This window comes from Paenibacillus sp. Pae15 (assembly GCF_024519685.1).
GTDB lineage: Bacteria > Bacillota > Bacilli > Paenibacillales > NBRC-103111 > Paenibacillus_G > Paenibacillus_G naphthalenovorans.
Map to the genome: position 1 here is coordinate 1 of NZ_JALJRM010000009.1, position 57,671 is coordinate 57,671.

51 protein-coding genes and 1 rRNA gene (1 of these 52 running past the window's edge) are annotated in these 57,671 nt (G+C 52.5%); 19 read left to right on the forward strand and 33 right to left on the reverse strand.

The features are described 5' to 3' along the window. The 10 genes from NR121_RS09520 to NR121_RS09565 form a co-directional block, all read right to left on the reverse strand. Positions 1-132: ribosomal RNA gene (locus NR121_RS09520) — 16S ribosomal RNA — on the reverse strand; the annotation flags it as partial. Positions 133-345: 213 nt separating this feature from the next. Continuing rightward, entirely contained in the window at positions 346-825 is a 480-nt protein-coding gene (locus NR121_RS09525; protein WP_256831124.1) for a hypothetical protein, read from the reverse strand. A 253-nt stretch (positions 826-1,078) separates the two neighbouring features. Continuing rightward, complete coding sequence (locus NR121_RS09530; RefSeq protein WP_256831125.1) at positions 1,079-1,207, reverse strand: hypothetical protein; 129 nt, start codon at positions 1,205-1,207, stop codon at positions 1,079-1,081. A 52-nt stretch (positions 1,208-1,259) separates the two neighbouring features. After that, positions 1,260-1,421: a hypothetical protein gene (locus NR121_RS09535; RefSeq protein WP_254777590.1), complete on the reverse strand. Its 162-nt coding sequence runs from the start codon at positions 1,419-1,421 to the stop codon at positions 1,260-1,262. A 79-nt stretch (positions 1,422-1,500) separates the two neighbouring features. Further along, positions 1,501-3,519, reverse strand: a complete 2,019-nt coding sequence (gene ligA, locus NR121_RS09540) for an NAD-dependent DNA ligase LigA (protein WP_256831126.1) — start codon at positions 3,517-3,519, stop codon at positions 1,501-1,503. Positions 3,520-3,542: 23 nt separating this feature from the next. Continuing rightward, entirely contained in the window at positions 3,543-5,831 is a 2,289-nt protein-coding gene (pcrA, locus tag NR121_RS09545) for a DNA helicase PcrA (RefSeq protein WP_256831127.1), read from the reverse strand. A gap of 6 nt (positions 5,832-5,837) precedes the next feature. Continuing rightward, entirely contained in the window at positions 5,838-6,536 is a 699-nt protein-coding gene (gene pcrB, locus NR121_RS09550; protein WP_054819896.1) for a heptaprenylglyceryl phosphate synthase, read from the reverse strand. 265 nt (positions 6,537-6,801) lie between these two features. Continuing rightward, positions 6,802-7,386, reverse strand: a complete 585-nt coding sequence (locus NR121_RS09555) for a hypothetical protein (protein WP_256831129.1) — start codon at positions 7,384-7,386, stop codon at positions 6,802-6,804. Between the two features lie 213 nt (positions 7,387-7,599). Continuing rightward, positions 7,600-8,502, reverse strand: coding sequence for a spore coat protein (locus NR121_RS09560; RefSeq protein WP_256831130.1), 903 nt, complete (start codon positions 8,500-8,502; stop codon positions 7,600-7,602). Between the two features lie 26 nt (positions 8,503-8,528). Continuing rightward, on the reverse strand, positions 8,529-8,771 hold the full coding sequence (locus NR121_RS09565) for a hypothetical protein (protein ID WP_054819894.1): 243 nt from the start codon (positions 8,769-8,771) through the stop codon (positions 8,529-8,531). 278 nt (positions 8,772-9,049) lie between these two features. On the opposite strand from NR121_RS09565, the gene NR121_RS09570 reads away from it, so the two are divergent. From NR121_RS09570 to NR121_RS09580, 3 genes are all read left to right on the forward strand, one after another. Next, positions 9,050-10,054, forward strand: a complete 1,005-nt coding sequence (locus tag NR121_RS09570) for a methionine ABC transporter ATP-binding protein (RefSeq protein WP_062411080.1) — start codon at positions 9,050-9,052, stop codon at positions 10,052-10,054. Then, positions 10,054-10,710 carry a methionine ABC transporter permease gene (locus tag NR121_RS09575; protein WP_054819893.1) on the forward strand — a complete coding sequence of 219 codons (657 nt, stop codon included), beginning with the start codon at positions 10,054-10,056 and terminating at the stop codon, positions 10,708-10,710. Before NR121_RS09570 ends, NR121_RS09575 begins: the two co-directional genes overlap by 1 nt. A 67-nt stretch (positions 10,711-10,777) precedes the next feature. Then, entirely contained in the window at positions 10,778-11,638 is an 861-nt protein-coding gene (locus NR121_RS09580; protein WP_256831131.1) for a MetQ/NlpA family ABC transporter substrate-binding protein, read from the forward strand. 139 nt (positions 11,639-11,777) lie between these two features. On the opposite strand, the gene NR121_RS09585 is transcribed toward NR121_RS09580, so the two are convergent. Beyond that, on the reverse strand, positions 11,778-12,668 hold the full coding sequence (locus NR121_RS09585; RefSeq protein ID WP_256831132.1) for a helix-turn-helix domain-containing protein: 891 nt from the start codon (positions 12,666-12,668) through the stop codon (positions 11,778-11,780). Between the two features lie 352 nt (positions 12,669-13,020). On the opposite strand from NR121_RS09585, the gene NR121_RS09590 reads away from it, so the two are divergent. From NR121_RS09590 to NR121_RS09610, 5 genes are read left to right on the forward strand one after another with little or no spacing between them, the layout of a single operon-like run. Then, on the forward strand, positions 13,021-14,223 hold the full coding sequence (locus NR121_RS09590) for an acyl-CoA dehydrogenase family protein (RefSeq protein WP_256831133.1): 1,203 nt from the start codon (positions 13,021-13,023) through the stop codon (positions 14,221-14,223). Positions 14,224-14,243: 20 nt separating this feature from the next. Beyond that, complete coding sequence (locus NR121_RS09595) at positions 14,244-15,137, forward strand: transporter substrate-binding domain-containing protein (RefSeq protein ID WP_054819891.1); 894 nt, start codon at positions 14,244-14,246, stop codon at positions 15,135-15,137. 24 nt (positions 15,138-15,161) lie between these two features. Beyond that, positions 15,162-15,869, forward strand: a complete 708-nt coding sequence (locus NR121_RS09600) for an amino acid ABC transporter permease (protein WP_062410095.1) — start codon at positions 15,162-15,164, stop codon at positions 15,867-15,869. Positions 15,870-15,893: 24 nt separating this feature from the next. Next, positions 15,894-16,598: an amino acid ABC transporter permease gene (locus NR121_RS09605; protein ID WP_054819890.1), complete on the forward strand. Its 705-nt coding sequence runs from the start codon at positions 15,894-15,896 to the stop codon at positions 16,596-16,598. Between the two features lie 11 nt (positions 16,599-16,609). Next, complete coding sequence (locus tag NR121_RS09610; protein WP_062410096.1) at positions 16,610-17,362, forward strand: amino acid ABC transporter ATP-binding protein; 753 nt, start codon at positions 16,610-16,612, stop codon at positions 17,360-17,362. A 115-nt stretch (positions 17,363-17,477) separates the two neighbouring features. Here NR121_RS09610 and NR121_RS09615 read toward each other — a convergent pair whose 3' ends face one another. The 7 genes from NR121_RS09615 to NR121_RS09645 all read right to left on the reverse strand — a co-directional run bounded on the left by NR121_RS09615 (position 17,478) and on the right by NR121_RS09645 (position 24,482). After that, positions 17,478-17,873 carry a hypothetical protein gene (locus tag NR121_RS09615; RefSeq protein ID WP_137670911.1) on the reverse strand — a complete coding sequence of 132 codons (396 nt, stop codon included), beginning with the start codon at positions 17,871-17,873 and terminating at the stop codon, positions 17,478-17,480. A gap of 149 nt (positions 17,874-18,022) precedes the next feature. Continuing rightward, positions 18,023-19,075: a copper amine oxidase N-terminal domain-containing protein gene (locus tag NR121_RS09620; protein WP_256831134.1), complete on the reverse strand. Its 1,053-nt coding sequence runs from the start codon at positions 19,073-19,075 to the stop codon at positions 18,023-18,025. A 712-nt stretch (positions 19,076-19,787) separates the two neighbouring features. Continuing rightward, complete coding sequence (locus NR121_RS09625) at positions 19,788-20,723, reverse strand: DUF4340 domain-containing protein (protein WP_256831135.1); 936 nt, start codon at positions 20,721-20,723, stop codon at positions 19,788-19,790. Then, a complete protein-coding gene (locus tag NR121_RS09630) occupies positions 20,720-22,111 on the reverse strand; it encodes a GldG family protein (RefSeq protein WP_054819885.1) in 1,392 nt (463 codons plus the stop codon). The genes NR121_RS09625 and NR121_RS09630 overlap by 4 nt, the downstream gene beginning before the upstream one ends. A 54-nt stretch (positions 22,112-22,165) precedes the next feature. Further along, positions 22,166-22,879 (reverse strand): ABC transporter permease subunit, encoded by a 714-nt coding sequence (locus tag NR121_RS09635; protein ID WP_054819884.1) that lies wholly within the window; start codon positions 22,877-22,879, stop codon positions 22,166-22,168. Continuing rightward, positions 22,872-23,924, reverse strand: coding sequence for an ABC transporter ATP-binding protein (locus tag NR121_RS09640; RefSeq protein ID WP_062410101.1), 1,053 nt, complete (start codon positions 23,922-23,924; stop codon positions 22,872-22,874). Before NR121_RS09640 ends, NR121_RS09635 begins: the two co-directional genes overlap by 8 nt. 213 nt (positions 23,925-24,137) lie before the next feature. After that, entirely contained in the window at positions 24,138-24,482 is a 345-nt protein-coding gene (locus NR121_RS09645) for a hypothetical protein (protein WP_054819883.1), read from the reverse strand. Between the two features lie 328 nt (positions 24,483-24,810). Between NR121_RS09645 and NR121_RS09650 the strand changes: the two genes are divergently transcribed. Continuing rightward, positions 24,811-25,035 (forward strand): hypothetical protein, encoded by a 225-nt coding sequence (locus tag NR121_RS09650; RefSeq protein ID WP_054819882.1) that lies wholly within the window; start codon positions 24,811-24,813, stop codon positions 25,033-25,035. Beyond that, complete coding sequence (locus NR121_RS09655; RefSeq protein WP_054819881.1) at positions 25,032-25,265, forward strand: hypothetical protein; 234 nt, start codon at positions 25,032-25,034, stop codon at positions 25,263-25,265. The genes NR121_RS09650 and NR121_RS09655 overlap by 4 nt, the downstream gene beginning before the upstream one ends. A 63-nt stretch (positions 25,266-25,328) precedes the next feature. On the opposite strand, the gene NR121_RS09660 is transcribed toward NR121_RS09655, so the two are convergent. Beyond that, positions 25,329-27,848 carry a U32 family peptidase gene (locus tag NR121_RS09660; protein WP_062410103.1) on the reverse strand — a complete coding sequence of 840 codons (2,520 nt, stop codon included), beginning with the start codon at positions 27,846-27,848 and terminating at the stop codon, positions 25,329-25,331. A gap of 309 nt (positions 27,849-28,157) precedes the next feature. Here NR121_RS09660 and NR121_RS09665 point away from each other — a divergent pair, with 309 nt between their 5' ends. From NR121_RS09665 to NR121_RS09685, 5 genes are all read left to right on the forward strand, one after another. Continuing rightward, positions 28,158-31,406: an FG-GAP repeat domain-containing protein gene (locus NR121_RS09665; RefSeq protein WP_256831136.1), complete on the forward strand. Its 3,249-nt coding sequence runs from the start codon at positions 28,158-28,160 to the stop codon at positions 31,404-31,406. A 45-nt stretch (positions 31,407-31,451) separates the two neighbouring features. Then, on the forward strand, positions 31,452-31,703 hold the full coding sequence (locus NR121_RS09670) for an acyl carrier protein (protein WP_054820280.1): 252 nt from the start codon (positions 31,452-31,454) through the stop codon (positions 31,701-31,703). A gap of 5 nt (positions 31,704-31,708) precedes the next feature. After that, a complete protein-coding gene (locus NR121_RS09675; RefSeq protein WP_256831137.1) occupies positions 31,709-32,905 on the forward strand; it encodes a class-II aminoacyl-tRNA synthetase family protein in 1,197 nt (398 codons plus the stop codon). Positions 32,906-32,991: 86 nt separating this feature from the next. Then, positions 32,992-33,909: a hypothetical protein gene (locus NR121_RS09680; protein ID WP_256831138.1), complete on the forward strand. Its 918-nt coding sequence runs from the start codon at positions 32,992-32,994 to the stop codon at positions 33,907-33,909. A gap of 95 nt (positions 33,910-34,004) precedes the next feature. Next, positions 34,005-35,159, forward strand: coding sequence for an MBOAT family O-acyltransferase (locus tag NR121_RS09685; protein ID WP_074729034.1), 1,155 nt, complete (start codon positions 34,005-34,007; stop codon positions 35,157-35,159). Between the two features lie 61 nt (positions 35,160-35,220). On the opposite strand, the gene NR121_RS09690 is transcribed toward NR121_RS09685, so the two are convergent. After that, a complete protein-coding gene (locus NR121_RS09690; RefSeq protein WP_054820281.1) occupies positions 35,221-35,505 on the reverse strand; it encodes a hypothetical protein in 285 nt (94 codons plus the stop codon). Between the two features lie 285 nt (positions 35,506-35,790). On the opposite strand from NR121_RS09690, the gene NR121_RS09695 reads away from it, so the two are divergent. Continuing rightward, on the forward strand, positions 35,791-36,759 hold the full coding sequence (locus tag NR121_RS09695) for a sugar phosphate isomerase/epimerase family protein (protein WP_054820282.1): 969 nt from the start codon (positions 35,791-35,793) through the stop codon (positions 36,757-36,759). A 153-nt stretch (positions 36,760-36,912) separates the two neighbouring features. On the opposite strand, the gene NR121_RS09700 is transcribed toward NR121_RS09695, so the two are convergent. The 3 genes from NR121_RS09700 to uvrB all read right to left on the reverse strand — a co-directional run bounded on the left by NR121_RS09700 (position 36,913) and on the right by uvrB (position 42,510). Further along, positions 36,913-37,128, reverse strand: a complete 216-nt coding sequence (locus tag NR121_RS09700; RefSeq protein ID WP_062410109.1) for a hypothetical protein — start codon at positions 37,126-37,128, stop codon at positions 36,913-36,915. Between the two features lie 478 nt (positions 37,129-37,606). After that, entirely contained in the window at positions 37,607-40,489 is a 2,883-nt protein-coding gene (gene uvrA, locus NR121_RS09705) for an excinuclease ABC subunit UvrA (RefSeq protein WP_256831139.1), read from the reverse strand. Positions 40,490-40,512: 23 nt separating this feature from the next. Next, positions 40,513-42,510, reverse strand: coding sequence for an excinuclease ABC subunit UvrB (gene uvrB, locus NR121_RS09710; protein WP_054817652.1), 1,998 nt, complete (start codon positions 42,508-42,510; stop codon positions 40,513-40,515). Between the two features lie 268 nt (positions 42,511-42,778). Between uvrB and NR121_RS09715 the strand changes: the two genes are divergently transcribed. Then, entirely contained in the window at positions 42,779-43,576 is a 798-nt protein-coding gene (locus NR121_RS09715) for a flagellar motor protein (protein ID WP_074729032.1), read from the forward strand. Then, positions 43,560-44,312, forward strand: a complete 753-nt coding sequence (locus tag NR121_RS09720; RefSeq protein ID WP_074729029.1) for a flagellar motor protein MotB — start codon at positions 43,560-43,562, stop codon at positions 44,310-44,312. The genes NR121_RS09715 and NR121_RS09720 overlap by 17 nt, the downstream gene beginning before the upstream one ends. A 77-nt stretch (positions 44,313-44,389) precedes the next feature. Here NR121_RS09720 and NR121_RS09725 read toward each other — a convergent pair whose 3' ends face one another. From NR121_RS09725 to ftsE, 5 genes are all read right to left on the reverse strand, one after another. Beyond that, complete coding sequence (locus tag NR121_RS09725) at positions 44,390-45,682, reverse strand: PDZ domain-containing protein (protein ID WP_256831140.1); 1,293 nt, start codon at positions 45,680-45,682, stop codon at positions 44,390-44,392. A 225-nt stretch (positions 45,683-45,907) separates the two neighbouring features. Further along, entirely contained in the window at positions 45,908-47,356 is a 1,449-nt protein-coding gene (locus tag NR121_RS09730; protein WP_256831141.1) for a S41 family peptidase, read from the reverse strand. A 93-nt stretch (positions 47,357-47,449) separates the two neighbouring features. Beyond that, complete coding sequence (locus NR121_RS09735; RefSeq protein ID WP_174351630.1) at positions 47,450-48,691, reverse strand: murein hydrolase activator EnvC family protein; 1,242 nt, start codon at positions 48,689-48,691, stop codon at positions 47,450-47,452. A 56-nt stretch (positions 48,692-48,747) separates the two neighbouring features. Further along, positions 48,748-49,665 carry a permease-like cell division protein FtsX gene (gene ftsX / locus NR121_RS09740; RefSeq protein ID WP_054817653.1) on the reverse strand — a complete coding sequence of 306 codons (918 nt, stop codon included), beginning with the start codon at positions 49,663-49,665 and terminating at the stop codon, positions 48,748-48,750. Next, on the reverse strand, positions 49,655-50,341 hold the full coding sequence (gene ftsE, locus NR121_RS09745; RefSeq protein ID WP_054817654.1) for a cell division ATP-binding protein FtsE: 687 nt from the start codon (positions 50,339-50,341) through the stop codon (positions 49,655-49,657). The genes ftsX and ftsE overlap by 11 nt, the downstream gene beginning before the upstream one ends. A 343-nt stretch (positions 50,342-50,684) precedes the next feature. Between ftsE and NR121_RS09750 the strand changes: the two genes are divergently transcribed. Beyond that, on the forward strand, positions 50,685-52,157 hold the full coding sequence (locus tag NR121_RS09750) for a VanW family protein (RefSeq protein ID WP_256831142.1): 1,473 nt from the start codon (positions 50,685-50,687) through the stop codon (positions 52,155-52,157). Positions 52,158-52,343: 186 nt separating this feature from the next. Here NR121_RS09750 and argH read toward each other — a convergent pair whose 3' ends face one another. From argH to argB, 5 genes are all read right to left on the reverse strand, one after another. Continuing rightward, complete coding sequence (gene argH / locus NR121_RS09755) at positions 52,344-53,759, reverse strand: argininosuccinate lyase (protein ID WP_062410117.1); 1,416 nt, start codon at positions 53,757-53,759, stop codon at positions 52,344-52,346. A 78-nt stretch (positions 53,760-53,837) separates the two neighbouring features. Then, on the reverse strand, positions 53,838-55,079 hold the full coding sequence (locus NR121_RS09760; RefSeq protein WP_062410118.1) for an argininosuccinate synthase: 1,242 nt from the start codon (positions 55,077-55,079) through the stop codon (positions 53,838-53,840). Between the two features lie 25 nt (positions 55,080-55,104). Beyond that, positions 55,105-56,061: an ornithine carbamoyltransferase gene (gene argF / locus NR121_RS09765; RefSeq protein ID WP_062410119.1), complete on the reverse strand. Its 957-nt coding sequence runs from the start codon at positions 56,059-56,061 to the stop codon at positions 55,105-55,107. Between the two features lie 41 nt (positions 56,062-56,102). Then, the gene (locus NR121_RS09770; protein ID WP_054817655.1) at positions 56,103-57,293 is read right to left on the reverse strand and encodes an acetylornithine transaminase; all 1,191 of its coding nucleotides are present in this window, start codon (positions 57,291-57,293) and stop codon (positions 56,103-56,105) included. Between the two features lie 33 nt (positions 57,294-57,326). Further along, positions 57,327-57,671, reverse strand: the 3' portion of a protein-coding gene (argB, locus tag NR121_RS09775) for an acetylglutamate kinase (protein ID WP_062410121.1). It continues 447 nt past the right edge of the window; 345 of the gene's 792 nt are visible here — the last part of the coding sequence; its start codon lies beyond the right edge, outside the window — the gene reads right to left on this strand; the stop codon is at positions 57,327-57,329.

Genomic DNA, 57,671 nt, shown 5'->3' on the forward strand with positions numbered 1-57,671 from the left:
GTTGCCTACGTGTTACTCACCCGTCCGCCGCTCCAGGAGGTCTCCCCTAAGGGAGCACCCCCAGCGCTCGACTTGCATGTATTAGGCACGCCGCCAGCGTTCGTCCTGAGCCAGGATCAAACTCTCCAATAAAGGGCGACTTTCACCAGCCGGAGCCGGTCAAAGCGCTTGTTTATCGTACAGAGCTGATTTAGCTCAAATGTGTTATTGCACTAAGCATTCGTTCTTATTTGTTCAGTTTTCAAAGAGCTTTCGTCAATGTTGCAAATTTTGTCAGACAAGAATTAATCTTATCATTTTTCGTCAGGATTTGCAACAGATTTTTATTTCCATCGCCGTTAGGACTCACCATTTGTTTCGGACAAGCTTTTCGGCGACAAGGGATAATGTATCATAAATCCAGGGGTAAATGCAATACCTTTTTTCTACAAATACATTAACTGTTCCACCGATCCATTCCAGCGCCATACCGGGCCTGCCATGAGCCTGATATCCTCCAAGCCACCGCTTTATCCCGTTGACATGCACATAATCCGCCCTGCCTTGAAGAAGCTCGCAACCTAATGAAGTGGGCCGGATACGGACATAGCGTAAACTGTCGGAATCCAGATTGCCGCTATAATCGGGAAGACGCCCTCCTTCCAGCTCAATAACCGGATGCTCAGCGTGAACAAGCTCGTCAAGCTCCGCCCAAAATTGTACGTCGCCCATCCCTAAATCATTGAACTGATTGCTGATTTGGGCAAATAAAGAAACAGGCTGAACTATACCGTTGGCAACCCCTTCAAGAATGGCCTCCTGTACGGCACTCAGTCCGTTCCTCACCGATGGGAACCTGCGCAAATGGCACAGGATAGCCCGATACAAATAAGGAAGAGCGGATATATCCCGCTTCAGCAAGAAAACCAAAGCTTCAGGGTCACTTCCCGCATAAGCCTCCCACGCCTGCCGTGCAAGCCGAAATTGTTCAACCGTACCTCTTTCCAGGAACCATATAAAGAAGCCGTCTGCTTTGTGCTCAACTGACCCAAGCCTTTAAAAGGGTGCACACCCGGAAACGAATCTATGCAGACAAGATTTATGGATACCGCCCCCCCCGTTCTCGTGCGGCCAACCATTGGAGCAAGTAAATAAGCAGGGTCTGATCAAACAGATCGTGCTCGAACCAAAGAACAACCTCGTCATGCTCACGATACCGTTCCAGCACTGTCTCCTGCTCCTCCGTGTACCTTCTAAATAATCCCTCCGGAACCCCTTTTTCAGTAAAATAGCGCTGGCCGCGCTTCACGTGTCGCGGGATCCGTAAAAGCAGCGGAAATGGGCCCCTTATACAGCGCCTCCCGCCAAACGAGAACATCCTCTCCCGGCACAACCTCTCTCAACCGGTCGGCAAAGCAATCCCCATTCACAAGATGCAGCATAACCAATCTAACCTCCTCCCAAAAAATAATACCGCCGGACAAATCTCATCCCGGCGGTCGATTAGATAATAGGCGCGGGCTATGCTTCTCCCAGCAGCCGCTTCAGCTCTTCTTCATCGTCGATAATACGGATACCCAGTTCCTGCGCCTTGGTCAGCTTACTTCCCGCGCTCTCACCGGCAATGACAATATCCGTTTTCTTGGAGACGCTCCCCGTTACCTTCGCGCCCAGCTTCTCCAGCTTTTCGGCCGCCTCGTCACGGCTCATGGAAGACAGCGTTCCCGTGAGCACGACGGTTTTGCCGAAGAACGGGTTATCCTCGTCTACGACAGCGGGAGCTTCCTCACTGACCGGCTTTACGCCGGCTGCAAGCAGCCGTTCGATGCTGCGCCGCATGGCAGGATCCTGGAAAAAACCTACGATGCTATCGGCCACAATCCCTCCGATATCGGGCAAGGTGACAAGCTCTTCGGGAGTAGCCTGCATGAGCTTCTCAAGACTGCGGTAATGATCCGCCAATTCCTTGGTCGTTGTTTTCCCCGTGTTTGGAATGCCAAGGCCGTATAAAAAGGATGCCAGATCCGGCTGTTTGCTTTTCTCGATGGCAGCAATCAAATTCTCCGCCTTCTTCTGACCGAACCGTTCCAGCCCGATCAAATCCTCGAACGTCAAATAGTAAAGATCGGAAGGGTCCCGAACCCCTAATGTGTCATAGAGCTGCTCCGCCGTTTTCTCGCTGAAGGTTTCAATATCCATCGCGTCGCGGGACGCAAAATGGGTAATGCGGCCCACGAGCTGCGGGCGGCAGTCCAGACGATTCGTACAGAACAAATGCGGCCCCTTCTTCTCAAGCGCATGTCCGCAGGAAGGACAGGTATCGGGAGCAACAATCTCCTCCCCATCGGCCTCATCCGTTACTTTGCCGAGTATTTCGGGAATCACGTCATTGGAACGCCTAATATAAACGAGGCTTCCCAGCCCATATTTTAAATTTTTGCGTTCGATATCCTCTATATTATTGAGCGTACAGTTCTGGACCGTCACGCCTCCGATATCCACCGGCTCGACACGGGCCAGAGGGGTCACTTTGCCGGTTCGGCCTACGTTCCATGTAACGCCAAGCAGGGTGGTAACCGCTTCTTCCGCCTCGAATTTATAGGCAACCGCCCACCGGGGGAATTTATCCGTATAGCCCAGCGCATCGCGAGTACGCATATCGTTAATTTTGACCACAAGCCCGTCAATCAGAAAATCGAACGTATCGCGCATCTCTGCAAGCTTCTCGAGCTCGTCTGCCACCGCATCGATGCTGTCCAGGAATTTCACCATCGGACTGACCTTAAATCGATTATCGCGCAAAAAGGCAACCATCTCTTGATGATCCCGGAACTTCAACGCATCGGAATAGCCTACATTGTAAAAATAAGCATTCAGCTTGCGCTCAGCCGTCACCTTCGGATTCAGGTTGCGAAGCGCTCCAGCCGCGGCATTGCGTGCGTTCTTGAGCGGCTCTGCAGCCGTCCGGTTATAGGCGTCAAGTACGGACAGGTTCATGATCCCCTCCCCCTGTACCTCTATCACGCCCTCTTTATACGGAATTTGCAGCGGAATGGACTTGATCGTCTTTACCTGAGGCAAAATGCCTTCACCCACCACTCCGTTGCCGCGGGTAGCCGCTTGAACAAGCTCGCCGCGGTCATATGTCAGGTTCAGGGTCAGGCCGTCAAATTTCAGCTCCACGACGAAAGATAAAGGCGGAAGCAGGTTCTCCGGATTCTGTGCATTGTATTGATCCACCAGTTTTTGAGCCCGTTGGTACCATGCCATCAAATCGTCGCGATTCTGTGCTTTGTCGAGGCTCCAAAGTCTGGAGAGGTGGCGGTGAGGCTCAAAGCCTTTGAGCAGCTCTCCCCCCACCCGCTGTGTCGGCGAATGCGGCAGTACCGTCCCGGTTTCCGCCTCCAGCTCGACCAGCTTCGCATAAAGCGCATCATACTCGGCATCGCTGATGGAAGGCTGGTCCAATGTATAGTACAGATAGTTATGCTTATTGATTTCTTCTATGAGGGTTTGCATGGTTTCCATAGCATCCGGCATGGTCAGTTCGTCCTCTCCTGGCTCTATTCATTTGCTTTGGTAATCGGGGCGAATTTGGCCAGCAGCCGCTTGACCCCGATGGGAGCCGGGAAAGCGATCTGCAGCTCGGTGTCTTCGCCCGAGCCTTTGATCGCAACGACAACGCCCGTGCCCCATTTGCCGTGCGAAACTTTGTCGCCCATGGCAAAGTCCACCGCCTTCGGCGTGGCTCCCCCCGGGGCAGGCGCACCGGCGCCGCGGAAGCTCACGGGCGCCCGGCCCGCAGCCGGCGTGCCGCCGAAGGCTCCGGCGCTGCCGAAGCGGCGTTCGCCGCCGCCCCACGCCGTTCCGGTGCCGCCGCGGCTGAACCCGCCTCCGGCGCGTACAGCCTCCACGAGCTCCTGCGGGATCTCGTTTATGAAACGCGACGGAGCGTTCGCCGACGTCCGTCCGAACAGCGTGCGCATCCGTGCACACGTCAGGTACAGCTCCTCTTCGGCACGCGTGATGCCGACATAAGCAAGCCGCCGCTCCTCCTCAAGCTCCTCATTATCCATCAGCGCACGGCTGTGCGGGAATACGCCCTCCTCCAGGCCGATAATGAACACGACCGGAAACTCCAATCCCTTAGCGCTGTGCATCGTCATCAACACGACGCCCTGCTTGCCCGCTTCGGGGTCGTTATTCATCGAATCGATATCGGCGATCAGCGCGAGGTCCGTGAGAAACGAAACGAGCGATTTATCTTCGTTGCGTTTCTCAAATTCCATCGTGACCGACAGAAACTCGTCGATGTTCTCCAACCGGGCTTGCGATTCAAGCGTGTTTTCCCGCTTCAGCTCGTCACGGTAATGCGTCATCTCAAGCATCTTCTCGGTCAGCTCCGTCACGGACAAATAATCGACCATCCGATACAGGTTTTCGATCATTTCGCGAAAATCCGAGAGCGCATGGCGCGCTTTGGCGCCAATTTCCATACTGTCAACGTTTTCCAGCATGGCAAACATCGATACGCCGAATTGACCGGCCGCCGCAGCCAGCTTGTCTACCGTCGCATCTCCGATCCCCCGCTTAGGCACGTTAACCACGCGGGCAAAGCTGATATCGTCATCCGGATTGGAAATCAGCCGCAAATAGGCCAAAATATCTTTAATCTCTTTGCGGTCATAGAACTTGATTCCGCCTACAATCTGATAAGGAATATCCGACTTGATCAAAATTTCTTCGATGACCCGGGACTGCGCGTTGGTACGGTACAGAATGGCATGATCGCTGTACTTACGGCCCTGCTCAACCTGTTTGCGAATTTCGCTTGTAATATAGTAGCCTTCCTCATGCTCGGAATCGGCCTGGTACAGCCGGATTTTATTTCCTCCGCTTTTGTCGGTCCACAGATTCTTCGGCTTCCGTCCGAGGTTATTGGCAATGACTTTATTCGCCGCATTCAGAATCGTAGAGGTCGAACGGTAATTTTGCTCAAGCAGAATGGTCGTCGCATTCGGATAATCCTTCTCGAAATCGAGAATATTGCTGATGTCCGCTCCGCGCCAGCGATAAATCGACTGGTCGCTGTCGCCCACGACGCAGATGCGTTGATGCTTGCTCGCGAGCAAACGGCACAGTATATACTGCGCACGGTTCGTATCCTGGTATTCGTCGACGTGAATATACTGGAACTTGTTCTGATAAAAATCAAGCACCTCCGGCATTTGCTGGAACAGCTCGATCGTCTTTATGATCAAGTCGTCGAAATCAAGCGAATTGTTGCTTTTGAGCTTTTTCTGGTAGAGCGTATAGACCTTGGCAACGATTCCGTCAAAATAATCGCCGATCCTCTGCTCGAATTTCTCCGGCGTAATCAGCTCGTTCTTGGCGTTGCCGATAACCGCTTGCACGGCCTTCGGCTCGAATTTTTTGGAATCGATGTTCAGCTCCTTCATGCAGTTCTTGATCACGGAAAGCTGATCTCCCGAGTCGAGAATGGTGAAATTCGAAGTGAACCCGATTCTTGAAATATCCTTGCGCAAAATACGGACGCACATCGAGTGGAAGGTCGATACCCAAATATCCTGCCCCTGCGGCCCGACCAGCGCGCTGACGCGTTCCTGCATTTCCCTTGCGGCCTTATTCGTAAACGTGATGGCCAGGATGCTCCAAGGCGCCGCCTTGCACGTCGCGATCAAATAAGCGATCCGGTGCGTCAATACGCGGGTTTTGCCGCTTCCCGCACCGGCCATGATCAGCAGAGGCCCGTCTACCGTCTCGACGGCTTGGCGCTGCTGCGGATTCAGTTTTTCAATCGCTTTAAAAATATCTGTCGTTTCATTTATCATTTGTTTTTATTCCCTTTCTACAGCTTTTCCATAACGCACGGCGTCGACCGTGGCCAAAGCAAGCTCCAAATTCTCATACACGGCATTGCCAACGACAATCGTGTGTGCCGCTTCAGCCGCTTGCCGCGCTTTCTCGGGCCCATCAATGCCGCCGCCGTAAAACAGCCGTGCCTGGCTCAGCAGACTGCGTACTCTTCTGACCAGCGCCATGTCGCCGAACGTGCCGCTGTACTCCAAATATACGATCGGACAGCGGAACAGCCGATCAGCCATACGCCCGTACGCTTCAACGTCTTTGACGCTTAGACGGGTGTCGGCTTCCGTCAGTTTGGCCGCGGTGGCGTCTCCGTTCAATATGATATAGCCTTCGGTCACGATCTGATCCCAATCGATAATAGCACCGTATTCCTTCAGCGCCTGATGGTGCCGGCCGACGATCCACTGGGTATCACCCGCGTTGAGCACAACAGGAATCATAAACAGGTCAAATCCAGGGACAATCGCCTCCTGATCGGATATCTCCAGCACGCAGGGCACCTCGTAGCGCCGGATACGCGCCAGCAGATCGACCGTGTTGTCGAACGTAACGCCCGTCGAACCGCCAACCATCACGGCGTCCGTTCCGGACAGGCATACGCGCTCTAGGGCATCGTCCGATATGTCCCGGTCCGGGTCCAGTTTAAAAATATGCTTCCATTGTTCCATTCGCAAATGCAAGGGGATGCCTCCTGTTCGTGTGAAAAGGGCCGAAACGCACCCCGGTCAAAGGGGTACGATATCCACTATCAGCTTGTCTAGAATAAAGTCTATGCTACCCCGGAGGAAGTGTCAAATGCCGGACTTATAAAGGAAATATCCTCTATTATATCATATTCGCCGAACGAAAAGAGAATGTATGTTCTCATAAAAACAAAAAAAACAGAGCACCTCCAAGGATGCTCTGTGTCTCAGTGTATGAAGCGTTACGGGTCTATGAGCGCGTCTGAAAATCTGTCACGATCAAACGGTCGCCCTGCACGCGGTAAGCCGACTCATGCTGCATAACCGACTCGCCGTAATCAAATCTCGTTCTTCCCGTCAAGGAAATCTTATACTGGCCCGGGGCCGGCTGCGATTTGTTCAGTTCATACTTGCTCCATTCGCTTCGCAAGCCCAGCATCGCTTTGGTGCTGTTCGCCTGATAGGTGCCTATCGTGTAGTCATGCCGGTAAAAATAATCGATCATCCGCTGCGCCATCTCGGGAGTATACACCTGCTCCAAATGCGTCCGCATCTCCTGCATCGCATACCTATCCATTTCACCCGTCGGCGGGGAAGAAAGTACTTTATGCGTCCAATCGTCCACCTGACGGATCCACGCGATGACCTGTTCGTCGGATTGGTTCATGATTTCCTTGTTCATCGGCGGCGGCGTGATCCGGCTGAATGTCTGGAGCAGCTGTTCCCGGCCTACGGTTTTTTGCAGCGTCTTTATATTGGTAGAGTTGCGATCCCCTTGTGTCTGGCATCCGGCAAGCAGCCCGGTAATCAGAACCAATGTCAACCATAGTCTCATCGGACGAAGCCCCTCCTGCTGTGGCGTTTTTCTCGTATTATGGTTCAAAAACGAAAAAATATACCGCATTGGACGCCCAAGGAACTTCTTGAACGTCGGACTGAGTCCATTGCGACGATCCATACCGGACTTCTTTAAATAAAAAAACTCTGCTCCCCTTCATTTATAAATAAAGGTTCGCAGAGTCTTGTTCGGGTTATATCATACTTGCTGTTAAGAGAACTGTCGCCCCGATGGAGACGATGGCGTGTTGGTATGGTTTGTGGTCAATACCGACGTCTGAATGCCTGTGGAGGCATCCGAAGCGGAAGAGTGAACCCCAAAACTGTAACCTCCGCCGGAACGCGCCGCCGGAGAAGTTATTCCGGATACAGAATGGCTTTGATCCTGCCGTTCTCTGGAGTCGTTTGCTTCCTGTAATCCGCTGCTGAATTTATTGCTCGTATAGTCCTGTACCGATTTGGCTGTAAAGTTATCCTGGCTGTCCGTACCGGACACCGAGGACTTTGAGCCATAATGACTTTCCTGCGACTCGGCGGCAGAGGAGCCGAAGCTGTGGCCCGGGTGAACGCCTTGGCCGAAACCGGACGCTGGCGTCGAACCGAAACTTTGGTGCGGATAGGCTCCAAAGCTGCCGCCCGTGGTATAAGAGGAAGCTCCCGAAGAAGCGACGCCTTGGTTCCCGTAACCTGCCGCACCTGCTGTATGCCCTGATTGGAACGGCTGCTGGATTGCGGCCTGCTGGATCGGCTGCTGATAGGCGCTTCCGCTTTGAATCGCCTGCTGGACAACCGAATGCAGCTGCTCCGCTTTGCGGATGTGCTGCTGCAGCTCCTGCTGCACTTCCTGCTGGGTAGCCATGGAAATTGAGCCGTAGCCGTTGATTTGACTCAGGACATCAAACAATTCCGCTTGGTCCTGCAGCGTTTTTTGCGTTAGGCCCGCGAATGTTTGACGGATCACTGGATGCGTCGCTTCAAGCGCAGCTGTGGTGTATTCACGAGCGGCGCGCTTCAGCTCCGATAGTACGAGATTGGCCGTATCCTGCTCATTCAAATGAAAATGATGGGCTTGTGCTTCGGCTTGCCGGGGGTTAATCGGGTTTTGTTGGTACATTATTGTACGCGCCTCCTATGTAGTTTTTAGTGGCTCATCTGCGTATGCTGCTGCAGCGTCCGGAGCAAATGATCCGTATTTTGAAGACGATCCTGAGCAATTTGCGCCAGCTTTTGTTTGAGCTGGGGGGTTTGGCTTTCCGCCACCCCCTGCGCGGCAATTTTGGCAAGCAGTTCTTCATTTTTCAAACAATCCGAAATGTAAGCCAGCTCTTTGGAACTGACCGTATTCATGTTCTGCTGCTGTTGCTGTTGCTGTCCTGTATACATGGCAGAATCCTCCTTTCATTATCGACAAAAGGTAGGTTGTCCGCACCGGTGGGAAAATATGTATGGCCATATCTCAAGTTTGATTTGCGTTTCAACGCAGAAAGACGAGCGGCTCATTTGCCGCTCGGTTCTGCTATCAGCGGATCATCCGCATTGGCCTACCGAATTATTTCTTTTCCATACGGAAAAACTATTGAAAATTGCCTAATGTTAATGTATATTAATCCAATGGTATAACTAGGTTATTATAGTAGCTTTTTGGAAAGGAGGGATTGACGCTGATCGAGCTGCACCAAGTGAGCAAGACATACCGGACTCACGGGGCTGTGACCGAGGCGCTGTTTAATGTCGGACTGAAGGTAGACAAAGGCGATATTTTCGGCGTAATCGGCCACTCCGGCGCCGGGAAGAGCACGCTGCTGCGCTGCGTCAATCTGCTCGAACGTCCGACGTCGGGTCGAGTCATTGTGAATGGAAAAGAACTGACAGCGCTGCGGGAGAAAGAGCTGCAGCAGGAGCGGCGGCGGATCGGCATGATTTTCCAACATTTTAATTTGTTGACGACTGCTACGGTCACGGAGAACATCGCATTCCCGCTGAAGCTAGCCAAGTGGTCTTCCTCCCGTATACGGGCGCGGGTAGACGAACTGCTGGAGCTGGTAGGACTAAGAGACCATGCGGGCAAATATCCGGCCCAACTGTCGGGTGGGCAGAAGCAGCGGATCGGCATCGCCCGGGCGCTCGCGACGAACCCCGACGTGCTGCTGTGCGACGAGGCGACGTCCGCGCTCGATCCGCAGACGACCCAATCGATTCTGCAGTTGCTGCTGGATATTAACGCCAAGCTGGGCATCACGATACTACTCATTACACACGAGATGCACGTCATTCGTTCGATCTGCAACCGCGTAGCGGTGATGGACGGCGGCCGCATTGTCGAGGAGGGCGACGTGCTTGACGTATTTCTCAAGCCGAAGCATGCCATTACCCGCGAATTCGTCGGGCAGGTGTCGGAGTGGCCGGACGATCAATTCGCTTACGCGCATCGGGGAGGACGGCTCTTGCGCATTCATTTTGTCGGTGAATCGACCTACGAACCGGTGCTGTATGAGGTGGTCCGCGAAACGGCCGCAACATTCGCCATTTTGCAGGGAACGGTGTCGCGGATGAAAAACACTCCCTACGGGCAGCTGCTCATCGAGCTTCGCGGAGAAACGGCCGATATGGACCGTATCGTTGATCGGCTGCGGGATCGCGGCGTCGATGTGGAGGTGGTGTCGTAATGTTCAGCAATATTCGTTGGAACGAAGTATGGAAAGCGTCCCAAGATACGCTGATCATGCTCGGCTTTTCGCTAGTATTCACCGTGCTGCTCGGGCTGGTTCTGGGCGTACTGCTGTTCGTGACGGGACGGGGCCAGATCCTGGAGAACGGCGTCGTTCACCGGACGCTGTCTGTCATCGTCAACATTACCCGTTCGGTGCCGTTCGTTATTTTGATGATATCCATTTTTCCGTTGACCAAATGGATTGTCGGCACTTCCATCGGCGTCAAAGGGTCGATACCGCCGCTAGTCATCGCCGCTGCGCCGTTCTTCGCTCGGCTTGTGGAGGCCGCGCTGCGCGAAGTGGATCGCGGCGTCATTGAAGCGGCGCAGGCAATGGGTGCTTCGAAGTGGACGATCGTATGGCGGGTGCTGCTTCGGGAAGCACGTACAGGCATTATCGCGGCGGTTACGGTGACGGCCGTCACGCTCGTCTCCTATACGGCGATGTCCGGCGTCGTAGGCGGAGGCGGGCTGGGCGATCTGGCGATCCGCTACGGGTACCAGCGTTTTCAGCCCGATGTCATGATTGTGACCGTTGTGCTGCTTGTTGTGCTCGTCCAACTGCTGCAATCGGTCGGCGACCTGCTCGTACGGAAGTATATCCGCCGTTAAGAGGATGTTGTACCCGCACGAGTCTCGCATAAAAACTGGTTTAGGAAGGAAAGGGGAGTTATCGAAAATGAAAAATGTTTGGTTATCGTTGGTCGCGCTTGTGCTGATGGCGGCATTGGTCGCTTGCGGCACTAAGCAGAACACGCCTGGTCAGGCAAGCGGCGGAGAGAGCAGCCCTCCCTCCGAAACGCAGCAGGAAGTAACGCTGAAGGTCGGAGCTACGCCCGTGCCGCACGCGGAAATATTGAATGCGGTAAAGGACGCGCTGGCCAAAGAGGGCGTCAAGCTGGAAATCCTCGAGTTTAACGACTATGTTCAGCCGAACGTCCAGGTATACGAGAAGCAGCTGGATGCGAACTTTTTCCAGCACACGGCCTATCTTGAGCAGTTCAACAAGGAACGTTCCTATGATCTGGTGAAAGTGACGGGGGTTCACATCGAACCGATCGGCGTCTACTCCAAGAAGGTGAAAAGCTTGGATGAGCTGAAGGAAGGGGCCAAGATCGCAATTCCGAACGACCCGACCAATGGAGGCCGCACGCTCAGCCTGCTTGCCAAACACGGGTTGATCAAGCTGAAGGAAGGCGTGGACGTCGACGCGACAGTCGGAGATATCGAGCAGAACAACAAAAAGCTGGAGTTCGTCGAGCTGGAGGCGGCCACGCTGCCGCGCGCGCTTGACGAGGTGGATGCCGCGGCCATTAATACGAACTATGCACTGACGGTCGGACTGGTACCGAACGAAGATGCGCTGATCATTGAAGATAAAGATTCGCCTTATGCGGATAGGCTGGTCAACATTCTGGCCGCACGTCCGGACAACAAGGACAGCGATGCGATCCAGAAGCTGGCCAAAGCGCTTAATTCGCCGGAAGTCAAGAAGTTTGTGGAAGAGAAGTACAAAGGCGCAGTCGTACCTACGTTCTAATTAAAACGAAGCAAAAAGGCCGTTTCGGCGTCGCGATGACACCAAAGCGGCCTTCTTGCATATCTTTAACCCCGAAAGCTTAAAAAAGATTTCATCCATTCCTGATATAATGCGAACACCATTCCTGAAATACCAAACATTACAAGTAATTTGACGGTACAGGAACGGCTCCTTTCTCACCTTTTAAAAGCCGGTATTCTCGGGGAGAAATGCCCTCGGTTTTCTTGAACATTTTCGAAAAAGTGAACACATCCGGACACCCGATCGTTTGCGCGATAATAGATAAATTATGATCGGTCTGCTCCAACAGCCGCTTGGCTTCTTTAATCTTCAACAGCTGCAAGTATTTTGCCGGGGGAACACCGAATTCCTGATGAAACCTCCGGGAGAAGTGAGCCCGGGTGACGTGAACATAATCGGCAACCTGCTCCACGCTCAAGTGGTCCGAATAATGCCTTTCCATGTATTCCTTGCCCTGCTGCAGCCAATAATCCGGACAGACAAGTTGACGAGAAGTATCCGACGTACGGCGGGAGATCACTTCGAAAATTCGGTAACATGTGATCAACCGGGATAAGTCACTATCGCTCTGGTCTGCATCATTGGCAAGTTCAAACAAGCTTCGGATGTGATTCAGCACACCGTCATGCAAGACATTCGCCGCATAGGGCGAGCAGGACTTAATTCCTATTCGTTCCAGCAGCCGCAGCGACTGGGGGCCTTCGAAGGCGATCCACACCTTCCGCAGAGGCTCGTCCTTGCCGGTACGGTATTCGTAAACGACTTGCGGAAACAGGCAGAACATGTCGGACTTATGAAGCACATACTTTTTCTGCTTGTAAATCAATTCCCCCTGTCCCTCCAGGACAAATATCATATAGAAATAAGGAACCATTTTCGGCCCGATTCGGTGATTTATCTCCAATTCATCCACTCCGATGCTCACCGGCCATACGGCGCTGGATTTTTCCAATTCCGTTACATTGAAATAGTGATTCTTACAAACATCAAATGGTTCCGTCTTGTTCAACAACGCTCCTCCCTTCCCTTATAAGACCCTCCCCCGTTCATGCTGCAAATAAGAACGTCCGGCCTCATGGTATTATCACATTTTGACATGTAAAGATCGGTAATGAGTACTTGCTTATGCAGTGATTTTATTTTGTTGTATTCTACAGTAAGCAGGTCGGAATTTCAATATTGAATTAAACTCTTCCATCCTGAGGTCGCTGCTCCTATGAAGAACTGTTCAAATACAATGATCACATCATGACATGGACTATCTAAAATCAAACTTGATAGAATTAAAGCCAAGTATTTTGATTGATTTAATATAATTGATGAAGACAGAGACTGGATTACAAAAAGGAGGGAGCATCGGTTTGCCAACACTGGAACAGTGGTTTGCCACAACAAAAGCACAAGCGGATAAACTTGAAACCATAGGTGCCATTGCCGATCGTCACATCGGTGGAGCGCAAAAAGCGGATGAAACCAACGAACTAAATCTTGAATTGATTCAGGAGCTGAAGAAAGCGGGTTATCATACGTATGCGGTTCCGAAGGAGTTTGGGGGAGAAGGCGCCTCGCTTTACGACATCCTGCTTTGCCAGGAACGGCTTGCCCAGGCGGATGCGTCCACCGCTTTGGCCATAGGCTGGCACCATATCACTTTATTTCATTTGACTCACAATCGGCTGTGGGAAAGCGAGACTTTCGAAAGATTATGCCGGGCCGTAGTCGAGCAGGGAGCGCTTATTAATCGCGCAGATTCCGAAGCTGCAACAGGCAGCCCCTCTCGGGGCGGCAAGCCGCAAACCAATGCGGAATGGACCGGCAGCGGGTTTGTGCTGAACGGAAGAAAGGCGTTTACTTCTCTCTCGACGGCACTCGGCTATGTGATTGTTTCGGCCCGGGATGATCTGGCCGGGGGAATATCCGATTTTCTGATCCCGATCGATACGGAAGGTTTGCGTATTGACCCCACCTGGAATATGGTCGGCATGCGGGGAACCGCCAGCCATGACCTGGTGCTTGACCGGGTCAAACTTCCCGAAAGCGCGCGAGTATATACCAAAACACCCGGTGAATCCAATGGAAGACTCAACTTCGCGATGCTCAATATTCCCGCCTGTTATTTGGGCATTGCTATAGCAGCGAGCAAGGAAGCCATTACCTTCGCCTCCCGCTATCAGCCGAACAGTCTGGACAACCCGATTATCCAACTCCCGCATATCCGGCAAAAAATCGGTCAAATGGAGCTGGAGTTAACAGCGGCCAGACATTTTCTATACGGCGTAGCGGGGCGATGGAGTCAGGAAGCGGAGCTTCGTGCCGAGGAGCACCGTTTTGTATCTCCCGATATCGCTGCGGTTAAACAGTTCGCCATCCAGAGCGCACTATCTATTGTAGATAAAGCGATGCGTGTTGTCGGTATACACGGCCTGTCGCAGACCCATCTTTTGCAGCGCTTGTACCGGGATGTCCGGTTCGGTCTGCATAATCCGCCAATGGAGGATTATACGCTGGAGATGCTTGCCCATCGAGCCATTGATGAAGCGGCAGGAAAATCCAACCAAATATAAGACAAAAGGAGATTTCCACGATGAAAAACAAGAAGAAAAAGAGCCTGCTCACTGCCGTACTGTTTGCCCCCTTAATTGCATCTATTGCGTTAGGAGGCTGCGCAAGCCAAGCTGTGGAAACCCAAACTGGAACCAATGCAGAAGTGAATGCGAAGATCGGTACGGCGGAAGCAAAAAAAATCAAGGTCGCTTTTGCGCAAACCGGAAAACCGATCACCTATGTGGATGAGAACGGCAAGGCCACAGGCTATGATGTAGAGGTGTTGAAGCTTGTCGATGAATTGCTGCCGCAATACGAATTTGAGTTCGTCCCTACGACAGACGACGATTTGTTAATCGGGGTGGAAAGCGGTAAGTATGATGTAGGTCTGAAGAATGCCTTCTATACCGAGGCAAGAGCTGCAAAGTATATTTATCCGAAAGAGTATCTGGGAGCCAGTGCTTCGGGCCTGCTGATCCGCAAAGAGGATGAGGGCACCATTCACGATTTGTCGGATATCGCAAAACTCGACAAAAAACTTCTTCCTATCGCGCCCCAGGATGCCCAATACTCTCTTGTCCAAACCTATAACAATGAACATCCGGAGGATCCGATCCCGATTGAAGCATCCGAGTCCTTTACCGTGCAGGATGGCATATTGCTGATAGCCGAAGGAAAATACGACGCGTGGCTGGTGATCAAATCCAATTATGATATCAATGTGGTTGCCAAAGACGGCGCCTACCACAACTTGGCGGATGAGCTCGCATGGAGCACTTTTGCCGCTACCAAAACATGGCCTTTGTTCAATAAAAAGCAGCAGGCTTTGGCCGATGCCTATGATGGAGCCATCAAGCAATTGAAAGAACAAGGTAAAACAAAAGAATTGCTGGTTCAATTTTTGGGAGAGGATACAGCAAGCTACCTGAAATGATGAACCGGGCGGGAAGGTGTACATGTGAAGGAGTTTGACGCAAGTTTTATTTTTCGGTACTGGCCTCAAATATTACCGTATTTGGGGGCTACATTTTCGGTCGTTATCGCTTCGGTAATATTCGGTCTCATATTCGGATTTTTGCTTGCCGCCGCCAAATTGGGGAAAAACAAGCCCGCAAGAGCGTTGGCCTACGGCTATACGACAATTCTGAGGTGTACACCTTCTGTTGTATTGTTATTTGTTGTCTACTATGGGTTACCTGAACTGCTGATGGAATGGTTTGGTGTCGATATCAACGATATTCATAAAGGCATCTTTGTCATTGTAACTCTTTCTCTCCTGTTTGCGGCAACCATGTCGGAGGTCATGCGATCGGCCTACGAGTCGATTGATAAAGGCCAATACGAGGCGGCGGTTTGTGTAGGATTGACGCCTGTGCAAGCCTTCAGAAGGATTGTTCTTCCCCAATGTTTCTATGTGGCGCTTCCCAATTTCGGCAACTCAGTCATTGCCCTCACCAAAGAAGGAGCGCTGGCTTTTACCATCGGCTTCATCGATATTACCGGGAAAGCGAATCTGATCGTATCGTTGAATATGGGTGCGCATTCACGTGAAATTTATCTTGGCCTTGCCATTATGTATTGGTTGATTTCATTTACTCTGGAAAGTATTCTCAAAAAAATGGAAAAATGGGTTGGAAAAGGCCGGAGAGCGGTCAATTCTTACTAATCTCCGGGTGGAGGAAATGTCATCATGACATTCGATGTGGATTTTTTTATCAAAACCTTCTTTGTCTGCCTGAAAGCCGTTCCAGTCGCTTTGGAAATAACAGCCGTTACCCTGATGATCTCTTTGCCTGTTGGCTTCTGCTTTGCCTTCTTACGAATAAAAAGCGGCTTCGCCATTAACGGACTCATTACAGCCTACATCTCGCTTGTTCGCGGAACGCCGATCGTTGTCCAAATATTGGTGCTTTACAGCATGCTGCCCAGCATTTTGGCTTCATTGTTAAAAGGCATCAACAGCCCGATCAATGTGTATGATGTGGATCCAATTTATTATGCGTACGTGATATTTTCATTGAACACTACCGCCATTTTGTCGGAGGTCTTCCGATCGGCGCTGTCAACCGTACCCAAAGGACAGTTGGAAGCGGCCGAATCCGCCGGGCTTACGACCTTTCAGGCGTACCGGAGAATTATTATCCCGCAGGCGATGGTTACGGCAGTCCCCAATATATGTACGGCAACCATTAATCTGATCAAAGCCACTTCCCTGGCATTTCTGATGACGGTAAAGGAAATTACCGCAGTAGCCAAGATCGAGGCGGCCTACGGCTACAACTATATTGAAGCTTATCTGGATATATGGATTATTTATTTTTTGGTTTGCATTATCGTGGAACGGATGTTCAAAATGCTGGAAACGCGCCTCAAAATATATAAATCCGCAGCATAAGGAGACTCACCATGATCGAAATAAAGGATGTATATAAATCTTTTGGATCAAATGAAATATTAAAAGGAGTCAGCTTGAGTGTGGCAAAGGGGGATGTCGTCGTCATTGTGGGACCGAGCGGTTCGGGCAAAACCACCCTGCTGAGATGCATCAATTTCTTGGAACGGGCGGACAAGGGACAGCTGATATTCGATGGCATAACCTATCCGCTGAATAAAGCGACAAAGAAAGAAGTGCTGGGGATTCGCAGAAAAACCGCTTTTGTTTTTCAAAATTACAATCTGTTCAACAACAAGACGGCTTTGGAAAATGTAACGGAAGGCTTGATCATCGGCAGAAAAATTCCGAAACAAGAGGCGTTGGAAATAGGCAAAAAAGCGCTGGATAAGGTCGGCCTGTCAGAGAAATATAACGCTTATCCAGCTCAATTGTCGGGCGGACAACAGCAGCGTGTCGGCATAGCACGGGCCATTGCCGTTAATCCCGAGGTCATTTTATTTGATGAGCCCACCTCTGCCCTGGACCCGGAATTGGTCGGTGAAGTATTGCAGGTCATGAAAAAGCTGGCCCAGGAAGGAACCACTATGGTGGTTGTCACACATGAAATGGCTTTTGCGGAAGACGTGGCGACCAAGGTCATCTTTATGGACAACGGCGTTGTGGTTGAAGAAGGAACCGCCAAGGATATTTTCGGCAACCCGAAAGAACAAAGAACGAAACAGTTTTTAAGCAGAGTTTTAAAAAATATGGATTATTCGATCTGATTCGACTTTAGGCCGTTCGCCAATCCCGAAGGGAACGGATGTTCAAGGAAATGCAGCGGGTTAAGCCGTCGCCTTGCACCCGGGTGACTGTGGGGGGTAAGGCGATAAAACGGCCTTAACGGATTTGTTCAATTCCGATAATGAATCTGTTGGCCCTAAAAATCTTCACTTTATAGCGGCGTCCTTCTTGCAGATCGACATACCCTTCCGCCATCTCATAAGTGTGTCCGTCGCTGGTTCGCACTTGATCGCCGCCCCTCCTGGGATCCCATCTTTCCGTGATGACGACCTCCTTTGTTACGGGGCCCTTCACAATATCCGTTACGAAGCACCCGAACATGAAGATCAAGTACAACAATCCCAAATATAAAATAGCAACAAACAGGTAGCCAAACTTATATCTCACACGATTTTTCAGCCGGGTTTTGAAAAAATAGGACAGGAAATACGTGTAAAAGATCACGCCCGCAGTGCTGCTGAAAATACCGATTAACAAAATCCGTCGTTCCAACGACGTGTAGTTCATGAAGACGAACAAGACGCAAACGAGACATAACAGCACTACGCCGATACGAAAGACGTTTCTCTTTTTTATATGCCACTTTCGTGTGTCTACGGCAGGAGTCAACAAGGGATGCTTTCACTCGCTTTCCTCTCAGCTTACTTTGTCTCAATCAGCACAGTTTGGGTCAGTTGATCCCACTCCACCTTCGCCCCGAGCGCTTCGCTGATAAACCGGATCGGCACCATCGTTGAAGAACCGACAAGCTTGGCCGGCGCGTCCAACGTTTTCGGGCTTCCGTTGATCAAGGCATCTTTACTGCCGAGCTTAAGGTCGATCGTCGTACCGCCCTTCTTGGCCTGAACCGCCCTCTGTTCCTCGTTCCACAATACCGTGGCGCCCAGCGCCTCGAATATCGCTCTCATGGGGACAAGTACATTCCCGGAATCATTCACCGGCGGCTGTTCAAAGGTTTGCAGTTCGCCGTCAATCATCACCTTGATTTCTGCGAAACTTACCGTTAGCGGCTTAACGGCGATTGGCGCTTCATCGAATATCCGCTGCCGGTAATTCATAACGTCGGTAATCAGCTTTTGCCGGTCTTCCAATATTTCCTGTACGGCTCTGTTTCTTTCCTCCAAAATTTGTTTGTATGTGTTCTCCCGTGTTTGCCGAATGCTCTCGAGCTCCTTCTCGCGCACATCGTCGTCCGCTTTGTTAGCGGCATATCGTTTCATCGCTCCGCCGGTCCGGGAGTCGGGCTTGAGCTCATCCTTGTAATCGTCTATCAAACTTTTAGGGTATGCACCGCTCTTGACGTCATTCGAGTATCGGTCGCGTATCCGTTTATAGGATTCGTAATAGCGTCCGAAGCTGCCTAAAGTGTTGCCCGGGTCAATCGAGCGTTGGTATTGGTTATGGATCAGTCCGTTTGCAGGGCCGGGAGGGTATTTCTTCTTCAATTCTTGATAGTCGTTATTCAGCAGCTCAGCCAACGATTCCATATCGGCTGTGACTTGTGCCACCAAAGCGTCCTTATCGGCATTGGCCACCTTGTAAACCACATCGTAATATTTTTCCGCTTCGGCTTTGTCGGCTTCGTAACGCTGCTCATAGTCCGACGCTTGCGCCGCGGCTCCGCTAGTACCGAGGCTCCCCGCAACCAGCGCCGCAGTTAAACCCAAAATAGCTAATAAACGTTGTCGTTTCATTGATATCCCTTCCTTCTCCATATATTTTAGGCAAACATTTCCACATTCACGTTGAGATTATACGTCTTTTTTTCCAATTTGTTTCATGACAAGGCTTCTTTAAGGAAAAATAAGAGGTTGGAATCACCGGCTTGGTTCTATCCGCTTCTTAAGACTCGGTACATAAGGCCTATACGCAAAAAAGCATAATTGTTAACACTGTTCAGTCGTGGATCTCAAACGCTTATGCTGTATTTGGGATCGATTGAAAAGGAGTCTGGTGCTGAAAATGACACAAAGCATATGGAGTGACTTTAAGATGTAGCCGAGTTGTAAAACATTTCTTCTCCCCCCAAGCTAACAGCATAGCAATCCCTTTTCATCAAGCAGTTTCCTCAGAGCATCATTTACGATTCAAGACTTTGCACTCCGAGAAATCTGCTCATGCTTTATTAACATTAAAGTTATCCTTATTTGTTTGCAGGTTGATCCACAGATTCTTCCTGATTACCTGAAGCAAAAGGTTTTAGAAACTCAGATGCCGCGCTTCTATATTTAATTTTTCGGTAAGCGATAGCGTTACCCGAAAACGGTATCGACGCGACCCTCAAGCTCACCTGCAAAAACTTGAGAACTTATGGGACGAGAGTATTGTTTGTTAAACATGCCGTCGCAGAAAAAAACACCGCGCAGCCATGGCCGAATCATACGGTCCTTCTGCACGGTGTTCGGTTTATTTCTGCTCCGCCGGCGCTTCCTTATCTTTGTCCGCCAGCTCCTGAATCGCCGAGGCGGGAACGGCGAATGCCCATTCTCCGCCCTGCTTGGCGATCCACACGTTGTCGTTCTCCACTTTGCCCACATATACTGTTGAGGTTTCTTTTCCGTCCTCACCCGCCGTCTGAATCTCGATCCGCAGCTCCGGCTGGTCAAGACCCTTCACCTCGGACGCGGGCTTGGCCAGCTGCTCGGTGGAGAGGAAGGCCGTTTTATCGAGGTATCCGCTGGCATCCACGCCTTTGACTTCTTTATCTCCGAGCTTCCAGTTCGCCTCATACGACTTTTTGTCCGGCTCCGATTTGGTTAGCGTCCACTTATGGCCCTTCCAATCGACACTTAAAGCACGGACCTGCTCATAGTTCAGCTGAATCGGTCTTTTTTCCATAAAATCGATTTGCTGCTTTGCCAAAGACGTTAGGGTCGATTCGCTGATCTGGAATACTTCTGGCGAGCCGCCGAACTTGGCATAGTAATAGCCCTGCACCGCTACCGGGCTGCCGACGGACAGGGTGTGTGTCGTTCCGTTCGTCAGCTTTATGCTGAATTCCTGGGCCGGAGGATTCAGACCGAATTGGGTCAGGTCGGACGGATTCTCGTCGACGATCTTATCCTTCTTCACGGCGTTGAATGAATCGATCCATCCTGCCGGCTGAACCGCATTCAGCGGAATCGCAGAAGGGCGGATCATCGTCCACCCTCCGTCTTTTTGCTGCAGCTCAATAACCGTATCGCCTTTTTTGATCGTGTACCCTGCCACTTCTTCTTTCTTCACGTTCACCAGAGCCGGGGCTTCCGGCGGTTTTTCCTTAAAGAAGTCTTTGCTAGACGCAAACCAGAAGCCCCCGATGCACAAGATAACCAGGATCATCGTAGGGATCAGCCGCTTCATCCTTTTCTCCTCCTCCACCAGATCGTCCCGCCAAAGATCAGGAAGAGCAGCGGGAAGACCAGCACCGTTCCATAGAAAATCATGTTCGCCTGGCCAGCAGTCACCAGCGCGGTTTGAATAGCATCGCCCTGCCGCGGGCGTATCGTTACCTGATTCGTCTGCTCCTGCAGCCAAGCCACGCTGTTGAGAGCGAAGTCACGATTGCCCTGCTGCGAAATGACCCGGTCCACGAACAACGTCGAACCGCCTAGAACGACCGCTTTCGGCTTCTGGTCCTTGTTTTCCACGACGTAGCCCAAATTCAGCGGCCCCTGGATATCGGTCTGATCCTTGCTGCTTTGGCTGCTCTGCGCAAGCCGCTTCAGATCGGTTTCGCCATAGGCCGCACTGGTCGTTTTAAGGATGGGAGTCACCGTATAATTCTCATTTGGCTGATCCGCATTCAGCGATACGGCCAGCGTCATCATGGTCAGCAGGTTGTACTGCTGAAGCTTCTCGGTAATTTTATGCGGCCCGTATTCCGGAATAATCGTCAACGGATCATAGAGCACGCTTTGCTTCGGCTCGATCGCCACGGCATGCTGGTCTTTAATGCCGTAAGCCGACATAAGGCCGTCGATATTTTTCCATCCGGTTGTCATATCCTGATTAAACCCTAGCGCCAGGTACAGCTTGCCCTTACCGTCCAAATACGATTTGATCAGTTGGGCTTCCTGATCGCTGATATCTTGCTCGGGCCCGATAATGAACAGCATTTCAGCATCCTCCGGGATTTTGCCCTCGCGCAGCAGGTTCAGGTCCGCCACTTCGTAGTTCTCTCCTTCGAGTCCGCTGCGCCATGTATTCATTTGATTCAGGGGAATCTCGTTATGTCCGGAAAGAAAATACACTTTGCGTTTTTCCTTGCTGTTCAGGTTCACGAGCGCCTGGGTCAGCTTTTCCTCGCCGCTGAACTGATACTCCCCTTGCTGCTGGCCAGGAAGGAACATATCGTAGTAGTTGATCGTGTTTTTCTGCGTACCGCTCTCCACCACCAGCGTTCCTGAAGGATTTACGTCATATTGCTTGGCGATGGCCGGTTGTTTCACGATATCGTACTCGTCGAAAGTGATTTTCCCGCTGCGTTTCTTATATTCCTGCACCAGCTCGACCACCTGGCGTTTAATATACGGATCGGTCTGGTCGCTCGTCAGCGAGACGATACGCACGTCCTGTTCCAGCGCAGCGAGCGTTTGCGTCGTTTGTTCCGACAGCGAAAATTTCTTATTTAATGTAAGATCAAGCTGCAGCCCTTTCATCGAGTTCAAAAATATCGTCAGCACGATGAAAATGCCGATCACGGCGAGCGACAGCACGACCGCATTCGTTCCGCGTATCCACTTGTTCACTTTGGCTTTCTCCCTTCTGCTTGGCGCGTAGTCCGCGCTTCAAGCGATTATCGATTATCTCCAGCGTTTGCGTTCCAGCACTTGAATACTGAGCAGCACGAACACCGCAATCAGCGTAATATAGAAAAGCACGTCGGCAAAATCGAGCACGCCCTTCTGCAGGTCGAGCGTACGGCCTACAATGGAGAACATACCGAGAAAATCTTTGATTTTCCCGCCCACTGTATCCCCGAGCCATTCGATCGTCCAAAAAACGAGCAGAATCGCAAACGCGGCGATACCCGACACCATTTGGTGCGCCGTTAGTGAAGAAGCGAACAAACCGATCGCCATCATCGCCGCGCCCAGCAAAAACATGGAAAGATAGGACAGCCACAGCACCGGCAGTTCGAACGTCCCGTAAGCGCTCAAAATCAGCGGATAAATCAAGCTGCCGATGACAAGCAGCAGCTGAACGATAGCGGCCGCGGTATATTTGCCGAGTACGATTTCCGTAATACTGGCGGGAGATGTCAGCAGCAGCTCGTCCGTCCCTTGCCGCAGCTCCTCGGAAATGAGCCGCATCGTCAGCAAAGGAACGATAAACAGAAACACGAACGTGATATTTCCCACCACCGGCCGAATATCGACTACATATGGCGGATACAGGAAATTCGCGCTGAAAAAATAGCCCGTTATGAGGAAAAAGAACGCGAAAGCCGCATACGCCGTCGGCGAGTAAAAATACATCTGCAGCTCTTTTTTAGCAATCGCCCAGGTTCTACGCATCCGGGGTCACCTCCTCCGAAGCGGTTTCGCCGCCAGCCGCTCCTTCCAGCGCTTCGCTTGTTGTCAGCTTCAAGAAAATGTCCTCCAAGCTGAGGCTCTCCTTTTTCATAGATAGAATCGGATACCTGCGCTCGGCCATTCTGTAGAACAGCGCCTCGCGGATGTCCTCTTCAGCCGCTGCGGTTACGAGCACCTTCACCGTCGCATCCGGACTGTCCGCCACGGAAGACTCCGCGGCCGAATCCGCAGCATTCGATTCCGGTTTCGGCGCTTCGCCGTCCAGCTCCCTTACGCCGGCTACGCCGGGCACGCCGCGCAGTTCCTCAAGCACGGCCTCGCGCGGGCCCTTCACTTCAAGCGATACCTCGAAGGCTTCGCCCATCGTATGCGCCAGCCGTTCGGGCTGTCCATCCAGGACGATGCGGCCTTGATTGATGATTAATACACGATTGCACAGCGTATTGATTTCGGGCAATATATGCGTGCTGAGCAGCACGGTATGATTCTCGCCCAGCTCCCGGATGAGCTGGCGGATTTCGATGATTTGTTTGGGATCCAGCCCTGAAGTCGGTTCGTCCAGCACCAACAGGTCCGGTTGATGTAGGATGGCCTGCGCCAGACCGACACGCTGCTTGTACCCTTTGGACAAGCTCCGGATGACCTGCCGTTCGCGTCCCTGCAAACCGAGCCGCTCTACTACCTCGCCGATGCGGCTTTTCTGCTCCTTTGCCGGAATGCCACGCAAATCGGCGATAAACTGCAAATAAGCCCCGACCGTAAGCTCCGGATACAGCGGCGGCGTCTCAGGCAAATATCCGATCTTCTGCCGCGCTTTCTTCGGATGATCCGCCATCGACAAGCCGTCAATCGTAATCGTGCCCTGCGTCGGATTCAAATAGCCTGTGATCATCCGCATGGTTGTCGTTTTACCGGCGCCGTTGGGCCCGAGGAACCCGACGATCTCTCCGCGGCTCATAGAGAAATCGATGCTTTGGACCCCTCTTTGATTTTCGTATACTTTGCTGACCTGTTTCACCTCGAGCATACCACAACCTCCCGTTATACCCACTTTTTCCACATTACAGCCATTCCCATCTTTTATACGGCTTAACCACAAACAATATACAAGCCCATGTATAATAAAACCTTAATCGAACCTGAAATCTGGATTAAAATTTTGCGTCCATGACCAGACAAAAAAACTTCAGACCCAAAAGTCTGAAGGCTTTCCTCTACAGCACCGCTCTCGTTTGCCCATTTACAATGGTTTCCCCCGAATCGTACAGCTTGGCCCCTTTGAGCCGTCCTTGAAGCCCGGTTTTGGCTTTAATGGAGGGTTCCCCTTGCTCTCCGGCTGCTTCTTGGAGTTCGGAAACAAATCCTTGATCCCCTCGCCGTCAATCGGGCCCGAATAATTCACGCCGATATTCAGCTTCCCTTCCAGCTCTTTAATCCCCAGGGCACCGAAATTGTTACTGTGATCCCATTTTTCCACGATAAGCTTCTCGATCGCAATATGCTCGATAACGACCGTCGGCTTCGCTTCTGCCGGCTTCGGATCTTCCGGCTTGGCTTGAGCCTGCTCCTGCAGCTTGCGTTCCAATTCGGCGATTCTCCTTTCCAAATGGGCATAAGGTTTGTCCTTGGGTAAAAACCCGCGATTTGATCGGGAGAATGGCCACATGAAATCACCCCGTTTCACATAGAATGGACTATAGCATGGACTAAGGTACGGTCCTATTCGCCGGTACATGTCGTTAACGGAGGATGTCCCCCGTGTTTTATCTATCAGAAACCAATTTCAGATTCGTCAAAGTGAATAAGATAGGACTAGTCAAATATGTCCGTTCAAAAGCGTTTCCGGTAAAATTTTTGGCGATTTCCAGCCATTCGAGAGATGGGACATTCCACAGTAATTATATAGTATTTTCATTTTAAAAATTAATTCCATCGAAAATGCCTCGGCGGTGAATGTAGGACAAAATTTTTTAGCGGAATGGACGAATTCGGACAAACGTTTGCAGGGCTATGGACAAAATTACGGCGATGAGGCGAGCTTCGCGGGCAACCGGCATTTCGTCGACGGCAGGGATCAGGTGGATTCACCTGCTTTGCAGCGCTCCGCACTCCTTGCGCCCGGGGAGGAATACCGATGATTTTCAAACCGATGATGGTGAATTTATTAGGTTTTAAAGCCAACGTGCTGGATCGGGGGAGCAATCTCAGCTTCGGGCCCGTTCAACAAGTCGATCTGTTCTTATCCACCAAACAGAATATGGGCTTTGGCGAGGAAAACGGCGATTGGTCGCCGGCCTATGTACCGTTTAACTTAGTCTTCGATCAGGATGTGGTTGATAGCCCTTCGATTAAAAACAGCTTGGTATAAAAGGAAAAACCGCGGCACCGGCTTTATGCAAAGCCGAGGCGGCGGTTTCTATAAACAGTAAGGCTATTTCACCAGCTGCCCGCGCGTGACGCCGAGCTGGTTGGTCGATTTCAATGTTTTCCACACCTGTGTGCCGCTGATCTGGCCGCGCAGAGCGCGCTCGTACAATCCGAGCACCTCCTGCACCTTTTCGGGCGATTCCTCCAAAAACTCCACACGGTATGAAGGCACCCCCAGCTCCATGAAGTTCGCAAGGTATTCCGCACCGGATTGGTCGATCGCATTGTACACGGTGTTCCGGCAGCCTTCGTCGACGCGGACCGGATGCGAGAAGCCGACGCGGTCCTTCAGGGAAGCGCGGTGCTCCTCGCACGGCCGGCCGCAGTTCGTGTAGTCCGTACCCGGACTCAAGAACGTGCAGTAGACGCAGTGCTCCGTATGGAACATCGGCAAATGCTGATGGATGACGATCTCCAGGCGCGAAGTATCCGTACGGCGCAGCAGATCGACCATCTGCTGAATGTTCAGGTCGTAGGACGGGGTCACGCGGCTGAGCCCGGCATCCAGAAACAGCGCGGCCGTCTTATGGTTGGCGACATTCAGCGAGAAGTCGCCGATCAGTTCCGGACGGGCTTCCGATGGATGCTCGGCGAAATAGCGCATAAACCAGTAGACCGCTCCTGTATTGCGAACCAATACCGCATCGGGTTTCAGGTTCAGGATGTTCTTGAAATAGCCCGTTTCACCAGGCATATGAATGCGCGGCGTCGCAAGCGCGATGCGCTTGCCCGCGGCGCGGGCGGCCTCCACGGCGGCAGGAAACTGCTTGATAAACTCGAAATCGGCATAGATTAGCTCGACGTTCATCGCGCAGGCCGCCTGCACCTGGTCGAGGCTGCGGCAGAGCGCCGTCAGCCGCGCCCGGGCCTGTCCGCCGACAGGCGTGGCGGGAGCAGCCGGCTGCACAGGCGTATCGCCGTATACATCCACGCTGCGCTTGATGTAAGCCCGAGGGCGCTCACGCCACTCCTGCAGCAGCTCCACTGCCCGGCGGCGCATCTGGTTCAGCTCGCGCATCGGTACGATCAAATCCCCGCCAAGATGAACCTCAAGCCCGTCGAGCTTGTAAATCGTTCCGCCCAGCCGTCCGAACTGCTCGCGGAACAGTTCGACCGTCATCGGCCTCTTCTCGGCGGGAGCCAGCGGCAGCTCCGACTCTACGACTACAGTATGATTGGCCGTCACGTCCGTCCATACGCTCTTCAGCGGCTGACCTGCGGCTCCGATCACCTTCACGTTAACCGGGAACACACGGTAAGGCTTGTCCGTCTCGAACGACTGGCGCATTCTTTTGTCCAGATGCGGGTCGTTGGTCTTCCAAATCCGGTCGCCGACATGCACGCGGCTCAGATCGACGTCGCTGCGGCCCGGCACGATTTCAACAAGACCGCCCTGCGCTTCGCCCTCCAGCTTTACGCCCTTTCGGCGCAGGTCGTATACGCGGCCGCCCTCTTCCTTCTTGGTCGGATCCCCCGCGTCAAAGCAAATGCCGTCGCCCCGCTTCAGCGGCGCCTCCAGCTCGCACAGCACACCGTCCCTCAGCACCTGCTTCACGCGTCCCAGGTAAACACCGCGGCTTTTGGGGTATGTGCCCTCCACCAGCTGCTTGTTGTTCGTTCCTTTCAGGAAGCCGTGCGTAAACCCGCGCGAGAAGCTTTGCTCAAGCTCCCTAAGCTCTTCTTTGGTCGGCTTCGGGTTCTCTCCGTCGAAGTAACGGTCAATCGCCTTGCGGTATTTCGAAACCACATTGGCCACGTACTCCGGGCTTTTCAACCGCCCTTCGATTTTAAAAGAGGTTACGCCCGCTTCAATCAGCTCCGGCACCAGCTCGATCGCCGCCAAATCCTTCGGGGATAACAGATAGGCCACATCCCCCATCGGCTTATGCTCCCCGTCCACCATCAGATCGTACGGAAGCCGGCAGGCTTGGGCGCATTCGCCGCGGTTGGCCGAACGGCCGCCCCACATCTCCGAGGTCAGGCATTGTCCTGAATAAGACACGCAGAGCGCCCCGTGCACAAATACTTCCATCGGAAGCTTGGCCTGCTCGCCGATCTGCCTGATCTGCTTCAGGTTGTTTTCACGCCCCAGCACTACCCGTTCGATATCAAACGGCTTCGTGAATTCCACCGCCTCCGGCGAGGTAATCGTCATCTGCGTCGAGCCGTGAATCGGGAAGTCCGGCGACAGCTCGCGAATCATCCGCACAAGACCCAAGTCCTGTACGATCACCGCATCTACGCCGGCATCGATACAGGCTTCGATCAGCGACTTGGCATCCTCCAGTTCCTCTTCAAATACCAGGATATTGAACGTCAAAAAGCCCTTAACCCCGTAACGGTGCAAAAAGGACATAATGTCCGGCAGCTCGTCCGTATGAAAATTATTCGCCCGGGCCCGGGCATTGAATTTTTCTACGCCGAAAAAGACGGCGTCGGCCCCGTTCGCCACCGCCGCTCGCATACAGTCCCAATCCCCCGCGGGAGCAAGCAGCTCTATATCTGATTTGCGTATTTCGCTCATGGAAATAGTAACCTCCGAATAAAAAATACCTTAACTGTTCTAGTGTAACAGAAACCGACCCAAGGATAAACGGTACCTCCATCCAGTCCAGGCCAAAGCCCCTTTGCGTTCAATCCACCTTGAAAGGCTTTTCGGGCGACGCTTCATCTTATAAGGGCGGGCGACCCCGGTTCCGGCCCGGTTGCCGTTATGATCGCGGGAGCCCCGCAGACTCGGCCGGAAGCCGGACCGGACCGGAGGTCAAAAGTTAACAAAGCCCGCCATCCATGCTATAATGTCAGGGTAATGCAACCCAAAGGTAATAGAGGGATGACTTTGAATCGAATCCACCGGCGCAGCGCCGTTGTCGCCTTGCTCGGATTACTGGCGGTGATATTGGCGCTCGTTCTGTTCATGCCCGACAAGGAGCTCAAGGTACGCATGCTGTACGCCACGCAAGGCGACGCTTACGATACCGCCGCTTACGGGCATTTGCGGCAAACGCTAGTCGTTGGCCTGGAGCTGGACCGCTTGTCTTTGGACAAGCTGAGCGCACGACAGCTCCGATCGTACGATACGATAATGTTAGACCCGGCCCTGCACGGAACGTTAACCGATCCGCAGCGCAAGCTGCTGGTCGATTATGTCGAGGCGGGCGGACATTTGTTCCTTGAAAATCCATTTGCCGACGATTTTGAGCCCGCTTTCCTGGGGGCCAAGGAAATTGTGGATGTGAAGGTGCCTGAGCGCAGTGCGCTTCCTGTCAGCGCCGGCGCATCACTTTGGTCATACCCGGACACGGACACTAACCTGCAGGGCGTTCAGCAGCTGCTGCGGTCGTTTGCGGATACCTTCTTCCGGCATGATACGGAAGGCAGTTTGAGCCGGTTCTCATGGGGCAAAGGCATTATTCCTTCCACCGCGGAAACGCTGGTCTCGATGAACGGGGCTTCCTTATACACGGTGAACCGGTACGGACGGGGCACCGTCTTTTTTTGCGGTACTTTGCTGCCGAACCGCTATTATATCACGGGCTATGATCTGACCGGCGGCATGGATCCCAAGCTGGGCTTTGAGCAGCTCGCCGCGGAGACGAACGCGGCTAAGAAAGAACGTCCCGGCGCGTTGTATTTTGACCGGAGCCAGCTGCCGCTCGAGCCGTATTTTCACTTCACGTTCGCGGCCGGAAGCCATCTGCTGCGCAGCGAATATGCCGCCTTCATCTCTAAAGTGAAGCTCGGCTACAGCGTAAAGAAGACGCTGGGCCCTTACGGAAGACCGGCCATGGCGTATCAAAATCATTTTGAGGCGATGGAAGCGATTCGTGACGGCGAGGGCATCCAGTGGGCTGAACTGCTGCGCAAGTACAACCAGATTCCTTCCTTCTCGCTCGTCCGCTCCGCGTTCACTTGGGGGCGGTGGCAGGAATCCGTGGTCGTCCACCTGAACACGGGCACGAATGAGAAGCCTGCGTTCGCCGGGGAGACGCCGAATTCGTTTTACTCCAGCGGCAACCGGCTTATGGGCGAGGAAGGCCCGATCCGATTGGCCGCTTATCCGGAGTACCGTTCGCTGGGGGACCCGATTACGCTGCCTTACCGCGCGGTTCCGGCGCTGGCCGATGTGGACGGCGACGGTAACGTCGATCTCGTTGTCGGCTCGGCCGACGGCAGCGTATACGTGTACCCGGGAACGGGGGCTGCAGGCGACGCCTATGCCCTCCAGCAGCTGCCGGAGGGCATGAAAGCGCCCGCGGCCTTCGGGAAGCGGGCGCCCGTGCGGCTCGAGAACGGAGAGCCGCTGAAGGTCGGGTCGTACGCCAGCGTCGCGGCGGCCGACCTGAATGCCGACGGCCGGCCGGATCTGCTGATCGGCCGGCCGGACGGCACGCTCGCCGCCGCCTACGGCAGAGCCGGCGGCGTGTTCACGGCGCCTGCCGCGCTGCTGGCAGGCGGGCAGCCTGTGCGTGCCGCCGCGCCGCTGGCGGCGGCTGTGGGCGACGTCACCGGAGACGCCGTCCCCGACCTTGTGGTCGGGGACGGCGACGGCCGGGTGACGCTGTACCGCGGCGAGCGGGGCGCCGGCGGCGCGCTCGCCTTTGCTGCGGGCGCGGTGCAGTTCAAGCTGCCCGCGCCGTTTGCGGCGCCGTCCATCCGCGACATGGACGGGGACGGCAGGGCCGACCTCGTCGTCGGCGGCCTGGAAGGCGACCTGCGCGTATACTTGCAGCGGGGATCGGAGCCGGGCGCTATCACTTGGCTCGATCACGGCGTTATGGAGGCCGCCTCGACGAACCAGCTCGGCAGCCGCGCCCTGGTCGGAGGACACAGCTCCGTTCCACTCTGGTATGACTTGAACGCCGACGGACGGGACGATCTCATTGTCGGACAATTGGAATTCGGCATGCCGTCGACGATTGACGACCCGAAATTTCCTTACGCCGACCAGCTAAACGAATTTATTCAATACAGCAAGAAGCATCATTTGGAATTGTATCCTCACATTTTCGTGCACAACTTTACAAGCGACGCTCAGGAGAAGCAGGAGATCGCCCTGCACCGGCAGGCGTTCGACAAGCTGGGCATTCCTTGGGGGCTGACGGGCACAAATCAGCATACCTGGCGCATAAATCATCCCGACCGCACACAGACGCTGCGCAACGAACGGGAAGCGGGGATTTGGTTTAACTTTGGCTTCAAGCCCTCCTACGCGAAGAATGACCCGAGGCTGGGCGTCGAGTATAACTGGGGATTGCCGTTTTTGATGACGAACGCGGCGGGCGAACCGGAGCTGAAGCAGCCGATGATGCTGTATACCCCGGCGCCGGTGCTGCGCACCGACCCGCAGTACTCGACGAAGGATTTGTTCGAAGCCTATGCGGCCATGGATTTGCCGATCGATTATTTCGAGCATATCGAGTACCATTTTCCGGTGCGTGTTCCGGAGCTCTTGGAATTTGTCCGCTACCTGGACGGGCTGCGCAATGATTACAGCTATAACTTTATGACTGAAACGCAGATGGCCCGGTCCTTCCTTAACGCCATGACGACCCGCGTTAAGCTTGAGCGGCCATGGCGCGAGGTCATCGCGGACCGGCTGAAGAAGATGCTCGGCATGCAGATCAAGCCCGGCTTCCGTGTGAAGCCGGACACCGGCGAAGTGCCGGAGCATGCGGCCGAATATACCGGCACGCTCGGCCTTGCGGTCGAGCTTGGGCAGCCTTACGCAGACAAGCAGGCGGTCACCGATGCCGATGTGCACGACACACGGGAAGGCAAGCTCTATTTCGGAGCGCCCCAAACGACCAATGTCCTCTTTGTGACGAAGGAGCGCGCAAGCGCCCTTGAAGCCGAGCTTCACCTGCTTCGTTCGAACGTCCCGTATGAGCTGGAAAAATCCGGCGAACGCCGGATGTTGAAGCTGAACGCGCCGGGCATGCAGCAGATTCGCCTGCGCAGCACTCAGCCGTTGACCATCTCGGGTCCAGAGCTGAAAGTAGACCGGGATGAAACAGGCATGATCTATACCGTCACCCATTTCGGCGACCCGGTTGCCATTGAAATCTCTTACGGGCGGTAGGCGCCCGTTCCACGTTATTCCATATCAATCAAGGAGGCTTTATCCATGCAGGATGTGTTAGAGCAGTTAGAAGCGCACATAAGGAGCCGCTACGAAATTGAAGACGACGACGAGGACTTCACGGTGGACGTCCACCTGTTCGATTATGGTTATATCGACTCCTTCGGAGCTACCGCTTTGATCGCGCATATCGAGCAAACGTATGGGATTCAGGTAACCAACCAGGATTTGATGATGTACCCGCTGAATACCGTTCGCGAAATCGCTGCATTTATCCAGAACAAGAAGGGGAATTAAGAACAATGGAGTGTATAGTATCTCTGGAGCATCTTGCCCCCAGCCAGCATGGACAATTAAAATACGCAGCCGCCTTCATCGACGAAACGATCAGCGACATCCGGATTGAATCGGGCCGGATTCATATCGTTCACGAATCGCCCAAAGGCAATGCAGCCATCGAAGAACGGGTGCATAAGCTCATCGACCGGTTCTCCCAAGGCGACTTCGGCTTTAAGGAGAATATCCTGTTCGAGCACAAAGCCGACACCCCTTACGAGGGAGATATTATCGCCGAGCTTGTCGATCGAAAAATCATCAAGGTGCTGGAGCCGGGGCTGTTCATTTTCCGCGAGCCGTTCTCCAGCCTGATGCGTTTTTTCGATTACAGCTTTATGACCAAAGTGGCCGGCCGCTTCGACGGTGTAAAGGAAGAGCATTACCCAGCCGTCATTCACAGTGAGACGCTGAACAAAACGAACCATTTCACCTCGTTTCCGGAACACATTCATTTTCTCACGCATCTGCGCGAGGATTTGGATATCATCGAATCGTTCTCGCAGTCGATCCGCGACGCAGGCGGCTGGAAGCAGGACCAAAAGCTCGATTTGAACGCCACGATGCCGACGCCGAAGTTTACGATGAATCCGTCCACCTGCTATCACTGCTATGAAGGATTGCAGAACGAAACGCTGGAAGGCGACGGTTTGATCGTGGCGGCCATCTCGAAATGCCACCGCTTCGAATCGCGCAACCACAGCGATTTCGGACGGCTGCTCGACTTCAGCATGCGCGAGATCATCTTTGTAGGAAAGCCTGATTTCGTGAAGGAAAACCGCCTTCGCGCGATCGAATACCTCAAGGAGCTGGCCGTGGAGTGGAACGTGGACAGCGTGCTGGAGATCGCCAATGATCCGTTCTTCACGAACGATTTCCAGGTAAAGGCTTCCTTCCAACGCAATCAGGAGATGAAATACGAGCTTCGCCTGACGATACCGAATCTTAAAAAATCGATTGCCTGCAGCTCGGTGAATTTCCACAGCAATACATTCGGCAACGCCTTTAACATCAAGTTGGGCAAGCGCAACGCCGTAACCGGCTGCGTCGGATTCGGCATCGAGCGCTGGACCTTTGCGTTCCTGGCACAGTACGGACTGGACGAAGCCAAGTGGCCTGCCTCGTTCCGCGAGCAGTATCACGCCTGGCAGCAGAAATCGCTATAATCCAGCGCCGGTCGATTCCATACCGGAACAACGGCTATGGCCTTACCGGCCTGCCTCATTCTTTTACAAAGTGTGGTTTAAGCCATATGATCGCTTTTATCCGTAAAAACAGCTTTGTGCTGCTTCTCTTGGCCGCTTTCGTGCTGTCGGACGCTCTCATCAGCTGGTGGGACCCGATGGCATCGTCGCGGCGTTTTTATAAAAACGATTTTACAAAGACGCTTTATCATCATGACTGGGTAAACCACGGTCCTGTATTCTACGGCAATTCGGCGGTGACGGGGGCTTATATCGAATCCGAATCGAAATCCGGGCTGGTCGAGATGGGGCTCTCCTACGGAAAACTGACGGATCTGAAGGCTATTCTGGAGCGGCAGCTTTACCATGTGGAAGATCAGCTCGTCATCGGTATTGATGTCCATACGATGATCGACAGCCTCGAAACCGATCCTACTTACCAGTGGTTTAAGCCGTGGTACCAGCCTTACGTCTACGCGTACCGCGATTATTTTCGCGATTCCGGCACGGAGTTCGTCCGCCAGCTGTACAAAGGCACGGTCGAGCTGAACCGCTCCGAGCTGTTCGCCTACCAGCCGCGCTGGATTGACAAACAGCTTTACTTCGGTCGACTGTCCGATGAAGAACTCCGTACAAAGTGGAACGACTATGAACGCCGATTCGGCTGGATGTCCCGGCATGATTATAAAGACAACCTGCAGGCGCTGGATTGGATCATCGATTACTGTAAAGAAAATCGGCTGCCGCTTCGGGTCGTTTGGATGCCGTGGAATCCGGATTATCCGCTTCCCGCCTATATGCACGGACTGCAGGAAGAGGTGAATGCCCGTCTGAATGCTGCGGGCGTACCGGTCCTTGATGCGCTGCTGACATACGATCCGAAATATTTTCATGATCTCGTTCATTTGAGCCGCCAGGAGGGGGCTCCCGTGTTTACGAAGGAGGTGGACGCATGGCTCGTTTCGCTCGCAAACTCCTCGAAGTGATCGTGTATCTCGCCATGCTCATCACGGTGCTCATTTATTTTACCGGCAAAGGGCTGTTCATTTACGAAGGGTTCTGATTTTGGAGGCGTCAGGTTATGTGGTATTTGAATATGAACGCGGTCATGGCCTTGACCGGCATGGTACTTGTGCTCGTTCTTACCCGCCGCTGGCCGAGCAATAAGCGCTATCTGCTGCTCGCGTTCAATTTGTGCTTTTTGCTGCTGTTCAGCGAAAAGCTGTTCTTCTTCTATTTGGCCTATACATCGCTGAATTACATGGCCTTCCTGTTTCTGTGCCAAACCCGACACTTCCGCAAGGGCTGGTTTATTACGCTGATCGGTGCCAATGTGGCGGCGGTGTCCACACTGCGGCTGTTCGGCATGGAGGTGTTCACGAACCCGCTTTTTGACGCGGTCATGCTGCTCGGCTTGATTTACAATGTCCTGAAGGTCATCGACGCGCTCTATTTCGCCTATTTCTTCGGAAAAGACGCCCGTACGCCGGTTTTGGACTATTTTAACTATATTTTATTTATTCCTACCTTTACGTCCGGCCCGATTCTAAAATTCCGAGACTTTATGGCCGACACGAAACAGCCATACCAATTGAACGCTGCGCAGACCGAACAGGCCATCAAACGGATCATTCTGGGCATGTTCAAAAAGATCGTGCTCGTCACCTGGATGACGGACGTGTTCAATCAGGTTTCCCAGCAGCCGGATCTGCATACCCACCAGTCGCTCTTTCTGATGGTCTGGTTTTACGTACTGATCTTCTTTGATTTCTCCGGCTATTCGGATATTGCGGTCGGTTTCGGGCGGCTCATGGGCTACAACATCCCGGAAAACTTCAAGAAGCCGTTCTCTTCTCCTACTTTGACGCAGTATTGGCGCAACTGGCACGCCACGCTCGGCGATTGGTTCCGCGACCATATCTTTATCTTCTTCTCCCGGCAGGCACCCACCAAATGGACCGCAGCGGGCTTATCCGTCCTGATCATGGTGCTGATCGGCTTATGGCACGGATTCAGCTGGCTGTATCTGCTTTGGGGCATGTATCACGGTGTGCTGCTTGCACTGGAGAATCTGCTTGGAAAATCTACGGTCAACAAGAAAAAGGTATCCCGCACTTACTTCTACGCCCGCTGCGCTTTGACGCAGTTGTTCGTTACAGCGGCCGTTATCGTATACAGCGGTCACGAAGAAACCGTGCTACACATTTATCGCGGCCTCATGAATTGGCCCTTCTGAATGTGATAAAGCAGCGTCCCGATCCTACGGGCGCTGCTTCTTTGTTTAAGCTCATTCGTTTTCAGCTGGCATCCGATTGCTGCAAAGATCTGTCCTCTTCCGGATTCTGCGCCGAAACGGCCGAGCATTGCAACTGATTCCCCGTCGAAGAGATAAAGACATCGCCTATGTACTGGTACACATGGTTTCCGTCTTTTTTGTACACATTCACGCTACCGTTTTTCACATTAATGTTCAATGAAATCTGATCGGGCAGTTCTACCAGACAGTGAGACTTTTTGAAGCTGTTTGGAAAGCGAAGCCATGTCCCGGCGACCGTTTCAACGATTTGGGTGTCTTTGTTCATCTCTCAGATCAGCCCTTTCATTCCAGTTATCCAAACCACTGTTTTTCATGAAACAATATTTATATTAAACTACGCCGGGTGCAAAAAAACAGGAACGCTGTAAATTTTTTTGTCGAATTGCATTTTATTCCACATATGATGTCCATTGTGAACCTTTTTATGCTAACCGATAAACTTTTACTTCCTAAACTAAAAAAGTTTGCGTTGCCTGGATTCAATGATATAATTTGGATGGAACGTTATGTTGTACACGCGTTCATTTCCAATATTTTTCGGAGGTGTCCCATGAAATTAGGCGTTTTTACGGTATTGTTCCAACAAAAGCCTCTGGAAGAGGCTCTGGATTACATCGCAGCCCAAGGCCTTGAGGCTGTAGAGCTCGGTACGGGAGGCTATCCCGGTAACGCTCACTGCAATCCTGACGTGCTGCTGAAAGACGAAAGCAAGTTAAAGGAATTCAAAAAAGCGGTGGAATCCCGCGGACTCATCATTAGCGCTTTAAGCTGCCATGCGAATCCTTTGCATCCGCAAAAAGCGATTTCCAAGGCCGACCATGAGGCGATCCTCAAGACCGTTGATCTCGCGCAAAAACTGGAGGTTCCCGTTGTCAATACATTTTCCGGGTGCCCTGGAGATTCCGAGGACGCCAAGTATCCGAATTGGCCTGTTGCTCCATGGCCGCCGGATTATCAAGAAATTTTGGACTGGCAGTGGACCAATAAAGTCATTCCGTACTGGACCGAAACCGGTAAGTATGCAGCCGACCGCGGCGTCAAGTTCGGTCTGGAGCTTCACGGCGGATTCTCCGTTCATACCCCGGCAACCCTGCTTCGTCTCCGCGAAGCGGCAGGGGAGGTCATCGGCGCGAACCTTGACCCGAGCCATATGTGGTGGCAAGGCATCGATCCCGTGCAAGCGGTTCAAATTCTCGGACGTGCCGGTGCCATTCACCATTTCCATGCCAAGGACACAACCATTGACCCGATCAACGTCAACCGCTACGGTGTAACCGATATGCAGCCATACACGAATATGCTGGACCGTGCTTGGCAGTTCCGTACCGTTGGTTACGGACACGACATCAAGACTTGGGCGGATATCATCAGCGCGCTGCGTCTCACGGGCTACGATTACGTGGTCAGCATTGAGCACGAAGACGGACTCATGTCGATCGAAGAAGGCTTCACCAAAGCCGTTCAAAATCTGCAGCAAGTGCTGATTAAAGAGCCGCTCGGCGAGATGTGGTGGGTATAACATAGGTTAAAATCACTAAGAGGTGCGGCTTGGCCTGCAGCAGGCGGAGACCGCATCTTATTTTTTGATGTACGGAAAGTTTCGAACAACAAAAAAAACAGTGCCTGAGCACTGCCTTTGATACGTCTCTATTTATGTTTGTGAAACGTATACTTACAATTTACCCAACCAACCCATCACCATGACAACGTCCAAAGTTAAAAAAACCAACAAGCTTACGATCGTAAAACCAATGGCAAAAGGATTCTTCTTAGGTGCAGCCAGCAGACGTACCAAGCCAATGGCGATAATAATCGTAAACAAAATTACAAATGGATCGAATCCGGTAAATTTGCTTGCTGTAGCTGCTGCCTCTTCAGCCAAAAACATGGAGAGACCTCCTTCAATATACAAAAATGCTTAGTTTCTATCTTATCTTGACTCGTCCGGATGTGCAAGCGATTTTATCCGCAGAGCGTTTTGCAAAAGGCATAAAACCTCAAATGTAACAAGATTGTCAACTTTTCACCGGTAAATTCCAACTTCAATTTCGTTAAAATCATCTGTTCACCGGTTGTATGCCGGAGACATTGACGTGCCGCCCCAAAAGGGTCAAATGCGGCCGTGATTTCTTGAACCTTCCACGTAAATATAAAATGTCCATTTCTTCTAATATTTATAACGTTCAGACATGCCGAAATTCAATGTTAGGCATTTAGTCCCGCAGCGAAAGGGGATCGACGGGAAAAAAGTTATCAACGTCCAGTCGAACATCACGAAAAAGGGGTAACCCGATAAGTGAGCATTTCACTTAAAGGGTCAGCCCTTCCTGTCATCTGCCTTCAATAAATGGCTTCCGAAGGCATCGTTACACCACTGCGTCTTCCATCTCCTTCAACCGCTGACGGTAATCCTCCGAACGGGCGGTGTCCCGTTCAAGAATCGGTTTTAAATACTTGCCCGTATAGGAGGCTTCGACGTTTACGATATCTTCCGGTTTACCGGTAGCTACAATCGTTCCTCCGCGATTTCCGCCCTCCGGTCCGAGGTCGATGATATAATCGGCCGTCTTGATCACATCAAGATTATGTTCAATGACAAGTACGGAATCGCCGTTCTCCACTAAACGGTGCAGCACTTTAAGCAGACGGTCGATATCGTGGATATGCAGGCCTGTGGTCGGTTCATCGAGAATATAGATCGTCTTGCCGGTACTGCGCCGGTAGAGCTCTGCAGCCAGCTTCACACGCTGCGCTTCGCCGCCCGAAAGTGTCGTAGCAGGCTGTCCAAGGTTCACATATCCGAGCCCGACATCCAGCAATGTCTGAAGCTTCCTGTGGATACGAGGAATGTTTTTAAAGAACTCGCAGGCGTCCTCGATGGTCATCTCCAGTACATCCGAGATACTTTTCCCCTTGTATTTGACCTCCAGTGTTTCCCGGTTGTACCGCTTGCCCTTGCACACCTCGCACGGAACATAGACATCCGGCAGAAAATGCATTTCTATTTTGATAATCCCGTCGCCGCGGCAAGCCTCGCAGCGTCCGCCCTTCACATTGAAGCTGAACCGGCCTTTCTTGTAGCCCCGTACCTTCGCTTCGTTCGTCGCCGAGAAAAGATCACGAATATCGTCGAATACGCCCGTATAGGTAGCCGGGTTGGAACGGGGCGTCCGCCCGATCGGAGACTGGTCGATGTCAATGACTTTATCGATATGCTCCAGCCCTTTAAACTCCTTATATTCACCTGGACGCACCTTGGCCCCGTTTAGCTCTTTGGCCAGTGTTTTGTACAAAATCTCATTGATCAGCGTACTCTTGCCCGAGCCCGAAACGCCAGTCACGCAGGTGAACACGCCCAGTGGAATCTTGACATTCACACCCCGCAGATTATTTTCTTTGGCGCCCCGGATTTCCAGCCACTTGCCGTTAGGCTTACGGCGCTCCGCCGCAATCGGGATAAACTTGCGGCCGCTCAGATATTGCCCCGTCAGGGAGTTGGGATCCTCCATGACCTCTTTCGGCGTGCCTTGAGAGATCACCCTGCCACCGTGAATGCCCGCCCCCGGTCCGATGTCAATGATATAATCCGCAGCCAGCATCGTATCCTCGTCATGCTCTACCACAATCAGCGTATTGCCGAGGTCGCGCATGTGCTCCAATGTCTTGATCAACCGGTCATTGTCCCTCTGATGCAGACCGATGCTCGGTTCGTCCAGAATATACAGCACGCCCATTAAGCTGGAGCCAATTTGCGTAGCCAACCTGATCCGCTGCGCTTCCCCGCCGGATAAGGTGCCTGCCGCGCGATGCAGCGTTAAATAATCCAGCCCTACATTCACCAGGAAACCGAGTCTTGCTTTGATTTCTTTAAGGATCAGGTGTGCGATCTGCAGCTCCCGGTCGGTCAGGGTGAGCGATTCAAACCACTCCTGTGCCTCGCCGATGGACAGCGACGTTACATCGGAAATGTTTTTCGAATTAATGAAGACTGCGAGCGACTCAGGCTTCAGACGGTGTCCTTTACATTTGCCGCAAGCCTTCGCGCTCATATACGTTTCGATGTGCTCACGAATGCCGTCGGAGAACGTCTCCCGGTAACGGCGCTCCAGGTTGTGCACAATTCCCTCAAAGGCGACCATAGCTTCTTTTTTATGGCCAAAATCATTCTCGTAACGGAAGCGCACCTTTTCCCCGCCCGTTCCGTAAAGCAGCTTCTGCATATGGTCCTTGCTGAGCTCGGCAACCGGCTTATCCTGCGGGATTCCGTAATGTTCGCACACGGCCGCCAAAAACTGCGGGTAATAGTTGGAGGTGCTGCCGGCCCATGCTTCAAAAGCCCCTTCGCGGATCGTCAGCTTCGGGTTTGGCACGAGCATCTCGGGGTCAACCACCATCTTCTGTCCGAGACCGTCACACTCGGGGCAAGCACCAAACGGACTATTAAACGAAAACATCCGCGGCGCCAGCTCCTCGATGCTAAAGCCGCATTCCGGACAGGCCAAATTTTGGCTGAACAAGAGCTCCTCCTGTTCCATCACATCGACGATAACGCGGCCTTCCGCCAGCTTCAGCGCGGTCTCCAATGAGTCTGCCAAGCGGGTCTCGATATCTGCCTTCACCACAATACGGTCGACAACGACTTCAATATTGTGTTTTTTGTTTTTCTCCAGCGTAATCGATTCCGATAACTCCCGGATTTCACCGTTGACCCGCACCCGTACAAAGCCCTGCTTTTGAATCTCCGCTAGCAGCTTCGTATGCTCGCCTTTGCGTCCGGAGACGATCGGCGCCAAAATTTGCAGCTTTGTCCGCTCCGGATACTCCATGATCCGGTCGACCATTTGTTCAACCGTTTGCGAAGTAATTTCGATGTGGTGCACCGGACAATGCGGGCGTCCAATACGTGCAAACAGCAGGCGCAGATAATCATAGATTTCGGTTACCGTTCCGACCGTGGAACGCGGATTTCGGCTTGTCGTTTTCTGGTCGATCGAAATGGCGGGTGACAATCCGTCGATCGAGTCGACATCCGGCTTATCCATCTGACCCAGGAACTGCCGTGCATAGGCGGACAGAGACTCTACGTACCGTCTCTGTCCTTCGGCATAAATCGTATCGAATGCTAGCGAAGATTTGCCAGAGCCGCTAAGCCCCGTAAGTACGACGAACTTATCCCGCGGTATGGTGACGTCGATATTTTTTAGATTGTGCGCTCTTGCGCCTTTAATTACGATATTGTCTCTGGCCACTCGCCTGTCCACCCTTCCCTTCGTTACAGCTCCGCCTTCAGCTCAAGCACAGCATCGCGCAGCTCTGCCGCGCGTTCGAACTGCAGGTTTTTGGCTGCTTCCTTCATTTCCTTCTCCAACCGTTCGATCAACGACATCCGGTCCTTCTTGGACATCTTGGTCTGCTTGATATCCGCCAAATATTCCGTCTTCTGCTCGGCGACTTTCGTCGCTTCAATCACATCGCGCACTTTCTTTTGTATCGTTTGCGGCGTTATGCCGTGCTTTTCGTTATATGCCATCTGAATGCGGCGGCGGCGTTCGGTTTCTTGAATCGCTTTGGCCATGGAGTCTGTGATCTTATCGCCGTACATGATGACACGACCGTTCGCGTTCCGTGCAGCGCGGCCAATCGTCTGAATAAGCGATCGTTCGGCGCGAAGAAAGCCTTCCTTATCCGCATCGAGTATGGCCACCAGCGACACCTCCGGAAGGTCAAGTCCTTCCCGTAATAGGTTGATCCCTACCAGCACGTGGAATACGCCAAGCCGCAGTTCCCGTAAGATTTGCATGCGCTCCAGCGTCTTGATATCCGAATGCAGGTAGCGCACCTTGATGCCGATTTCTTTGAGATAGTCGGTTAAATCTTCCGCCATTTTCTTAGTCAGCGTCGTCACCAGCACGCGTTCGTCCTTCTTGATGCGGTCCTGAATTTCTCCGACCAGATCGTCGATTTGGCCCTTCGTGGGTCTGACGTCGATCTCCGGATCCACCAGTCCGGTGGGCCGGATGATTTGCTCGACCATTTCCGGACAGTGCTCGATTTCGTACGGTCCCGGCGTAGCCGATATATATAAGATCTGATTGATCTTTTGTTCGAATTCTTCGAATCGGAGAGGCCGGTTATCCAGCGCCGACGGAAGCCGGAAGCCGTGCTCCACCAATACTTCCTTGCGCGCCCTGTCGCCGTTGTACATGCCCCGAATCTGCGGAAGCGTGACATGGGATTCATCAACGATGATCAGCATATCGTCCGGAAAATAATCCAGCAGCGTGTATGGTGTGGCTCCGCGTTCGCGGAATGTCAGCGGACCGGAATAGTTCTCAATGCCCGAGCAAAAGCCCATTTCCTGCATCATCTCAATGTCATAGCGTGTACGCTGCTCCAGCCGCTGGGCTTCCAGCAGCTTACCCTGTCCTCTCAGCTCGGCCAGCCGTTCCTCCAGCTCCCGTTCAATATTGACGAGCGCCCGCTTCATATTATCCTCGTGGGTTACGAAGTGCGATGCCGGAAAAATGGCGATGTGATCCCGTTGGCCGATAATTTCGCCCGTTAGCACGTCGATCTCCGTAATCCGTTCGATCTCGTCTCCGAATAACTCGATGCGAACCGCCTGTTCCCCCCGTGAAGCCGGGAATATTTCAATGACATCACCGCGGACACGGAATGTGCCGCGGACAAAGTTAAAATCATTTCTCTGATATTGAATATCGATCAACCGATGCAAAATTTCATTGCGGGAGCGTTCCATCCCCACCCGCAGCGACAAAACCAAATTGCGATACTCCATTGGCGAACCGAGACCGAAAATACAGGACACGCTGGCCACGATGATCACATCTCTGCGTTCAAACAAGGAACTCGTAGCGGAGTGCCGCAGCTTATCAATTTCTTCGTTGATGCTGGAATCCTTCTCGATGTAAGTGTCTGTCGACGGGATATACGCCTCGGGCTGATAATAGTCATAGTAGCTTACAAAATACGATACTGCATTATTCGGGAAAAACTCCTGCAGCTCGCTGCATAACTGCGCAGCGAGCGTCTTATTGTGAGCAATCAGCAGTGTAGGCCGGTTCAACTGGGCAATAACATGAGCCGCCGTAAACGTTTTGCCTGTGCCCGTCGCTCCTAGCAGTGTTTGGTGTTTCTGTCCCGAACGAATGCTTTCCACCAGACGCCTGATCGCTTCCGGCTGGTCTCCCTGAGGCTCGAATTCCGATACCAGCTGAAACTTCTTATCGCTTACCACTACCTCGTTCATCTCATCACCCGCTTCATGGAAAAGAGTTCTCTATATAAACTTTTATTTGACTGTTTCCGATGAAATATATAGGCACCAAACGCACAGATTCGATGCTGTCCGACAATTTTTGCTATAGGAATATTTGTTCCCATATATTATACCTTTTTTCCCTCTTTGTTGCAAATGGCTTCCATTTCCTCTTTTTCCAATGAGGAACGTTTACACCGCTAAACCAATCAACCGCGATATGGCTATTATACAAGAAAATCTAGGGGTGGAACCAATCATGGATATCACTGCAGTTCTTGGAATTCTTATCGGTTTAGGAGCTTTGATCGGAGGGTACATCTGGGACGGAGGGCATGTAGAGGCGCTATTCGTCCCCAGCGCGGCATTAATTGTCATCGGGGGCACGATCGGTGCGGTCATTGTCAGCTTTCCGATGTCCCAGTTAAAACAAATCGGCAAGGCCCTGAATATGGCCTTCAAAGAATCCAAAACCGATTCTTCGTTGATCATAGAAGAGCTTGTCGACATGGCTACCTCCGCGAGAAGAGAAGGCGTTCTCTCTCTGGAGCAGCGGGCGTTGGAGCACCCGAACGAATTTCTGCGGGAGGGTCTGGTCATGGTCGTTGACGGAACCGATCCCGAATTAACACGGCAGATTCTCGAGCTGGAAATGGACGCGCTGGAACACCGGCACGAAGGCTGGGCCAAAATGTTCGAAGCGGCGGGAGGCTTCGCGCCGACCATGGGAATTATCGGAACCGTGATGGGTCTTATCCATGTTCTCGGGAACCTGTCCGATCCCGGTTCTCTGGGTCCTGCGATCGCCATTGCCTTCTCCGCTACGTTATATGGCGTTGCTACAGCCAATGTGATTTACCTGCCGATTGCCAACAAAATCAAAACCCGCAGCAAAGAAACTATCGCTGTAATGGAACTAATGCTTGAGGGTATTTTGGCGCTCCAAGCCGGAGAAAATCCCCAGCTGATCAAGAAAAAACTGAATTCCTTCCTTCATCGGGAGAACAAAACCGTTGAAGGCGCAAGTGTAGGTGACAGCGATGGCGAGGAGAAATAGGCGCAAACACCAGCAGCATGAGAATCATGAACGCTGGCTGATCACATATGCCGATTTGATTACGCTGCTGCTGATTTTCTTTGTCGTGATGTACGCCATGAGTAAAATAGATGCCAAGAAATATGATGTATTGTCGCAGGCGCTGAAATCGGAATTTCTCAAAGCCGATTCGATCATGCAGCAGGGGGAAGGTGTCATGGGTGCAGCCAACCCGGCCAAAGGCGGATCGGACGAAACGAAGCGCGAGCAGCAGGAAAAAGAGCATGAAGAAAAGCAGCTTGAGAATTTGCTGGAGCAAATTCAAGCCTATATCGATGAACACCAGCTTCAGACCCAAATTTCAGCGGCCGACACTCCTCGGGGGGTCGCCATTACGTTAAACGACCTGTTCCTGTTCGATCTGGGCAACGCCGAGCTGAAGCCCGCCGCTTTCCCGATCCTGAATCAGCTGGCAAGTCTGTTCCCTTCGCTGGATGCGACCATTAGTATCGAAGGACATACGGACAATCTGCCGCTGGCGACCGGTTCGGTCTTTCGGGATAATTGGGGATTATCCCAAGCCCGTTCATTATCGGTTCTGCGCTATTTCGTCAATCATGCAAAACTTGACGAAAAAAAGTTTATTTCGACCTCGTATGCGGATACCCGGCCGGTGGCGGATAACAACACGCCGGAGAACCGCGCCAAAAACCGTCGCGTAGAAATCGTCGTGCTGAGGGAAAAATCGACCCCTTGAAGGCATGAACACCGAAAGGCGTTTCCAGCCCCTGCTGCAGCAGGAGATTAGGAACGCCTTTCTTACGTTTCTTTTTCTTACATCGACTCTGAATTTCGCTTATTGTTATTCAAGCCTGCAGGTTTACGCCTAAAGTAGGCCCAAATCGAGGTCTGCTTCTCCTCCGCGTAGTATAACGCGTCCTGATCCGGAGCCAGAATGATTCCCAGTTGATGATGATCCCCGGAGAACACCGCCCGTTTCAAAAATTTGCTCTCTCCCGCCAAATTCAATACCTCCAGCTTACAGAAGGCCGAATTTTGCTGCATGGCCAGATGAAGCTCTTGTTTGGTTCGTACAGGCACACCGTTCACTTTATGAACGATTTCCCCCACGACAAGCCCCATTTCCTCAGCCGGACTACCAGGCAAAATCCCCAATATTTTAAGGCCCTTGCTGCTGTGTACGAACAATGGAGTTCTCTTTGCTTCATCCCAGCGGCTGTAGGCGATCAACGCTTCGTGCATGGCAATGCACAGCAAGCAGGCGGCAGCCGTGAGCGCAGGCCACAGTGCTGTCATTCCCGCAAGCAGCAGCAGCGCTGCGGAATACAACACAAGCCAATTTGAGCTGACCTTGACCTTTTCCTTCGGAAGCCTTGACATGGTCATCTCCGTAAAACCGATCATAACGGGAAAGCCAATGACGGTCCAGCCGCTATTCCATAAATCTCCCCCAAGCAGCGGTGTCCACGGAAGCGGTCCAACTCCGCCGTTCTGCACGGGTACCAGCAAAAACAGCGCCACCGGCCAAAATCCTTGAAGCTGGTATCCGCCGACGATTTTACCCCGCTTGCTCTCGAAAAACATCGGCGTACCGAATCGCGCTCCCTGACGGCGTATAAGCATCGCCTCGACCAAATGGAGTATGGCAATAAGCGCCAGCATGGACGGCATATTCACTGCAAGCAATGGTGCCGTGAACCAAGCCCAGGACGCACTGCTGTCCTGCAAAGCCGGAACCGCCAATACAATCGCCTGAAGCACGCCGATGACGCCGATAGCGTAAGCCCAGCACAAAAACCGCACGCGTATCAAAATCAGCAGCAAAGAGATCAACCAGATCAGAATTACCGCTTCAGGTTCGATCGTTGCTCCCACTCCCGCCATGACAACAGAAGCGGCGATGCCGCCGATCCATCCCCACAGTACGGTTCGCCAGGTCTCCGAAAGAAGCGAGTGAAGCTTAGTGGAGAAAAGCTTGCGTTCAAACGCAATTTGCCTGCGGTATTGTAAGAGGATAAACAATATTCCTGCGTAATAAAATGGGTGCATGAACAATTGCAACAGAGCATGAAGCCCTTGAACGCCCAATTCCATAACCCAATTCATGGCCTGCTCCTTCGCCAAATAAGGATAAACGGCTCCGGTGTTCTTTGAAGAACACGAGCGTTTGTCATCTTGATGTCTTGCACCATGCCGACATCTTTTCTGAAACATAAAGACAAGAAGGCCGGGCTTCATTCCTCAAGCCCGCCTTCTTAATACCATTTCGACGCCGATTTCGCTTTTCCTGCCATCGACCGGAATTTGCCGACATCGAAAACCGCCGAATGCCTATTTGATGACCGAATGCATATGCTCCACGGCTGCCTTCAGCTGCAGATCGTTCTTGGTATCGCGGATCGCTTCCAAAATTGCTTTCTCCAGCTTTCCGGCCGTGGCCGTATCTACTTCCCCGGTCACCGGAAGGTTGTTCATCCGCTGGAACGCTTTGACTGCGAGAGCCGTTTTGTCGCTAAAGTACCCGTCCGTACGGTCGGGATTCAGGCCCAACCCCTGCAGCATGATCTGCAGATTTTTGATGTCCTCGTTGTTCATATCCGGCTTCAGCGTCTCTTTTTTACTGAGCGGTGCAACCTTGAAATAGGCCGGCTGTTCTACGGCAATATTGGGTTCGATTCCTTTCTTATGAATCCATGTCCCGTTTGGCGTCAGCCATTTATAGACGGTCATCTTGATATTGCTGCCGTCACCCATTTCCTTCTCGAAGTTCACTTGTACCGTACCTTTGCCGAAGGTGTTTTCGCCGATCAGCTTGCTTCCTGCCGAATCGTGAAGTGCTCCGGCCAATATTTCCGATGCGCTGGCGCTGCCTTTATTAATCAGCACCGAAACCGGATAAGGTTTTCCTGTCCCCTGGGACTTCGTTTCTTCACGTTCTCCCTTTCGGTTTTCGATTTGAACGATCGTCTTGCCTTTAGGGATGAAAGGCTCTACGATTTCCACCACCGCCGAGAGAAAGCCCCCCGGATCGTTTCTTACATCAATAATCAGGCCTTTCATGCCTTGATCTTCCAATTTTTTCAATTCATCTTTAAAATGTTCGGCCGTATTGGTTGCAAATTGACGAATTTCGATTTTCCCGATCTGTCCCGGAAGCATCTCCGCATAGACCGTCTCCACATCGATGTCGTCACGTACGACGATGACAGGTATCGGTTCGGGCGACCCGCTTCTCAAAATCTCGAGCTTGGCCTGCGTCCCCTTCGGACCGCGAATTTTCATAATCGCCTGGTTCAGGGACAGTCCCTCGAGCTTCTCACCGTTCACCGAAACGATGACGTCATTGGCATGCAGTCCCGCCCTTTCCGCGGGAGACCCTTTAATCGGGGCGACAATGACCACTTTTCCGTCCTCAGAGGTCACTTCCGCGCCAATTCCCTGGAACGATGAGGTGATATTCTCATCAAACTGCTCCGCTTCCTTTTGATCCATGTACACCGTAAACGGATCCTCCAGTGTGGACAGCATGCCGTTAATGGCCCCGTTCACGACCTTCTCGCGATCAACCTCCGTTAAAAACTTGCTCTCAATCAACTGGTACGTTTTTGCGATCTTGGAGATATCCTTGCCCGTCAGCCCCGATTGAACATCCGTCTGCAGTCCCGCTTCCTTCCCGACCGAAGCAAAAATGGACGGATGCACTATCGTAAGCGTCATAATGCTGCCGGCAAACATCGACAACAAAACGAATACCAGTACCGTTCGCCCTTTGAAATTCATTTCCGTTTCCACACCGCCTTTGCTGTTCCCTGCTTCTTACAAAACTTGTCTTTTTAGTGTATGACAAGCTCTGCCTATTTATGAACAGCTGGATTAGCGCAAATACGGCTTTGGATCGACAGTCGATTCATTAACCCGCACTTCAAAATGCAGATGGTTTCCCGTAGACCGGCCCGTAGAGCCGACTTCGGCAATCTTCTGCCCGCGTTTGACGGAATCGCCTTTCTTGACAACAATACCATCGTTACGGATGTGTCCATACAATGTCCAGACACCTTTGCCATGATCGATAATGACCGTATTTCCGTAGCCGCTCCACCAACCAGCCAAAATGACTACACCATCTTCTGCAGCCAGAATACTCGTGCCGGCCGGGGCAGGAAGATCAATTCCGCTGTGCGTTGTTTTGCGTCCTGTGAACGGGTCGGTACGCGTTCCGAAATCGGATGACATCCGAACGACATTCGGCAGCGGATAGGCAAACTTACCTCCGCTGTAGGTGTATGCCGGAGCGTAATTTTGACCCTGCTTGGACGCTGATGCCGCTCTTTGCTGCTCCAGCTCCCTTGCCCTTGCCTGCTGGTACGACCGCTGCTTCGCCGCTTCCTCCCTGGCTAACTTCAGCATTTGCCGCTCTTCTTCCTGGCTGATATCTTCAAGTATTCGCTCCTGATCGGACAAGCTCGCGATTTTGACTTGCTTCTCCTTTTCTTTGACTTCAAGCTCCGCTTTGATCGCCGTCGATTGAGCGATTAAATTGGCAATCTCAGCAAACTGCTTTTCAATGACTTTGCGCTTTTCCGCAACGAGATCGCGATCGCGCTTGTTCGCTTCCAATATTTCCTTATCCTGATTTACGATGGACTTCAGCGCATACAGCCTGTCGAGAAAATCGGTAAAATTGGTCGAGCTGAGCAATACATCGACATAAGAGACAACGCCGTTCATATACATAAGCCGCAATCGCGATTTGAGCATTTGGTCTCGGGAAGTAATGCGCGCTTCGGCTTCATCCAGCTGGGCGGCATTTTCCTCAAGCGAAGCGGTGACCTTGTCCTCCTGGTCCTGCAGCTCATTCAGCTTTTTGTTCGTTGAATCGATTTGCTGCAAAATGGTATTGAGATCATTTGCGGTCTGCTGCTTCTCCTGCTGTACTTGTGCGATTTGCTTTTCCGTTTGCGCAGCTTTTTGCTGAATAGCCGATTTTGTTTTTTTCAACTGATTGAGTTCCTGCTGAATCCGCTGCGACTCCGATAGAGCAAAACCGGACTGCGGTACAAGCAAGGTGCCCAATAAACCGGCAGCTGCGACAAGTGGCAGTAGAGACTTCTTCAATACAGCTCCTCCTCCGACTCTTCATCATCTCAGTCAAGTCTTGGTGGTTTTAACCGTTATACCTTCAAAAATTTCCGAACGGAAATCGTACTGCCCCATATGCCAATCAAAACACCTATGCCGATCAAGAGACCCGCGGTTTCCCAACGGATGCTTTCAAAAGGAAGCAATTCGATGAGCATCAGGTTCAAATCGAGTTGAATCGACTGCATCATCTGCCAATAACCGTAGAGCAGAATGACTACAGGGATTAACGAACCGATCATACCGAGCAGCGCCCCTTCAATAAAGAACGGCCACCGGATAAAAGCATTGGTAGCCCCAACCAGCTTCATAATCGATATCTCGCGCCGGCGGGCCACAATCGTCAGTTTGATGGTATTGGCGATAAGGAACATGGCGGTCAGAGCCAGCCCGACGACAATAACAAGCCCTATGTTGCGGACAATGGACGTGATTTTGAACATCGTTTCCACTGTTCCTTGGCCATAGCTGACGCGCTGAATCGGTTTTTCCGGCTTGCCGTTATTGAGACTGCTGATTTGCTGTGCCACAGCGGCCACTTGTCTGGGCTCCGATACCTCGACGGTAAACGAGTCGTTCAGCGGGTTGTTATCCCCGTCAAAGCCTTCAAGCAGTTGGCGGCCGCTCTCGCCAAGCTTTTCCCGAAGAAAGACAAGTCCTTCTTCTTTGGATACGAAAGTGACTTTATTGACTTGCGGAATAGCCGCAATTTGGCTCTGAAGCAGATTGATTTCATGATCGGGCGTGTTCACTTCCATGTAAACGCGAATTTCCACCTGCTGTTCGATTTGCTGGGCCAGGAAATTAACATTCAGCGTTAACAGCAGAAAAACTCCTAAAATAAACAAAGAAATGGCAATCGAACTGATCGAAGCGAACGACATCCAACCGTTGCGGATGACATTCTTTCCGCCCTCCCGCAGATGCCTTACGGCCGTGCTAATCTTCATAGCCGTATTCACCCCTCGCTTGATCACGCACGATCCTGCCGGACTCGATAGCCAGTACCCTCTTGCGTATCGTATTGACGATTTCTCTGTTGTGTGTTGCCATCACAATCGTGGTTCCACGAAAGTTAATCTCCTCCATCAGTTTCATGATTTCCCACGATGTGTCAGGGTCGAGGTTTCCTGTCGGTTCATCGGCAATAATGACTGATGGCTTGTTGACTATTGCCCGGGCAATAGCCACGCGCTGCTGTTCCCCTCCAGACAGTTGTGTCGGAAGCGAGTTTGCTTTATCTTTCAGGCGGACCAGCTCGAGCACCTCGAGCGTACGCTTCTTGATGACTTTCTTGGGCGCCTCAATAACCTCCATCGCAAAAGCCACGTTCTCAAATACCGTAAGTTTGGGCAGCAGACGAAAATCCTGGAAAATGACGCCAATATTTCGTCTGACATACGGGATTTTGCGCTGTTTCAGCTTTTCCAAATTGAAGCCATTCACGAAAATTGTTCCTTTGGTAGGCCTTTCTTCCCTATAAATCATTTTCATGAAAGTCGATTTGCCGGCACCGGACGGGCCAACGACATAAACAAATTCGCTTTGGTCTACCTTGACGCTGATGCCTTGTAAGGCGTGACTTCCGTCTGGATATGTCTTCCAAACGTCTTGCATTTCGATCACGGTATCACATCCTGAATTTTGCGAGTTTTACCCCATTCAACGGGCAAGCTTGAGCTAGGAAGAAGGACAGATTTCTACCAGACTTATTAAGTTCGACATAGAAACGCAAAATCCTTTATACAGTTTTGATTTTCTACAGATTGTCACATTCATCAAAAAAATTGTTGTATCGTCCGTTATTTATGAGCAGGCCGATCGCCAATTCGACGATTCCGGGCATAACCCGTCATCTTCCGACGCCGCGGCTCTAAGCCAGGCCCGTGATGTTTGAGGCAAGTTTTTGGGCTTGGCCGCATAATTTATGAAGGGAAACGGTTGAGCTTTCAAAAAAGGAGATCTGGGGATGGCCTTTACAAATTCACGTCTGGTCTGGCTGTGGATTAGTGTCCTGACACTATCCTTATCCGCCTTCCTGACCGTTGCCGTCTATGGCTCGCTGCAGCGCATTCCAAGCGATGTGAGGGTCGGAGATTGGGTCATCGGCGGTCTGACCCTGCCCGAATTCGAAAAGCAGTTGGAGGAAAAAAAGAAAAGCCTTTCGGCATTCAAAATTCGGTTACATGTCGAAGGTGGACGCCTGTCCGCTGAACGTACGCTGCAGCAGCTCGGACTGGAAATGAACACGCAGGAGGTGCTTGCCCGGCTCGAGCCGCTAACCTACGGATCGCCTTTTCAGCGGGCGGTTTATCGCTGGCGCCTTCGTCATGAGGTGTTGACGCTGATTCCCCGCTTCCCGGAAGAGAAAGTGCAAGGAGCCTTGAAGGAGGCCTTCCGCGAGGTATATGCCCGTCAGCCGATCAATGCCCGACGGGTGATTGGACCGGATGACACGATTCGTCACATCCCGGAAATCCGGGTACAGCACATCGACGAAGAGAAATTGAAGGAGCAGCTGGAAAAGTTACTCTCTTCCTGGGAGACGCTGTGCGGATCGGAGAATCAGCCGCTTTCCTTAGATGTTCCCATGCGGACCGTAGATCCCCAAATTACGCTGCGTACGCTGCAGGAGCAGGGAATCATTCGAAAAATCAGTGAATTTACAACGAATTTCCCCAATACCCAGTCACCCGCCGCCAGCAGTGAAGGCCGGGTTCACAACGTCCGGTCTACGGCAGCTTCGCTTCAGGATGTCCTGCTAAAGCCAGGTGAAGTGTTCGACTATGCTCCTTATATCGAGCAAACGGAAAAACGGTTCGGCTTCAAGGAAGCGCCGGTCATTGTCAATGGCAAGCTCGTCCCCGGCATCGGCGGCGGCATATGCCAAGTATCGTCCACGCTGTACAACGCCGTACTGAGAGCCGGGCTTACCGTCGTGGAACGGCGAAACCACTCCCTGCCGGTCAGCTATGTACCGCTGGGTCAGGATGCTACCTTTGCAAGCGGACATATCAATTTCAAGTTCCGCAACAGCACGGAGCATGCAGTGCTCATCCGAACAGCAACGGACCGTCACAGCCTGACAGTGAAGTTATTCGGCCAAACACCGCCGGACATCACGTATGAGGTCAAATCGGAAACGGTGGCGACGCTTGCTCCTCCAGTCAAATACGTGCTGAATCCTTCCCTGAAAATCGGTGTACAGGAGACAATATCCAAAGGTAAGCCCGGTTATATCGTCGAAACCTATCGCTACAAGAAACAAAACGGCAGATTGGTTTCCAAAGAGAAGCTTTCGCGCGACACCTATACCGCTCAGCCCACGATCATCGCCTCCAATAGCGGAACGGGCGCAAGCGACCGTTCTTCGCTAGCTCCCGGGGCCGACAAGCCCAAGCTTTTGATCGAGGATGGCGTCCAGGGTCCCCATTTCCGGTAGAAGATCGGGCTCTAATGACTTGAAAGCATTACACCGGCCGAGGCGCTTGGCTGACGTTTATGCCCCCCTGCTCCGTGATCCGGCAAGCAGCCGCAGTACACGCCTGGAACGACCTTGCCGGCACATTGATGGGGCGCCCATCGGCCAATGATCCGGCCGGGGCGCCCCGTTAAACGATTTCCGCTATTATCTGCTTTTCTCGTAATACTCTTCAAACCATGCGTTCGATCCGGCCAGAGCGGCTTCCGCACGCTCGATCGCCCCGGCCACCTGAGCCTCCGCCGTTCCGCCGTATACGTTCCGCGCGTTCACGACGCTCTCCGGCTGCAGTACGGTGTAAATATCCTGATCGAACAGCTTGGAGAATTGATGAAACTCCTCCAGCTTCAGGTCAAGCAGGTACTTTTGATTTTGAATGCAATAGAGCACCGTTTTGCCGATCACTTCATGCGCTTGACGGAACGGCATGCCCTTGTTCACCAAATAATCGGCGATATCGGTCGCATTGGAGAAGTCCTGGTTCACCGCTTGCCGCATCCGATCCTTGTTCACCTTCATCGTGGCAATCATCGGAGCGTACAGCTGCAAAGCGCCCTGCAGGGTGCGAACCGTGTCGAACATGCCCTCCTTGTCTTCCTGCATGTCCTTGTTGTAGGCCAGCGGGAGCGACTTGAGTACCGTCAGGAGACCAAACAGATTGCCGTACACACGGCCCGTTTTGCCGCGCACAAGCTCGGCCACGTCCGGATTTTTCTTCTGCGGCATAATGCTGCTTCCGGTACAGAAGGCGTCGTCCAGCTCGATGAAACGGAACTCGGTACTGGACCACAGCACGAATTCCTCGCTAAGCCGCGACAAATGCATCATAATCATCGAAGCGTTCGACAAAAACTCAAGAATAAAGTCGCGATCGCTAACCGCATCAAGCGAATTTTCGTATACCCCGTCGAAACCGAGCTTTTGCGCAACAAAATGGCGGTCGATCGGGAATGTCGTCCCGGCCAGAGCCCCGGCCCCAAGCGGCAGCATGTTGACGCGTTTGTAGCTTTCCTGCAAACGCTCGATATCCCGCTGGAACATCGAAACATACGCCATCAGATGATGAGCGAACAAGATCGGCTGCGCCCGCTGCAAATGTGTGTAGCCCGGCACAATCGTATCCAGGTTTTGTTTGGCCTGCTCGATAAGCGCCTCCTGCACTTTGTTCAAAAGCCCGACAAATTCGACGACGCGCTTGCGCAGCCACAGGTGCATATCCGTCGCTACCTGGTCATTCCGGCTGCGCCCGGTATGAAGCTTACCGCCGACGGAACCGACCTCATCGATCAATGCCTTCTCAATGTTCATATGGATATCCTCATCGCTGATCGAGAACTCCAGTTCACCGCGGCGAATCATGCCCTGTACCTTCAGCAGACCGTCTTTGATTTTGTCTACGTCCTCCTCCGGAAGAATCCCGCATTTACCCAGCATCGTCACGTGCGCAAGGCTGCCTTGAATGTCCTCCTCAGCGAGTTCCTTATCGAACAGGATTGAAGCCGTATATTCTTCCACCAGTTGGTCTGTTTTTTTCGTAAAACGTCCACCCCAAAGCTTAGACACAACATTGCCCCTCCTCATATATATAGGCTTAGGGCTTTCCAAAGGCGGAAAACCCTAAGCTCTTAACCGCATTGCAATTTATTTTCCTGCTTTCTGCTGCTCTACGCCGGAAGCGACGCGCAAACGCAGCGCATTCAGGCGGATAAAGCCGGTAGCGTCGCCTTGATTGTAAGCCTGCGTCGGATCGGCTTCCATCGTCGCAATGTTCGGATTGTACAAGCTCACCGGACTCTTCACGCCGGCAGCAATGACATTGCCCTTGTACAGCTTGAGACGAACCGTACCGCTTACGTTCTTCTGGCTTTCGGTCACGAGCGCCTGTAAAGCCAGACGCTCCGGCGCGAACCAGAAGCCGTTGTACACGAGCGATGCGTAACGCGAAATCAGCGAGTCACGCAAATGCATGACTTCGCGGTCCATCGTGAGCGACTCCATTTTGCGGTGCGCGGTAAACAAGATTGCACCGCCCGGTGTTTCATACACGCCGCGGCTCTTCATGCCGACAAAGCGGTTTTCCACCATATCCACGCGGCCTATGCCATGCTTGCCCCCAAGCTCGTTAAGCTTTTCCATCACATGAAGAGGAATCATCCGTTCGCCGTTTACGGCTACACAGTTGCCCTGTTCGAATTCCAGCTCGACATACTCGGCTTGGTCCGGAGCATCCTCCGGATCCACGCTGAGCAGGTACATGTCTTTATTCGAAGGTGCGCTGGCATCAAACCACGGATCCTCCAATACGCCGCTCTCATAGCTGATATGAAGCAGATTGCGGTCCATCGAATAGGGTTTGGAAGCCGATGCCGTAACCGGAATGCCGTGCTTTTCCGCATAAGCAATCATTTCTGCGCGTCCCGGGAACTGCTCGCGGAACTGCTCCAAGCGCCAAGGCGCGATGACTTCGATGTCCGGAGTCAATGCAGCAGCCGCCAGCTCGAAACGAACCTGGTCGTTCCCTTTGCCTGTAGCGCCGTGCGCAATCGCTGTAGCGCCTTCCGCACGGGCGATCTCGACCATCCGCTTCGCGATCAATGGACGCGCAATGCTTGTGCCGAGCAGGTATTGACCTTCATACAGCGCACCCGCCTGAAACATGGGATAAATAAAGTCGCGGGCAAATTCTTCGCGCAGGTCATCGATGTACACCTTGGAGGCGCCTGTGTTCAGCGCTTTTTCCTCCAGTCCGTCAAGCTCTTCCTTCTGCCCGATATCGGCTGTAAAAGCGATAATTTCCGCATCGTACGTTTCCTTCAACCATTTCAAAATGATCGACGTATCCAAACCGCCTGAATACGCCAAAACAATTTTTTGCTTTGCCATTCGTTTCCGCTCCCTTAAGCTAATTCTACATAATTGCAGCCATGACCGCTTTTTGCGCGTGCAGACGGTTTTCTGCCTGATCGAAAATGACCGAATTCGGCCCGTCAATGACACTCTCGGAAACTTCTTCCCCGCGATGCGCCGGCAGGCAGTGCATGAACAGATAATCCTTTTTCGCGTATTTCACGAGCTCATCGTTCACTTGATAATGCTTGAACGCGATCTCCCGCTCCTTCTGCTCCGCCTCGAAGCCCATGCTCGCCCAAACATCCGTATATACGACATCGGCATCCGCAATCGCTTCCTTGGGATCTGTGCCTACGTAGATGCTGGCGCCCATCTTTGAGGCCATATCACGGGACATCTCAAGCACTTCCTTGTCCGGCTCATAACCTTCCGGCGTCGCCACCGCAAAATTCACGCCGAGCTTAGCCGCACCCATTAACAGAGAGTGTACCATATTATTCCCGTCGCCGATATAAGCTACTTTGAGCCCTTGCAAACGGCCTTTTTTCTCAAAGATCGTCTGGTAATCCGCCAGGGCCTGGCAAGGATGCGACAGATCCGTCAAGCCGTTAATCACAGGGACGGTAGCCCCCCGGGCCAGCTCGATCACCGTGCGGTGGGCGTACGTACGTATCATAATGCCATCGAGATACCGAGACATCGTCTGCGCCGTATCGTGAATCGTCTCCCCGCGGCCGATCTGCAGATCGTTCTTGCTGAGGAACAGGGCGTGACCGCCCAGCTGATACATCCCGACTTCAAAAGAAACCCGGGTCCGAGTGGAAGACTTCTCGAAAATCATCCCGAGCGTCTTTCCTTTGAGCGGCTGGTACACCTCTCCTGCTTTTTGCTTCTTTTTCAATTCAATCGCCAAATGGATTAAATATTCAATCTCCTCTGGCGCATAATCCACCAACCCGATGAAATCGCGTCCTTTAAGCTGAACCGCCATATCCTGTTCAGTTGCTCCCGGCATGGATACATCCCCTTTCTGTTTATCCGTGATACCAGCTGATATTAAACCGCAGCCCCGGCCTTTTTCGCTAAAATGCCGCAGATCGCCTGGATGCCGCGATCCAGATCTTCTTTTGAGATCAAGAGGCTTGGAGCCAACCTGATCACGTTCGGTCCTGCCGATACGACGAGTATGCCCTCCGCATGCAGCTCGCTAATCAGCTCCGCCGCCGGCCGGTTAAGCCCGATACCGATCAGCAGTCCTAATCCGCGAATCTGCTGTACAAGCGGATTGCCCGCCAGCTTTTGCTCCAGCTCGCCGATAACGTATTGGCCAAGCTCCGCCGCCCGCTCCGGCAGCTTCTCCTCGAGTATCGTCTCCACCGTAGCAACCCCTGCCGCAGTGGACAAATAATTGCCACCGAACGTGGAGCCGTGGCTCCCCGCGGAAAACGCTTCGCGCAGCTTCTCTTTACCGAGCATCGCGCCGATCGGCATGCCGCTGCCGAGGCCTTTGGCCAGTGTGAACACATCGGGCTCGATGCCGTAATGCTCATAGGCGAACAGCTTGCCTGTACGGCCCATACCGGTCTGAATTTCGTCAACGATCAGCAGCAATCCGTGCTGCTCGCACAGCTCCGCGACCCGTTTGACGAATGCCGGATCCGCCGGATTCACGCCGCCTTCCCCCTGCACCATTTCCAGCATAATCGCACATGTCCTGTCGCCGATCAGCTTTTCCAAAGCTTCCGCATCGTTAAAAGGCGCATACACGAAGCCTTCCGGAAGCGGAGCGAAGCCTTCCTTCACTTTGTCTTGACCAGTCGCCGTCAGCGTAGCCAGCGTCCGTCCATGGAACGACATGTGGAAGGTGATGATCTCGAAACGTTCCGGCTTGCCGATGACATTCTGGAAGTAACGCCGCGCCAGCTTGATCGCCGCCTCGTTCGCCTCCGCTCCGCTGTTGCAGAAAAACGCCGCATCCGCACAGCTGTTAGCGACCAGCAGCTCCGCCAGCTTCTGCTGATCCGGGATGTGAAACAGGTTGCTCGTATGCCAGAGCGTATCGACTTGATTTTTCAGGCGTTCCTTCACCTGCTTCGGAGCATGGCCCAGGTTGGTCACCGCCAGCCCGCACATCAGGTCCAAATATTCTTTGCCGTTCTCATCCCACAGCCTGCTGCCTTCCCCCTTCACAAATGTGAGCGGGTAACGTCCGTAGTTCGGAAACAATGCGCTTTGAGACTCTCCCATGTCGTTCACTCCTTCATCCTTCAAAAAGGTTCTTTATTGCCTGACGATGCGCGTTCCGATGCCGCCGCCCTTGAGCGCTTTGCTCAGCACTTGCGGCTCAGCTCCGTTGACGATCACAACCTCGCGCACCTTTCCTTGAATACATTGCACCGCCGCGCGCACTTTCGGGATCATTCCGCCGTAAATTTCGCCGCTTGCGATCATTTCATCGATTTCCTGCACCGTCACGGAGGGCAGCACCCTTTTCTCTCCGTCTACGGTCTTCATAATTCCCGGAACGTCCGTTACCACGATCATCCGCTCCACGCCGATATGAGACGCTACCGCCCCTGCCGCCGTGTCCGCATTGATATTGTAGCGCTGGCCGCCGTCGGTTCC

Coding starts and splice junctions, on each gene's coding strand:
- NR121_RS09535 (WP_254777590.1), bottom strand. CDS start 1,421: ATGCTGCATCTTGTGAATGGGGATTGCTTTGCCGACCGGTTGAGAGAG.
- ligA (WP_256831126.1), bottom strand. CDS start 3,519: ATGCCGGATGCTATGGAAACCATGCAAACCCTCATAGAAGAAATCAAT.
- pcrA (WP_256831127.1), bottom strand. CDS start 5,831: ATGATAAATGAAACGACAGATATTTTTAAAGCGATTGAAAAACTGAAT.
- pcrB (WP_054819896.1), bottom strand. CDS start 6,536: ATGGAACAATGGAAGCATATTTTTAAACTGGACCCGGACCGGGACATA.
- NR121_RS09555 (WP_256831129.1), bottom strand. CDS start 7,386: ATGAGACTATGGTTGACATTGGTTCTGATTACCGGGCTGCTTGCCGGA.
- NR121_RS09560 (WP_256831130.1), bottom strand. CDS start 8,502: ATGTACCAACAAAACCCGATTAACCCCCGGCAAGCCGAAGCACAAGCC.
- NR121_RS09565 (WP_054819894.1), bottom strand. CDS start 8,771: ATGTATACAGGACAGCAACAGCAACAGCAGCAGAACATGAATACGGTC.
- NR121_RS09575 (WP_054819893.1), top strand. CDS start 10,054: ATGTTCAGCAATATTCGTTGGAACGAAGTATGGAAAGCGTCCCAAGAT.
- NR121_RS09580 (WP_256831131.1), top strand. CDS start 10,778: ATGAAAAATGTTTGGTTATCGTTGGTCGCGCTTGTGCTGATGGCGGCA.
- NR121_RS09595 (WP_054819891.1), top strand. CDS start 14,244: ATGAAAAACAAGAAGAAAAAGAGCCTGCTCACTGCCGTACTGTTTGCC.
- NR121_RS09605 (WP_054819890.1), top strand. CDS start 15,894: ATGACATTCGATGTGGATTTTTTTATCAAAACCTTCTTTGTCTGCCTG.
- NR121_RS09610 (WP_062410096.1), top strand. CDS start 16,610: ATGATCGAAATAAAGGATGTATATAAATCTTTTGGATCAAATGAAATA.
- NR121_RS09620 (WP_256831134.1), bottom strand. CDS start 19,075: ATGAAACGACAACGTTTATTAGCTATTTTGGGTTTAACTGCGGCGCTG.
- NR121_RS09625 (WP_256831135.1), bottom strand. CDS start 20,723: ATGAAGCGGCTGATCCCTACGATGATCCTGGTTATCTTGTGCATCGGG.
- NR121_RS09635 (WP_054819884.1), bottom strand. CDS start 22,879: ATGCGTAGAACCTGGGCGATTGCTAAAAAAGAGCTGCAGATGTATTTT.
- NR121_RS09640 (WP_062410101.1), bottom strand. CDS start 23,924: ATGCTCGAGGTGAAACAGGTCAGCAAAGTATACGAAAATCAAAGAGGG.
- NR121_RS09655 (WP_054819881.1), top strand. CDS start 25,032: ATGATTTTCAAACCGATGATGGTGAATTTATTAGGTTTTAAAGCCAAC.
- NR121_RS09660 (WP_062410103.1), bottom strand. CDS start 27,848: ATGAGCGAAATACGCAAATCAGATATAGAGCTGCTTGCTCCCGCGGGG.
- NR121_RS09665 (WP_256831136.1), top strand. CDS start 28,158: ATGACTTTGAATCGAATCCACCGGCGCAGCGCCGTTGTCGCCTTGCTC.
- NR121_RS09670 (WP_054820280.1), top strand. CDS start 31,452: ATGCAGGATGTGTTAGAGCAGTTAGAAGCGCACATAAGGAGCCGCTAC.
- NR121_RS09675 (WP_256831137.1), top strand. CDS start 31,709: ATGGAGTGTATAGTATCTCTGGAGCATCTTGCCCCCAGCCAGCATGGA.
- NR121_RS09680 (WP_256831138.1), top strand. CDS start 32,992: ATGATCGCTTTTATCCGTAAAAACAGCTTTGTGCTGCTTCTCTTGGCC.
- NR121_RS09685 (WP_074729034.1), top strand. CDS start 34,005: ATGTGGTATTTGAATATGAACGCGGTCATGGCCTTGACCGGCATGGTA.
- NR121_RS09690 (WP_054820281.1), bottom strand. CDS start 35,505: ATGAACAAAGACACCCAAATCGTTGAAACGGTCGCCGGGACATGGCTT.
- NR121_RS09695 (WP_054820282.1), top strand. CDS start 35,791: ATGAAATTAGGCGTTTTTACGGTATTGTTCCAACAAAAGCCTCTGGAA.
- NR121_RS09700 (WP_062410109.1), bottom strand. CDS start 37,128: ATGTTTTTGGCTGAAGAGGCAGCAGCTACAGCAAGCAAATTTACCGGA.
- uvrB (WP_054817652.1), bottom strand. CDS start 42,510: ATGAACGAGGTAGTGGTAAGCGATAAGAAGTTTCAGCTGGTATCGGAA.
- NR121_RS09715 (WP_074729032.1), top strand. CDS start 42,779: ATGGATATCACTGCAGTTCTTGGAATTCTTATCGGTTTAGGAGCTTTG.
- NR121_RS09720 (WP_074729029.1), top strand. CDS start 43,560: ATGGCGAGGAGAAATAGGCGCAAACACCAGCAGCATGAGAATCATGAA.
- NR121_RS09725 (WP_256831140.1), bottom strand. CDS start 45,682: ATGAATTGGGTTATGGAATTGGGCGTTCAAGGGCTTCATGCTCTGTTG.
- NR121_RS09730 (WP_256831141.1), bottom strand. CDS start 47,356: ATGAATTTCAAAGGGCGAACGGTACTGGTATTCGTTTTGTTGTCGATG.
- ftsX (WP_054817653.1), bottom strand. CDS start 49,665: ATGAAGATTAGCACGGCCGTAAGGCATCTGCGGGAGGGCGGAAAGAAT.
- NR121_RS09750 (WP_256831142.1), top strand. CDS start 50,685: ATGGCCTTTACAAATTCACGTCTGGTCTGGCTGTGGATTAGTGTCCTG.
- NR121_RS09760 (WP_062410118.1), bottom strand. CDS start 55,079: ATGGCAAAGCAAAAAATTGTTTTGGCGTATTCAGGCGGTTTGGATACG.
- argF (WP_062410119.1), bottom strand. CDS start 56,061: ATGCCGGGAGCAACTGAACAGGATATGGCGGTTCAGCTTAAAGGACGC.
- NR121_RS09770 (WP_054817655.1), bottom strand. CDS start 57,293: ATGGGAGAGTCTCAAAGCGCATTGTTTCCGAACTACGGACGTTACCCG.